This window comes from Duganella sp. BJB1802 (genome assembly GCF_013369445.1).
Taxonomy (GTDB): Bacteria; Pseudomonadota; Gammaproteobacteria; order Burkholderiales; family Burkholderiaceae_D; genus Rugamonas; species Rugamonas vulcania_A.
On record NZ_JABWEF010000009.1, the window covers coordinates 55,719 to 110,752 of the forward strand.

At 63.6% G+C, this 55,034-nt stretch carries 61 protein-coding genes (1 of these 61 only partly in view); 5 read left to right on the plus strand and 56 right to left on the minus strand.

Annotated features, from left to right (window positions below; translation table 11 throughout):
- From msrP to HUX88_RS15645, 4 genes are all read right to left on the minus strand, one after another.
- Positions 1-590, minus strand: partial view of a protein-methionine-sulfoxide reductase catalytic subunit MsrP gene (msrP, locus tag HUX88_RS15630; RefSeq protein ID WP_176362381.1) — the 5' portion only. 388 nt of this gene lie to the left of the window's left edge; 590 of the gene's 978 nt are visible here — the first part of the coding sequence; it begins with the start codon at positions 588-590; its stop codon lies off the left edge, out of view.
- A gap of 92 nt (positions 591-682) precedes the next feature.
- Entirely contained in the window at positions 683-1,837 is a 1,155-nt protein-coding gene (gene ccsB / locus HUX88_RS15635) for a c-type cytochrome biogenesis protein CcsB (protein ID WP_176362467.1), read from the minus strand.
- Between the two features lie 25 nt (positions 1,838-1,862).
- On the minus strand, positions 1,863-3,956 hold the full coding sequence (locus HUX88_RS15640; protein WP_176362382.1) for a cytochrome c biogenesis protein ResB: 2,094 nt from the start codon (positions 3,954-3,956) through the stop codon (positions 1,863-1,865).
- 123 nt (positions 3,957-4,079) lie between these two features.
- Entirely contained in the window at positions 4,080-4,760 is a 681-nt protein-coding gene (locus HUX88_RS15645) for a cytochrome c (protein WP_176362383.1), read from the minus strand.
- 136 nt (positions 4,761-4,896) lie between these two features.
- On the opposite strand from HUX88_RS15645, the gene yihA reads away from it, so the two are divergent.
- Together yihA and hemB are read left to right on the plus strand one after the other, a co-directional pair.
- On the plus strand, positions 4,897-5,625 hold the full coding sequence (gene yihA / locus HUX88_RS15650) for a ribosome biogenesis GTP-binding protein YihA/YsxC (RefSeq protein ID WP_117014443.1): 729 nt from the start codon (positions 4,897-4,899) through the stop codon (positions 5,623-5,625).
- A gap of 26 nt (positions 5,626-5,651) precedes the next feature.
- Positions 5,652-6,668 (plus strand): porphobilinogen synthase, encoded by a 1,017-nt coding sequence (gene hemB, locus HUX88_RS15655; RefSeq protein ID WP_176362384.1) that lies wholly within the window; start codon positions 5,652-5,654, stop codon positions 6,666-6,668.
- A 99-nt stretch (positions 6,669-6,767) separates the two neighbouring features.
- Here hemB and HUX88_RS15660 read toward each other — a convergent pair whose 3' ends face one another.
- From HUX88_RS15660 to HUX88_RS15705, 10 genes are all read right to left on the minus strand, one after another.
- Positions 6,768-8,000, minus strand: coding sequence for an ABC transporter permease (locus HUX88_RS15660; protein WP_176362385.1), 1,233 nt, complete (start codon positions 7,998-8,000; stop codon positions 6,768-6,770).
- Positions 7,997-9,199, minus strand: a complete 1,203-nt coding sequence (locus HUX88_RS15665; RefSeq protein WP_176362386.1) for an efflux RND transporter periplasmic adaptor subunit — start codon at positions 9,197-9,199, stop codon at positions 7,997-7,999. Before HUX88_RS15665 ends, HUX88_RS15660 begins: the two co-directional genes overlap by 4 nt.
- The gene (locus HUX88_RS15670) at positions 9,196-11,184 is read right to left on the minus strand and encodes an HlyD family secretion protein (RefSeq protein WP_176362387.1); all 1,989 of its coding nucleotides are present in this window, start codon (positions 11,182-11,184) and stop codon (positions 9,196-9,198) included. Before HUX88_RS15670 ends, HUX88_RS15665 begins: the two co-directional genes overlap by 4 nt.
- On the minus strand, positions 11,181-11,852 hold the full coding sequence (locus HUX88_RS15675) for an ABC transporter ATP-binding protein (RefSeq protein ID WP_176362388.1): 672 nt from the start codon (positions 11,850-11,852) through the stop codon (positions 11,181-11,183). Before HUX88_RS15675 ends, HUX88_RS15670 begins: the two co-directional genes overlap by 4 nt.
- A 93-nt stretch (positions 11,853-11,945) precedes the next feature.
- Positions 11,946-12,785, minus strand: coding sequence for a hypothetical protein (locus tag HUX88_RS15680; protein WP_229213345.1), 840 nt, complete (start codon positions 12,783-12,785; stop codon positions 11,946-11,948).
- A gap of 243 nt (positions 12,786-13,028) precedes the next feature.
- Positions 13,029-14,939, minus strand: a complete 1,911-nt coding sequence (locus HUX88_RS15685) for an FAD/NAD(P)-binding protein (protein WP_176362389.1) — start codon at positions 14,937-14,939, stop codon at positions 13,029-13,031.
- Positions 14,940-15,009: 70 nt separating this feature from the next.
- A complete protein-coding gene (locus HUX88_RS15690; protein WP_117014451.1) occupies positions 15,010-18,156 on the minus strand; it encodes an efflux RND transporter permease subunit in 3,147 nt (1,048 codons plus the stop codon).
- Between the two features lie 3 nt (positions 18,157-18,159).
- The gene (locus HUX88_RS15695; RefSeq protein WP_176362390.1) at positions 18,160-19,296 is read right to left on the minus strand and encodes an efflux RND transporter periplasmic adaptor subunit; all 1,137 of its coding nucleotides are present in this window, start codon (positions 19,294-19,296) and stop codon (positions 18,160-18,162) included.
- Positions 19,297-19,395: 99 nt separating this feature from the next.
- Positions 19,396-20,754, minus strand: a complete 1,359-nt coding sequence (locus HUX88_RS15700) for an ATP-binding protein (RefSeq protein ID WP_176362391.1) — start codon at positions 20,752-20,754, stop codon at positions 19,396-19,398.
- Complete coding sequence (locus HUX88_RS15705; protein ID WP_117014453.1) at positions 20,751-21,479, minus strand: response regulator; 729 nt, start codon at positions 21,477-21,479, stop codon at positions 20,751-20,753. Before HUX88_RS15705 ends, HUX88_RS15700 begins: the two co-directional genes overlap by 4 nt.
- Before the next feature lie 196 nt (positions 21,480-21,675).
- Between HUX88_RS15705 and HUX88_RS15710 the strand changes: the two genes are divergently transcribed.
- A complete protein-coding gene (locus HUX88_RS15710) occupies positions 21,676-22,173 on the plus strand; it encodes a Spy/CpxP family protein refolding chaperone (protein ID WP_117014454.1) in 498 nt (165 codons plus the stop codon).
- An 18-nt stretch (positions 22,174-22,191) separates the two neighbouring features.
- Here HUX88_RS15710 and dsbD read toward each other — a convergent pair whose 3' ends face one another.
- The 29 genes from dsbD to rplC form a co-directional block, all read right to left on the minus strand.
- A complete protein-coding gene (gene dsbD / locus HUX88_RS15715; protein WP_229219372.1) occupies positions 22,192-24,141 on the minus strand; it encodes a protein-disulfide reductase DsbD in 1,950 nt (649 codons plus the stop codon).
- A gap of 138 nt (positions 24,142-24,279) precedes the next feature.
- The gene (gene rplQ, locus HUX88_RS15720) at positions 24,280-24,678 is read right to left on the minus strand and encodes a 50S ribosomal protein L17 (RefSeq protein ID WP_008444345.1); all 399 of its coding nucleotides are present in this window, start codon (positions 24,676-24,678) and stop codon (positions 24,280-24,282) included.
- 128 nt (positions 24,679-24,806) lie between these two features.
- Positions 24,807-25,784 carry a DNA-directed RNA polymerase subunit alpha gene (locus tag HUX88_RS15725; RefSeq protein ID WP_008444343.1) on the minus strand — a complete coding sequence of 326 codons (978 nt, stop codon included), beginning with the start codon at positions 25,782-25,784 and terminating at the stop codon, positions 24,807-24,809.
- Positions 25,785-25,895: 111 nt separating this feature from the next.
- Entirely contained in the window at positions 25,896-26,519 is a 624-nt protein-coding gene (rpsD, locus tag HUX88_RS15730; protein ID WP_117014455.1) for a 30S ribosomal protein S4, read from the minus strand.
- Between the two features lie 223 nt (positions 26,520-26,742).
- Positions 26,743-27,147 (minus strand): 30S ribosomal protein S11, encoded by a 405-nt coding sequence (gene rpsK, locus HUX88_RS15735; RefSeq protein WP_008444339.1) that lies wholly within the window; start codon positions 27,145-27,147, stop codon positions 26,743-26,745.
- Positions 27,148-27,161: 14 nt separating this feature from the next.
- Positions 27,162-27,527 carry a 30S ribosomal protein S13 gene (gene rpsM, locus HUX88_RS15740; RefSeq protein WP_019923475.1) on the minus strand — a complete coding sequence of 122 codons (366 nt, stop codon included), beginning with the start codon at positions 27,525-27,527 and terminating at the stop codon, positions 27,162-27,164.
- A gap of 27 nt (positions 27,528-27,554) precedes the next feature.
- Positions 27,555-27,668 (minus strand): 50S ribosomal protein L36, encoded by a 114-nt coding sequence (gene rpmJ, locus HUX88_RS15745; protein WP_005663407.1) that lies wholly within the window; start codon positions 27,666-27,668, stop codon positions 27,555-27,557.
- Between the two features lie 32 nt (positions 27,669-27,700).
- The gene (infA, locus tag HUX88_RS15750) at positions 27,701-27,919 is read right to left on the minus strand and encodes a translation initiation factor IF-1 (protein WP_005663428.1); all 219 of its coding nucleotides are present in this window, start codon (positions 27,917-27,919) and stop codon (positions 27,701-27,703) included.
- A 21-nt stretch (positions 27,920-27,940) separates the two neighbouring features.
- Positions 27,941-29,275 carry a preprotein translocase subunit SecY gene (gene secY / locus HUX88_RS15755; RefSeq protein ID WP_176362392.1) on the minus strand — a complete coding sequence of 445 codons (1,335 nt, stop codon included), beginning with the start codon at positions 29,273-29,275 and terminating at the stop codon, positions 27,941-27,943.
- 32 nt (positions 29,276-29,307) lie between these two features.
- A complete protein-coding gene (gene rplO / locus HUX88_RS15760) occupies positions 29,308-29,739 on the minus strand; it encodes a 50S ribosomal protein L15 (RefSeq protein ID WP_008444334.1) in 432 nt (143 codons plus the stop codon).
- 27 nt (positions 29,740-29,766) lie between these two features.
- Entirely contained in the window at positions 29,767-29,949 is a 183-nt protein-coding gene (gene rpmD / locus HUX88_RS15765) for a 50S ribosomal protein L30 (RefSeq protein ID WP_090325890.1), read from the minus strand.
- Between the two features lie 10 nt (positions 29,950-29,959).
- Positions 29,960-30,478: a 30S ribosomal protein S5 gene (gene rpsE, locus HUX88_RS15770; protein WP_008444331.1), complete on the minus strand. Its 519-nt coding sequence runs from the start codon at positions 30,476-30,478 to the stop codon at positions 29,960-29,962.
- A 9-nt stretch (positions 30,479-30,487) separates the two neighbouring features.
- Positions 30,488-30,850: a 50S ribosomal protein L18 gene (gene rplR / locus HUX88_RS15775; protein ID WP_090325886.1), complete on the minus strand. Its 363-nt coding sequence runs from the start codon at positions 30,848-30,850 to the stop codon at positions 30,488-30,490.
- Positions 30,851-30,863: 13 nt separating this feature from the next.
- A complete protein-coding gene (gene rplF / locus HUX88_RS15780) occupies positions 30,864-31,397 on the minus strand; it encodes a 50S ribosomal protein L6 (protein WP_117014457.1) in 534 nt (177 codons plus the stop codon).
- A gap of 10 nt (positions 31,398-31,407) precedes the next feature.
- Positions 31,408-31,803, minus strand: a complete 396-nt coding sequence (gene rpsH / locus HUX88_RS15785; RefSeq protein WP_008444325.1) for a 30S ribosomal protein S8 — start codon at positions 31,801-31,803, stop codon at positions 31,408-31,410.
- 14 nt (positions 31,804-31,817) lie between these two features.
- Positions 31,818-32,123 carry a 30S ribosomal protein S14 gene (rpsN, locus tag HUX88_RS15790; RefSeq protein ID WP_008444324.1) on the minus strand — a complete coding sequence of 102 codons (306 nt, stop codon included), beginning with the start codon at positions 32,121-32,123 and terminating at the stop codon, positions 31,818-31,820.
- Between the two features lie 7 nt (positions 32,124-32,130).
- Positions 32,131-32,670, minus strand: a complete 540-nt coding sequence (gene rplE / locus HUX88_RS15795) for a 50S ribosomal protein L5 (RefSeq protein ID WP_008444321.1) — start codon at positions 32,668-32,670, stop codon at positions 32,131-32,133.
- A 6-nt stretch (positions 32,671-32,676) separates the two neighbouring features.
- Positions 32,677-32,991 carry a 50S ribosomal protein L24 gene (rplX, locus tag HUX88_RS15800; RefSeq protein ID WP_008444319.1) on the minus strand — a complete coding sequence of 105 codons (315 nt, stop codon included), beginning with the start codon at positions 32,989-32,991 and terminating at the stop codon, positions 32,677-32,679.
- A 9-nt stretch (positions 32,992-33,000) separates the two neighbouring features.
- Positions 33,001-33,369, minus strand: coding sequence for a 50S ribosomal protein L14 (gene rplN / locus HUX88_RS15805; RefSeq protein ID WP_008444317.1), 369 nt, complete (start codon positions 33,367-33,369; stop codon positions 33,001-33,003).
- A 264-nt stretch (positions 33,370-33,633) separates the two neighbouring features.
- On the minus strand, positions 33,634-33,903 hold the full coding sequence (gene rpsQ / locus HUX88_RS15810; protein ID WP_008444314.1) for a 30S ribosomal protein S17: 270 nt from the start codon (positions 33,901-33,903) through the stop codon (positions 33,634-33,636).
- Positions 33,900-34,091 (minus strand): 50S ribosomal protein L29, encoded by a 192-nt coding sequence (gene rpmC / locus HUX88_RS15815; RefSeq protein WP_020704377.1) that lies wholly within the window; start codon positions 34,089-34,091, stop codon positions 33,900-33,902. Before rpmC ends, rpsQ begins: the two co-directional genes overlap by 4 nt.
- A 12-nt stretch (positions 34,092-34,103) precedes the next feature.
- The gene (rplP, locus tag HUX88_RS15820; protein WP_008444302.1) at positions 34,104-34,523 is read right to left on the minus strand and encodes a 50S ribosomal protein L16; all 420 of its coding nucleotides are present in this window, start codon (positions 34,521-34,523) and stop codon (positions 34,104-34,106) included.
- 2 nt (positions 34,524-34,525) lie between these two features.
- Positions 34,526-35,329, minus strand: coding sequence for a 30S ribosomal protein S3 (gene rpsC / locus HUX88_RS15825; protein WP_008444300.1), 804 nt, complete (start codon positions 35,327-35,329; stop codon positions 34,526-34,528).
- Between the two features lie 10 nt (positions 35,330-35,339).
- Positions 35,340-35,672 (minus strand): 50S ribosomal protein L22, encoded by a 333-nt coding sequence (gene rplV / locus HUX88_RS15830; RefSeq protein WP_176362469.1) that lies wholly within the window; start codon positions 35,670-35,672, stop codon positions 35,340-35,342.
- The gene (rpsS, locus tag HUX88_RS15835; RefSeq protein WP_008444295.1) at positions 35,669-35,944 is read right to left on the minus strand and encodes a 30S ribosomal protein S19; all 276 of its coding nucleotides are present in this window, start codon (positions 35,942-35,944) and stop codon (positions 35,669-35,671) included. Before rpsS ends, rplV begins: the two co-directional genes overlap by 4 nt.
- Positions 35,945-35,954: 10 nt before the next feature.
- Complete coding sequence (gene rplB / locus HUX88_RS15840) at positions 35,955-36,782, minus strand: 50S ribosomal protein L2 (protein WP_008444293.1); 828 nt, start codon at positions 36,780-36,782, stop codon at positions 35,955-35,957.
- A complete protein-coding gene (gene rplW, locus HUX88_RS15845; RefSeq protein WP_008444291.1) occupies positions 36,782-37,096 on the minus strand; it encodes a 50S ribosomal protein L23 in 315 nt (104 codons plus the stop codon). The genes rplB and rplW overlap by 1 nt, the downstream gene beginning before the upstream one ends.
- Positions 37,093-37,713: a 50S ribosomal protein L4 gene (gene rplD / locus HUX88_RS15850; RefSeq protein WP_117014458.1), complete on the minus strand. Its 621-nt coding sequence runs from the start codon at positions 37,711-37,713 to the stop codon at positions 37,093-37,095. The genes rplW and rplD overlap by 4 nt, the downstream gene beginning before the upstream one ends.
- A 3-nt stretch (positions 37,714-37,716) precedes the next feature.
- Positions 37,717-38,373, minus strand: a complete 657-nt coding sequence (gene rplC, locus HUX88_RS15855) for a 50S ribosomal protein L3 (protein ID WP_020704370.1) — start codon at positions 38,371-38,373, stop codon at positions 37,717-37,719.
- A gap of 277 nt (positions 38,374-38,650) precedes the next feature.
- Here rplC and HUX88_RS15860 point away from each other — a divergent pair, with 277 nt between their 5' ends.
- Positions 38,651-40,468, plus strand: a complete 1,818-nt coding sequence (locus HUX88_RS15860) for a hypothetical protein (protein WP_176362393.1) — start codon at positions 38,651-38,653, stop codon at positions 40,466-40,468.
- A 13-nt stretch (positions 40,469-40,481) separates the two neighbouring features.
- Here HUX88_RS15860 and HUX88_RS15865 read toward each other — a convergent pair whose 3' ends face one another.
- Genes HUX88_RS15865 through HUX88_RS15880 form a run of 4 tightly spaced genes read right to left on the minus strand, consistent with a single transcriptional unit; the run spans position 40,482 to position 44,414 of the window.
- The gene (locus tag HUX88_RS15865) at positions 40,482-41,219 is read right to left on the minus strand and encodes an SDR family oxidoreductase (protein ID WP_176362394.1); all 738 of its coding nucleotides are present in this window, start codon (positions 41,217-41,219) and stop codon (positions 40,482-40,484) included.
- Positions 41,216-42,529: an FAD-binding protein gene (locus HUX88_RS15870; protein ID WP_373886802.1), complete on the minus strand. Its 1,314-nt coding sequence runs from the start codon at positions 42,527-42,529 to the stop codon at positions 41,216-41,218. Before HUX88_RS15870 ends, HUX88_RS15865 begins: the two co-directional genes overlap by 4 nt.
- On the minus strand, positions 42,526-42,957 hold the full coding sequence (locus HUX88_RS15875) for a GtrA family protein (RefSeq protein ID WP_176362395.1): 432 nt from the start codon (positions 42,955-42,957) through the stop codon (positions 42,526-42,528). The genes HUX88_RS15870 and HUX88_RS15875 overlap by 4 nt, the downstream gene beginning before the upstream one ends.
- Positions 42,957-44,414, minus strand: coding sequence for a UbiA family prenyltransferase (locus HUX88_RS15880; RefSeq protein WP_176362396.1), 1,458 nt, complete (start codon positions 44,412-44,414; stop codon positions 42,957-42,959). Before HUX88_RS15880 ends, HUX88_RS15875 begins: the two co-directional genes overlap by 1 nt.
- 345 nt (positions 44,415-44,759) lie before the next feature.
- Between HUX88_RS15880 and HUX88_RS15885 the strand changes: the two genes are divergently transcribed.
- On the plus strand, positions 44,760-45,593 hold the full coding sequence (locus HUX88_RS15885) for a PEP-CTERM sorting domain-containing protein (protein ID WP_117014465.1): 834 nt from the start codon (positions 44,760-44,762) through the stop codon (positions 45,591-45,593).
- A gap of 11 nt (positions 45,594-45,604) precedes the next feature.
- Here the strand turns inward: HUX88_RS15885 and creD are convergent, their stop codons facing one another.
- From creD to rpsL, 9 genes are all read right to left on the minus strand, one after another.
- On the minus strand, positions 45,605-46,954 hold the full coding sequence (gene creD / locus HUX88_RS15890; RefSeq protein ID WP_117014466.1) for a cell envelope integrity protein CreD: 1,350 nt from the start codon (positions 46,952-46,954) through the stop codon (positions 45,605-45,607).
- 73 nt (positions 46,955-47,027) lie between these two features.
- Complete coding sequence (creC, locus tag HUX88_RS15895) at positions 47,028-48,464, minus strand: two-component system sensor histidine kinase CreC (protein ID WP_176362397.1); 1,437 nt, start codon at positions 48,462-48,464, stop codon at positions 47,028-47,030.
- Entirely contained in the window at positions 48,461-49,147 is a 687-nt protein-coding gene (creB, locus tag HUX88_RS15900; RefSeq protein WP_117014468.1) for a two-component system response regulator CreB, read from the minus strand. The genes creC and creB overlap by 4 nt, the downstream gene beginning before the upstream one ends.
- Before the next feature lie 270 nt (positions 49,148-49,417).
- Entirely contained in the window at positions 49,418-49,759 is a 342-nt protein-coding gene (locus HUX88_RS15905; RefSeq protein ID WP_229219373.1) for a TonB-dependent receptor domain-containing protein, read from the minus strand.
- 150 nt (positions 49,760-49,909) lie between these two features.
- On the minus strand, positions 49,910-50,227 hold the full coding sequence (rpsJ, locus tag HUX88_RS15910; RefSeq protein ID WP_117014469.1) for a 30S ribosomal protein S10: 318 nt from the start codon (positions 50,225-50,227) through the stop codon (positions 49,910-49,912).
- Positions 50,228-50,354: 127 nt separating this feature from the next.
- Complete coding sequence (gene tuf / locus HUX88_RS15915; RefSeq protein WP_117012690.1) at positions 50,355-51,545, minus strand: elongation factor Tu; 1,191 nt, start codon at positions 51,543-51,545, stop codon at positions 50,355-50,357.
- Between the two features lie 69 nt (positions 51,546-51,614).
- Positions 51,615-53,720, minus strand: a complete 2,106-nt coding sequence (fusA, locus tag HUX88_RS15920; protein ID WP_117014470.1) for an elongation factor G — start codon at positions 53,718-53,720, stop codon at positions 51,615-51,617.
- Positions 53,721-53,834: 114 nt separating this feature from the next.
- Positions 53,835-54,305 carry a 30S ribosomal protein S7 gene (gene rpsG, locus HUX88_RS15925; protein ID WP_008444271.1) on the minus strand — a complete coding sequence of 157 codons (471 nt, stop codon included), beginning with the start codon at positions 54,303-54,305 and terminating at the stop codon, positions 53,835-53,837.
- Positions 54,306-54,453: 148 nt separating this feature from the next.
- Positions 54,454-54,837 (minus strand): 30S ribosomal protein S12, encoded by a 384-nt coding sequence (rpsL, locus tag HUX88_RS15930; protein ID WP_008444270.1) that lies wholly within the window; start codon positions 54,835-54,837, stop codon positions 54,454-54,456.
- Positions 54,838-55,034 lie beyond the last annotated feature (197 nt).

Consider the following 55,034-nt stretch of genomic DNA (forward strand, 5'->3'; position numbering starts at 1 on the left):
TACGGCCATTGCAGCACGCGGCTGCCCACGCCCGGCATCTGCTTCTTGTCGGCCAGCGAGACGAATTCCACGTACTTGGCGTTGCCGGTCGGCTCGACCTTCTTGATGATCTCGGAGAAGGAGTAGCCGATCCACGGAATGACCATCGACCAGCCCTCCACGCAGCGCAGGCGGTAGACGCGCTCCTCCAGCGGCGCCAGCTTGAGCAGCGCGTCGATGTCCAAGGTCATCGGCTTGTTGACCTCGCCTTCGATGGACACCGTCCACGGCCGCGTCTTGAGCGTGCCGGCGTACATGGCCGGTTCGCTCTTGTCGGTGCCGAATTCGTAGTAGTTGTTGTAGCTGGTGGCGTCCTTGTAAGGCGTGTGCTTGTCGAGCGCCGAATAGGAGGGATTGAGCTTGGCCGCCAGCTTGGGATTGACGCCCTGCGCGAACGCTTCGCGGTTGGCCATCTCCAGCAGCGCGGCGCCGCCGAGCGCGCCTGCGGCGACTTGCTTCATGAAGTTGCGGCGCGATTCGTACACCTCGCGCGGCGTGATTTCTGATGAAAACGGCAACTCGATGCCGTTGGGGCTACGCTTGATCAGCATGCTGACTCCAAAGATTGTGCAAGGTTGAGACTTGGTCGTACCAATAGCCTGAACCTTACACCAATCTTGGCCAGCAAAAGTTCACATCGCGTTTACAACTTGCCGTAAGAATGCAGGCCGGACAGGAACATGTTCACGCCCAGGAAGGCGAAGGTGGTCACCAGCAGGCCCACCAGCGCCCACCATGCCGCCGGACGGCCGCGCAGGCCCGTCATCAGGCGCATGTGCAGCCAGGCCGCGTAGTTGAGCCAGACGATCAGCGCCCAGGTTTCCTTCGGATCCCACGACCAGTAGCCGCCCCACGCCTCGGCCGCCCACAGCGCGCCGAGGATGGTGGCGATGGTGAAGAAGGCGAAGCCGGCCGAGATGGCCTTGTACATGACGTCGTCCAGCACCTCTTCCGACGGCAGGCGGTCCACCAGGCGGCCCGAGGTCTTCAGCAGGTAGGCCGCCGCCACCATCGCGGCCAGTGCGAAGTTGCCGTAGCCAATGAAGTTGGCCGGCACGTGGATCTTCATCCACCAGCTTTGCAGCGCCGGCAGCAGCGGCTGGATGTCGGCGGCGTCGCGCGAGGTGGTGTACCAGAACAGGAAGCCGATCGCGGCGGTGATGACCAGCGTGACGAAGGCGCCCAGCTGGCGGGTGGCGTAGCGCTGCTCGAAGTACAGGTAGAACATCGCGGTGATCAGCGAAAACAGGATAAACACTTCATACAGATTCGACACCGGAATGTGGCCGACGTCGGTGCCGATCAGGTAGGACTCGTACCAGCGCACCATCATGCCGGTCAGGCCCAGCACCACGGCGGCCCAGCACAGCTTGGAGCCGATGCTGAAGGCGGACTCGGAGCGGGCGGCCGAGCCGATCACGTAGAACAGCGTCGACAGGCAGAACATCACGCTCATCCACAGGATCGCGGACTGGCTCGACAACATCATGCGCAGCCAGAACTTCTTGGTGCCGTTGTCCAGCTCGCCGGCGTACATGGCGATCGCGCCCAGCGCCAGCAGGGCCACCAGCGGCATCAGCCAGCGCGCCGGCTTCCAGTGCCAGCCCAGCGCGGCGAACGCCGGCGCGGCGGCCAGCAGGATGCCCTTCTCGTAGATGTCCATGTAGTGGCCGTAGCGGTTCAGGCCGAACAGCGAGCCCGCCAGCAGCGCCAGCGCGAACACCCAGTCGAACGCGGTCAGGCGCTTGAAATAGCCGGGCGCCTGGGTATAGGTTTGGGTCGATTGCGTCAGTTCCATCATTTCTCTCCGTGGCCGCTACAGCTTACGCCGATTGCGGCAGCTTTTCTTTCAAAGTTTCAAACTCGCGTTCGAAGTCCAGCGTTTTGCGCTGGGTGCTCATGGCCATCAGCGCCTCGGCGCCGGCGCCGTCGTCCTTGATCCACACCCACAGGCGGCGTTCGCGGATATAAAACATCGAGAATACACCCAGCACCAGGAATACGCAGCCCAGGTAGACCACCTTCTTGCCCGGCGAACGGGTGACCTGGAACACCGAGGCCTGGACCTGGGTGAAGTCGTCCAGCTGCAGGTAGACCGGCGCGCCGTAGAAGTAGGCGTCCGACAGCGCGTTGGTGGACAGTTGCAGGAAGCGGGCGTGGGCCTCGTCGGCGCTGACCGGCTCCAGACCGTCCTTGGCGCGGGCGGCCTGCCACAGGTCCCACAGGCTGCCGTTGAGGATCTTCATGAAGACGTCGGCGGCCTTCTCCTGCTCGGCGGCCGGGATCTTCTCCAGGAAGCGCGAAATGGCCACGAAGCCGGCCGCCTTGTCGTTGCCGGCGAAGATGGTCAGGCTCTTCTCGGCCGAGGCTTGCAATTGGCCGCGCAGGACGTCGCCGTTGGGCGACTGCGGCGTGGCGCGTTCGGCGTAGCGCTTGGCGGCGGCGGCGCGCAGGGCCGGGTCGTTGAGGGCGGCGCGCAGGCGCATCCATTCGGTCACGCTGTGGGCGTCGTCGGCCGGGATGCGCAGGAAGCTGAACGGGTCGGACGGGTTGACTCGCATGCCGGCCAGGAACACCGTGGCGCCGTCCACCGTCACCGGCTGCATGTAGTTCTGGTATTCGCGCGCCTGGCCGGTCTTGTCGCGCAGCTTGTAGGTCACGCTGGGGCCGACGTTCTTCAGGTCCTTGTTGTTGGCGTTGCGGCCGGCCGAGCCGGTGTGCTTGTCGAGGCTGTTGGCGAACTGCTCTTCCAGGCTCTTGCCCTTGGTGACCGCGCGCGCGTCCTGCGTGGCGGCCAGGTTCTCGACGTTGAACGGACGGAAGCCCGACCATTCGACGGTGTAGGCGTCGCCCATGGCGGTGCTGCCGCCGACCTCGCCGGCAATGTCGAACTTGGTGGTGCCGCTGCCGACCATCGGGTAGCCGCTCAGCTTGAGCTTGCTGCCGCCGTCGTCAAAGCTGGACTGGTAGATCGCCAGGCCCTTGTACAGCAAAGGCTTGTTGACCTCGATGACGGCCTTGACCACCTCGCCGCTGGCGTGGTCGCGCACCTCGACCTCGCTGGCGAACAGCTTGGGCATGCCGGTGGTGTAAAAATCAATGTTGAATTTTTTCAGCTTGATGGTGAACGGCAGGTCCTGAATCAGGACGCCGTCGGGACGGGTGATGATGGCGCTGTCGCTGGTCGAGCCTTCCGGGATCATGGTGTTGCCGCGGAAGGTGGGATTGCCCAGGCCCAGGCGGCTCTTGGCCGGCACCGCCGAGATCAGGCCGCTGCCGTTGAACGGCACTTTGCCGAGGAACCATTCCTGCAGGCGGATCGGCACGTCCGAATCGAGCAGGCCGCCGATGCAGATGACCACGATGGCGGTGTGCGCGAAGATGTAGCCGAACTTGTTGGCCGCGCCGCGCTTGGCCGCCACCAGCGTGCCGTTGTCCTTGTCCACCAGCTTGACCTGGTAGCCGGTGTCGGCCAGGCGGGCGGCGGTCTGCTGCGCCAGCGCGGCGCGCGCCAGCGGCGAGCGCCACTGCATCTTGTGGTGGAAATTGAGCAGCGAATTCTCGCGCACGTTCTCGCGCCAGCTGCGCATGTCCTTGAGCATCTTGGGCGCGTTGCGGATGATGCACAGCGAGGTCGACGTCACCAGCGTGGCCATCAGCAGCAGGAACCACCAGGCCGAGTACACGGTGTACAAGCCCAGCTTGCCGAACACCTCGAACCAGAACGGGCCGAACTGGTTGATGTAGTTGTTGGTGGCCTCGCCCTGCTTCATGACGGTGCCGACGATGGCGGCGATGGCGATCATCGCCAACAGCGCGATGGCGAAGCGCATGGAGGAAATCAATTCGACCAGTTCGCCGACGAGGGGTCGGCGGGTCTTCAGTTCGATGCCGGTGGTGCTGGGGCTGCTGCTCATGCTGGAACGATCTCAAAAAAATATGCTGGGGGCAGCATAACAACAAAAAGGGCAGCCCGCTTACGCTGCCGCCCTCTATGCACTATCAGTTGCACCGCAACCCAAGGGCGCGGCCAGCTGTTCTTATTTCAAGCCGGCGACGTAATCGGCCACGGCTTTCATTTCTTCATCCGACATGCGCTTGGCGATGGTGGTCATCTGCGCGCTGTTCTTGCGGCCGTCGGCCTTGAACAGGCCCAGCTGGGCCACCGTGTAATCCTGGTGCTGGCCGGCGATGCGTGGATATTGCACCGGGATGCCGGCGCCGGCGGCGCCGTGGCAGCTGGCGCAGGCCGGAACGTTTTTCTCGGCGATGCCGCCGCGATAAATCTTCTTGCCCAGTTCAACCGTTTCCTTGTTCTTCGCCGCGCCAGGCTTTTGCGCCTGGGTGGCCAGCCAGGCCGAGATATTGTGCTTTTCCTCGTCGGTCAGCATCTTGGCGAAGGTGGTCATGACCGGTTGATTCCGCTCCGGGCCGGAAAAGTTCACCAGCTGCTTGTACAGGTAGCCTTCGTGCTGGCCGGCCAGTTTCGGGTTGACGGTGATGGTGGAGTTGCCGCCGTCGCCGTGGCAGGAAACGCAGGCCGGCAGGCCGCGCGCAGCGTCGCCGTTTGCAAACAGGGTGCCGCCTTTGGCCGCATCGACTTTGGGCGCTGCCGCTTCGGCGTGGGCCGGTTTTTTTTCTTCAGCGGCGGATGCGGTGCCGGCAACGGCCAGCAGGGCCACCAACAGGGATTTTACAAACGGTGAAAACGCACGATTCATTCAAGCACCCTCAAAAAAGTTTGTCGAACGTATGCCGCAGGCTAGTAGCTATCGGCTATGGCAACACTTCGTAACCACTCATTGTACAATAGCTTTCCAGCATATTTGCTCCCTTTTGTTGCATTTCCCCCATCTCATGTCCAAACTCTGGCAAGCCCGCTTCTTTACGACCGTCAACCAATTGCGCGATCTGCCCGACACCACCGTGCCGGAAATCGCCTTTGCAGGTCGCTCCAACGCCGGCAAATCGACCGCCATCAACATCCTGTGCAACCAGAAGGGCCTGGCGTTCGCGTCCAAGACGCCTGGCCGCACGCAGCACATCAACTACTTCTCCATCGGCGGCGCGCACGTGGCGCAGCACCGCAAGGATCCGACCATCGTCGACGAGATCGAATGCCTGCTGGTGGACTTGCCGGGCTACGGCTACGCCGAGGTGTCCGGCTCGGCCAAGCTGCACTGGCAGCGCCTGCTGGGCGACTACGTCCAGCGCCGCGAGCAACTGGCGGCCTTGATCTTGATCATGGATTCGCGCCGCCCGTTCACCGAACTGGACATCCAGATGCTGGAATGGTTCGCCCCGACGGGCAAGCCGATCCATTGCATTCTGACCAAGGTTGACAAACTGAACCGCAATGAATCCGTCAACGTGCTGCGCCAGGCCAAGGCCAAGCTGGACAGCTATGTCGACGAAGACGGCGAAGGTTTCCCTTTCACCGTGCAACTGTTCTCCGCGCTCAAGCGCATCGGCATCGAAGAAGCCAACGACAAGATCCTAGAACTGGCCGGCGTCACCGATGACGAAGCGGCGGCCCAGGTCGATCTGATCGAGATGGAAGACGACGTCGAGCCCGACGAGCAATAACCCCACAGCATAGGAAAGTTTTAGCGATGCACAATCCACACGTTTCCGCCCAATTCCCCGCCATCCGCATGCGCCGCATGCGCCGCGACCCGTTCTCGCGCGCCCTGATGCGCGAAAACAACGTCACCGCAGCGGACTTGATCTACCCGGTGTTTATCCTCGAAGGCACGCAGCAGCGCGAGCCGGTGTTGTCGATGCCGGGCGTGGAGCGGGTGTCGGTGGACGTGCTGCTGAAGGTGGCGCAGGAGTGCGTGGAGCTGGGCATTCCGGTGCTGGCGCTGTTCCCGGTGATCGACGCCGCCAAGAAGACGCCGGACGGCATCGAGGCGACCAACCCGGACGGCCTGGTGCCGCGCGCGGTGCGCGCCTTGAAGCAAGCCTTCCCCGAGCTGGGCATCCTGACCGACGTCGCGCTGGACCCGTACACCAGCCACGGCCAGGACGGCCTGATCGATGAAAACGGTTATGTGATCAACGACCTCACCACCGACATGCTGGTGCGCCAGGCCCTGTGCCAGGCGGACGCCGGCGTGGACGTGGTGGCGCCGTCGGACATGATGGACGGGCGCATCGGCGCGGTGCGGGCGGCGCTGGAAGCCAAGGGGCACATCCACACGCGCATCATGGCGTACTCGGCCAAGTATGCGTCGGCGTTCTACGGCCCGTTCCGCGACGCGGTCGGCTCGGCCAAGAACCTGGGCAAGAGCGACAAGAACACCTACCAGATGGACCCGGCCAACAGCGACGAAGCGTTGCGCGAAGTCGGGCTGGACCTGGCCGAAGGCGCCGACATGGTGATGGTCAAGCCTGGCATGCCCTACCTGGATATTGTGCGCAGGGTCAAGGACGAGTTCAAGGTACCGACTTTTGCGTACCAGGTCAGCGGCGAATACGCGATGATCAAGGCCGCCGCGCAAAACGGCTGGTTGGACCACGACAAAGTGATGATGGAATCGATGCTGGCCTTCAAGCGCGCCGGAGCCGACGCCGTGCTGACCTACTTCGCGCTGGACGTCGCCCGCCTGCTCAAAGCATCAAAATAACCCCTGGGGTCAAGTCTGACATTCGGACACGAGCTCTGCAGTAGGCGCGTGCCTACTGCAGAGCTCGTGTCCGAATGTCAGACTTGACCCCAATTTTATTTAGTCGCTGCGCAGGGCGGCGATAGGATCGAGGGCGGCGGCCTGGCGGGCGGGGAAGACGCCGAAGGCCAGACCCACGCCGACACACAGCAACACCGCTACGATCAAACTCAACGGCGACCAGGCGACCGACCAGCCGGCCAAGGCGGCGATGCTGTAGGCGGCGATCGCACCCAGCGCCACGCCCAGCAGGGCGCCGCTGACGGCGATCACCAGCGCCTCGGCCAGGAACTGCTCGATCACGTCCCGCCGCCGCGCGCCCAGCGCGCGCTTCAGGCCCACTTCACGCCGCCGTTCGAGCACGTTGGCCAGCATGATGTTCATGATGCCGATGCCCCCCACCAGCAACGATACCGCCGCGATCGAACTCATGACGATGGTGAAGATCCGCTGCGTCTGCTGGTTCTGGCGATACAGGCCCATCGGTACGATCAGGTTGGTGTCGTCGGCGCCGCCGTGGCGCTGCGTGATCAATGCCTGCAGCACGCGCGCCGCGCTGTCGGGCGCCACGCCGCCGCCCAGGCGCACGCTGATGCCGTCCACCTCGTCCTCGATGCGCTTGAAACTGAAGCGCGCGCGCCCCGTCTCCCACGCCACGAACAGGCGCTCGTCATCCAGTCCCAGCTTGACGCCTTCGAAGTCGGACTTGCTTTGCGCGCGGTCGGCAAGCACGCCGACCACTTCCAGCCACACGTGGTTGAGCTTGACCCGCTGGCCGATCGCCGCGCTGTCGCCGAACAGGGTGCGCGCCAGCCGCGCGCCGACCACGCACACCGGCGCCAGCGTAGCGCCGTCCTGCGCCGCCAGCCAGCGGCCGCTGGCCACCAGCAGGCCGCCGTGCGCCGCGTACGATGGCGACACCGCATAGGCCCGACCCGCCACCACCTTGTCTCCCAGCACCAGCTGGTCGACCTTGATCTCCTTCTTCAGCGCCACCGACTGCGCGCCCGGCACCACCGACAGCGCCGCGTCGGCGTCGGCGGCGGACAGGCCCAGCGAACGCGTGCGGATTTCCTTCAGCTGCTCGGGCTCGATGGCCTTGCTTTCGATGAGCACGTTGTCCAGGCCCAGCTCGGCCACCAGCCGCAGCGCCTCGCGCTTGCTGCCCTCCCCCACCGCCAGCATGGCGACGATGGCGGCCACGCCGAAGATCATGCCCAGCAGCGTAAGCCCGGTGCGCAGCTTGCGCCGCAGCAGTTCGGTCACGGCCTCCCGTATCAAGGACAGGTTCATGATTTCACCGCCGTCGACGGCGGCAGCAGCACGATGCGCGCGCCGGCCGTCAATCCGCTTTTGAGTTCGCTGCGCACCGGGCCGCGCTGGCCCAGCTCGATCTTGTGCCGCACCGGCTTGCCCTGCTCGTCCGTGTAGACGGCGTAGCCCGCGCCCTCCTGCACCAGCGCCAGGTTGGGCACGGTCAGCGCGGCCGGCCGCGTCACCAGCTGCACCGTGCCGCGCAGCGCCTGGCCGGGCTTCAGGCCCAGCTTGAGCGCGGCGTCGTTGGGGATGGCGGCGTCGAAGTCGCTGTACTTGACGGGCGAGTCGGTGGAGGTGGTGCTGGCGCTGCTGCCGACGCGGGTGATGGTCAGGGTCAGCGCTGTGCCGGTGCCGGCCAGCCGCGCCTGCACCGGCAGCCCGGCCTTCAGGCCGAAGGCCTGGCCCTCGGCCACGGTGAAGTGCGCCACCAGCTGGCGCAGGTCCGGCAGCATGCCGAACTCCTGCCCGGCCGACTGGCTGGCGCCGATCTCCGGCTTGGCGCCGTCCCAGCGCGGCACCAGCAGGAACACGCCGTCGTGCGGCGCCACCAGCTCCAACGCGTCCAGGCTGTCGCGGTTGCGCTTGGCCGTCTGCTCCACGCTGTCGCGCTGCGAGTGCAGCACCGCGTCCTGCGCGGCCGTGCGCGCCTTGGCCTGGCCGCCCTTCCAGTCCAGGTAGCCGCGCTTGGTGCTGAGGAAGCCGACGTCGGCCAGCGCGTCGAGGATGGTGTTGCGGGCGAAGATGGTCAGGTCGACCTTGGCGTAGTGCTGGCTCAGGCGCAGGTCGTCCTCGACCTTGGCGCGCTCGCCGGCCAGCGTGCTGCGCTCGACCGAGGCGTTGCCGGTGTTGCCGGCTTCGGCGATGGTCTTGCGCAGCAGTTCCAGCTCGGCCTGCGACAGCTCCATGCGCGCCTGCGGCGCGTCGAAGCGCGCCACCACGTCGCCCTTGCGCACGGCGCTGCCGTCGGCCACCATGTCCACCAGCACGCGGCTTTTCCAGCCGCTGCCGGGCACGGTCAGCGCGGTGCTGGCGGCGGCCTTGATTTCGCCGTCCACCGTCAGCGTCTCGGCCCACGGCCGCGCGGCCAGGGTTTCGACGGCGCCCGGCGCGATGACGGCGTCGCCGCCGCAGCCGGCCAGCGCCAGCAGTATCAATGCCACACTGGTTTTGTTCATTGCTTGTGTTCCTTGGCGCGCGCGTCGGCCACCAGCACCGCTTGCACGGCGGCGCCCGGTTTGAGGCCGGCCGGCGCGCCGTCAAACTGCAGTTCGAGATCGCGCACGATGGTCGATTGCGCGGTGGATTTGCCGTGGAAGGCGCGGCCCAGCGCCACCACGTGCGCGCTCAGCGCCTGGTTGGCGCCCGGCACGGTCACGCGGGCCTGCTGGCCGATGCGCACGTGCGACGCCTGCGCCTCGGGAATGGTGGCGTTGACGTACAGCTGGTCCGGATCGGCCAGCGTGGCGACCGACAGCCCCATCCACACCTGGCTGCCGACGGCGAACTTCTCGCCCGAGAAGGTGGTGCGGTACATCACCAGTCCCTTGCGCGGCGCCAGCACGGTCAGCGCCGCCTGGCCCCTGGTCAGCGCGTCCAGTTGCTGCTGCAGGTCCGCCACCTCCGCCTGCAGGCCGGTGAGCTCGGCGCGGCGCGCGCGGATCTGCACGGCGCGCTGCTCGACCGTCAGCTTGGCCAGCGCGGTCTTTTCCGTGCGTTCGATGACCAGCTTGTCGTAGTCGACGCGGCGTATCAGTTCCTTCGGCTGGCTGGCTTTGCGCTCGGCCTTTTCGGCGTTGCTTTGCGCCTCGGCCACGGCCAGCTCGCCGGCGCGGTCGGCCTCGGCCTGGTCGAGCTGCAGCTTTTCCAGCGCGCGCTGCTTTTCCCGCAGCTGGCCTTGGTACTGCATCAGCTGGGTGGTCACCTCGCCCGATTCGAATTGCGCGATCGGCTGGCCGGCATTGACCAGCGCGCCCTCGGGGGCGATGCTGGCCAGCTTGTATTGCCACACGTAGGGGATGGTGGGCGGCGATACCGGCAGCGCCTGGCGCGAGGCGATCTCGCCTTCGATGGCGGGCGGCTCGGCGGCGCCGGCCGGCTTGGGCGCGGCGTTCGCAGCGGACGCGGCGGCGTGCGGTTCGGCGAACACGCTCATGCCCGCCACCAGCGGCAGGCCGTGCCCTTCCGGCAAGGCGATCCTGACGCGGAAGTAGCGTCCGTTGCCCCAACTGGCGCGCGCTTCCGGCGCGCTGGTGATGGACTGGATCTTGCCGGTCAGCGCGGCGCCGGGCAGCGCGTCGAAGCGCAGGCCGAGCTCCTGGCCTTCCGTCAGGTAGGGACGGTCGGCCTCCAGCACCCAGGCGGTGACCGCCATCCGGCCGTTGCCCTGCACCACGCCGGCGGCGTTGCCGGGCCAGGCCGACGAGCCTTCCTCGAAGCGTTCGCCCTTCCACGGGCTGTAGCCGTGCACCACCACGCCGTCGCGCGCGGCGCGCACTTCGGACTGCTTGAGCTGGACAGTCTGGAAGGCCAGGTTGATCTGCATTTTCTTCACTTCCAGCTCGCCGTCCTCGCGCCGGCGCACCACCGATTGCCGGTAGTTGTCGCGCGCTTCGAGCTTGACCGCCAGGTCGCGGGTGGCGCGGTCGAGCTCGGCCTGGTTGCGGTCGTAGTTCAGCGCGGCGATCTGCTGCTTGGGCAGGGCCGCGTCCACCTTGGCCTTGGCCAGCGCGGCCTCGGCGCTGATCAGCGCTTTCTCGGTGTCGATGGCGCCCGCTTCGAGGGTGGCGGTCTCGCGTTCGACGCGCGCGATGGCGCGATCCAGTTCGGTCTTCAGGCGGTCGATGTTGGCTGCGCCGCCGGTTTCGATGCGCAGCACCAGGTCGCCGGCCTTGACCGGCGTGCCCTCGGCCACGAAGTTGCGCAGCACCAGCGGCGATGAATTCGACGGCGGCACGACGATGGTTTGCGTGTCCAGTGCTTCGACTTCGCCGGTCAGCAGCACCGGGCGCGCGGCGGGCGCCGGGGCCGGCACGACGCCGGCGTTGCCCGGCGTGGCGCCGGTGGACGAGGCCGAGGTGCCGCCGGACGACACGGCGGCGGCGATGCCGGCGGCCAGCAACGGCACGGCGCACAGCACGGCGATGGTGGAACCCGGCTTCATGCGGCCACCTCGTCGATGCGGCCGTCGCGCAGATGGATGGTGCGCTGGGCGCCGGCGGCGATGGCCGGATCGTGCGTGACCAGCACCAGCGTCTGCCCGCCCGCGTGCAGTTCCTTCAGCAGCGCCAGCACGTCGGCGGCGCTTTTGGAATCGAGGTTGCCGGTGGGTTCGTCGGCCAGCAGCAGCGCCGGGCGGTTGAGCAGCGCGCGGGCGATCGCGGCCCGTTGCAGCTGGCCGCCGGACAGCTGGCCCGGCAGGTGGCCGGTGCGCTCGCCCAGGCCGATGCGCTCCAGCAGCGCGACCGCGCGGCCGGCCGCTTCGGGATCAACGGCGCGGGCGTAGCGTTGCGGCAGCAGTACGTTTTCCAGCACGGTCAGGCGCGGCAGCAAATGGAAGGACTGGAACACGAAGCCGATGCGGCGGTTGCGCACCTCGGAGGCGGCGTCGTCGTCGAGGGCGCTGATCTCGTCGTCGGCCAGGCGGTAGCGGCCGCTGTCGGGACGGTCCAGCGCGCCGAGCACGTTGAGCAAGGTGGATTTGCCGGAGCCGGACGGCCCCATGATGGCGACGAACTCGCCGGGGGCGATGTGCAGGTCGATGCCGTCAAGGGCACGGATGTCGTTGCCGCCCTGGCGGTAGGTCTTGCGGATCTCGCAGAGTTCTATCATCGGGAAAGTATCTCCGTCGATGATAGATTTGTCAATTAACCAATTTGTCTTTTGGTGTAACTATTTTCACCACGCTTAGCCGATTTTGGCAAATCAGCGGCCGGCGCCGCGCGTGTATTCGGGGAACATTTCCTTGAGCAGGAAGGCGATCAACTCCTTCTCGTCCTCCTTGCGCGCGCTCAGCGTGACCACCTTGCCCAGGCGGCGCGAATCCCATTCGAAGTCGCCCGGCTTTTCCTTGCGGATGATCTTGACCATTTCCTTGGCCACGGCGGTTTCGATATCCTGCTCGGCGCCCTGCTCGACGTGGATCTGCTGCAGCCAGCGGCGCTTGAAGTTGGTGTTCCAGCCGCGGAACTTCACGTCCGCGCTGTGATAGCTCTTGTCGACCGAGAAGATGCCGCCGGTGTCGTCCTTGTCGGCGCCGCTGGTGCGGCCCTGCGCGCCGGCGATGTTGGCCTTGGCGATGCGCAGCGAACGTTCGCTGTCGCTCTCGGTCGGAGCCGCCGGCGCCGGTTGCGGGTTGTTGGCCTCGCGCGCGGCGCGGCGCTTGGCGATCATCTCGGACATGTCCTGCTCGGGCGGCGGCGTCATGGTCGCCTGCACCGGCGGCACATAGGTTTCCAGCTTGGGCCGGATGGCGGCCGGCGCGTCCTTGGAGGCGACCTGCTTGCGCGGCGGTGGCGGCTTGGCCTTGGCCACCTCGGTCTTCTTGGGCTCCGGCGTGGGCTTCTTGGTCGCCTTCTCCGGCAGCGGCGCGATGTAGACCATCACCCCGCCCTTGGGCGGCGCGGCGTGGGTGGGCTTGGGCGTGGGCGACAGGAAGTAGTACAGCACGCCCAGCAGGTGCAGCGCGATCGAGATGCCGACGCCGATGCGGTTGGACTGCGATTTGCGATCCCATGCGGCGTACCGCTCCCCGGCCTCAGGCAAACGCTGGCCGCACGTTTCGCAATATTCGGAATTTGCAGAAAGTATATGGGAATCGTGATGCAAAATAGCAAACCTTGAACGGAACGACGTCGAGAAAATGCGGCCATAGTGCCAGAGTCCCGCATTTTTGGGAACCGCTGTGCAAGGCCATGATAACGCGCCGGACTCCGGCGCGTACGCTCCAGGAAGGGTAGCTTACAAGTTCCACGTCTTGACGGGTGTTACCGTATGTATCAACCGGCTTTACAAAGTGACGTGTGGCAACGCCGCCGGGGACGCCGGGGCGGTGGCGTGGCGGGTCTCCGGCAGGGGGACGGCGTCCATGCGGGCCAGCATGGCGTGCACGCAGCGGTCGGCGTCCAGCACCTGGCGCGAGCGCATTCCGGGCCGTGGCAGGGCGTGCGTGTAGTAGTGCGCGCCCTCGACCAGATAGCCCAGCGCCCACAGGTTGCGCGACGGCTGGCCGAAGTCGTCGCGCGGCTGGCCGGCGGCGTCGATGTCCAGTCCACCGGGGTGGTAGGCGCCGTTGTAGTACGGCCGCGCCAGCCCCCGTTTCAGCACATTACGGATGAGTAAGGAATCGTCCAGCTCGGGCAAAAAGGCGTCCAGGCGGGCCACCACCAGCACATCGGCCTGGTGCCGGGCCTCGCTGTCGCCAAAACCCGTGCTCAGCACGTAGCGCGCGTTCTGCTCGTCGAGCTCGATCGTGCAGCCGGGGCCGGAAGCGATCTCGATCACGCCCGCGTCCAGCAGCGCCAGCAGTTCCTGGTTGCGGCGCAGCGGCGGCCCGAAGGCCACCCGGTTGATGGCCGGGTGGTAGACCTCGAGGAAGCGGCGGTGCGAGGCCGGCGTCAGGCCGCCGTGCTCGACCGCCGCCTGCAGCGTGGCGCGCACGTCGCGCAGCACGTCGGTGGCGGCCTTGACCGCGCTGCCGACGTTGCCCAGCCGGGCCTCGGCCAGGTCGTCGCGCAGCCAGCCGGTGAAGAACTGGCGGAACTCGTCGAGCGAGCCGAACTCGCGCCCCCGCAGCGGAAACAGCAGCTGGTCGATCAGCGCGCTGTCGCCGGCGGTCAGCGTGTAGCGGGCGGGATCGATGGCGGCGCCGTCGGGCCGGGCCATGGCCAGCGTGTTGCGGTAGACCCAGCCCATCTCGCGCTTGAGCAGCGGCAGCAGCTCGCGCTCGAAGTCCAGCTGGCGGCTGCCGCGCGAGGCCAGCGCCAGGCGGCGCAGCGCGTCCACCGCGTCCGGCGTGAAGTAGCGCGGCTGGTGGCGGCCGTCCAGTCCCTTCTGGTTGACGCCGCGCGCGGCGGCCGGCAGGCAGTTGCGCGAGCACAGCGTCAGCTGCGGCTCGGCGCCCGAGCGTTCGTAGCGCAGGCCATCCTCGCCCTGCACGAAGGCGCCGCCCCGCCCCACCGTCAGCTCGGCGATGATGTCGTGCGCGCTCAGGCCCAGGCCCTGGATGGCGACGCGGGTGCCGGCGCCGATGCCGTCGAGCCGGGTCAGCGGATAGGCGTGGCGCACGAAGGCCAGCCGGCTGTTGTGGCGCGCGTGCTCCCGCGCGAAGGCGGCCAGCATGTCGTCCATCGCGCTGGGCTGGTTGCGGCCGTGGCCGGTGGTCAGCACGACGAAGTCGCTGTGCACCAGGTAGCCGGTTTCCAGCTCGACGGTGTGGCGGCCGTCGGCCTGGCGCCACAGGTCGGTGGCGCGCAGGCGGTGGTGGGTCAGGCGCACGCCGGACGGCAGCGCGGCGGCGATCTGGCGGTAGCCCCAGGCCAGGTATTCGCCCAGCAGGCTGCGCGGCAGGTAGTCGGCTTCGGTGATCTCGTCGCCGCCCTGCCCGCCGAGGCGGTAGTAGCGCTCGCCGACGCGGCGGTAGCCCTGCTGGCGCGCCCACGCGGTCAGCGAGGGCGTGGCGCACACCGGCGCGTGCTGCACCGCGCCGGGCGCGGGAAACAGCGTCACCTGGCTGGCGATGGTGTTGATCAGCAGATGCTGCGGCTGGCGCGTGCCGTGCACGCCGGGACCGCAGTCGCCCGGTTCGATCAGGTTGATGTCGAGCGGCAGCTGCAGGCTGGCGGCGGCCGCCGCCAGGCGTTCAAAAGCGCTGAGCCCGCGAGGGCCCATGCCGACGATGGTGACACTGTAGCGTTTCATCTTTCCGTCCTTTTATTATGGTCAACTTGCCCATAATAAATAGACGATCTTCAGAGCAACTTGTGACCGCTCAATGCTTGACGGTGTTCACCGCTTTCAGTGGTACGGCGTGCACACCCGGGGCGGGCGGCACGTCGCCGGCGGCCAGTTCGTCGTCGCTCATCGGGCCGGTGCCGCTGTACTTGTCGAGGAACAGGTAGATGACCGGCGTGATGTACAGCGTGATCACCTGCGAGAAGATCAGGCCGCCGACCACGGCCAGGCCCAGCGGCTGGCGCAGCTCGGCGCCGGCGCCCAGGCCCAGCGCGATCGGCAAGGCGCCCATCAGCGCGGCCATGGTGGTCATCATGATCGGGCGGAAGCGCAGCACGCAGGCTTCGCGGATCGCCTCGGCCGGCGTGCGGCCCTCGTTGCGCTGCACGTGCAGCGCGAAGTCGATCATCATGATGGCGTTCTTCTTGACGATACCGATCAGCATCAGGATGCCGATGATGGCGATCATCGTCAGGTCCAGGTTGAACAGCCGCAAGGTCAGCAAGGCGCCCACGGCGGCCGACGGCAGGCCGGCCAAGATGGTCAGCGGGTGGATGTAGCTCTCGTACAGCACGCCCAGCAGCACGTAGATCACGCCCAGCGCGGCGATGATCAGGATCAGCTGGCTGCCCTGCGAGCTCTGGAACACGGCCGCGTCGCCGCCGTAGTTGGTGATGATGGACGGCGGCAGGTGCATGTCGGCCCCCATCTGGTCGATCTTGGCGGTGGCCTTGCCCAGCGGGACGTCCGGCGCCAGGTTGAACGACAGCGTGATCGCCTGCAGCTGGCCCTGGTGGTTGACGGCGGTCGGGCCGATGGTGCGCTCGACCGTGGCAAAGCTCGACAGCTGCACCAGGTTGCCGCTCTTGTTGCGCACCGAGATGCGGGTCAGCGCGTCGTCGAACTGGCGGTCGGCGGTGGCCGCCTCCAGGATCACGTAGTAGCTGGCGGCTGGCGAGTAGATGGTCGACACCTGCCGTTCGCCGAAGGCCAGGTAGAGCGCGGTGCGGATGTCGCCGATGGCCACGCCGAGGTTGTTGGCCTTGTCGCGGTCGATCTTCAGCGAGGCTTGCAGGCCCTTGTTCTGCGAATCGCTGGTGACGTCGCGGAAGTCGGGATCGGCGCGCAGCTGGTCCAGATACTTTTGCGCCCAGTCGTTGAGCGCGCCGGGGCTGACCGATTGCAGCGTGTACTGGTAGCGGCTCTTGGACTGGCGGCCGCCCAGCTGCAGGTTCTGCACCGGGCTCAGGTAGACGGAGATGCCGGCCACCGACTTGGTGGCCTTGCGCAGGCTGTCGAGCACCTGCGGCATTTTCTGGCGCTGGTCGCGCGGCTTGAGCACCAGGAACATGCGGCCGCTGTTGCCGCCGCCAACAAACGAGGTCACGTCCTGCACGTTGGGGTCGGCCTTGATGACGGCCGCCACGCGCTCCTGCAAGTCCATCAGCGAGGACGAGGAGATGTCCTCCGAGGCCTCGGTGTTGACGCGGATCTGGCCCAGGTCCTCCTCGGGGAAGAAGCCTTTCGGGATGGTCACGTACAGCACCGCCGTCAGCGCGAAGGTGCCGATCGCGGCCAGCAGCACGATGTAGCGGTGGTGCAGCGCGATGTCGAGCGTGCGGACGTAGCCGTTGCGCAGCGCGGTGAAGCCGGTCTCGAACCAGCGGCCGATGAAGCCGCCCTTGTCGTGCTCGGGATCGATGGCGTCGGCCGGCAGCAGGCGGCTGGCCAGCATCGGCACCAGCATCAGCGACACCGCCGCCGACACCAGCACCGACAGCGCCACCACCACGGCGAATTCATGGAACATCAAGCCGATCACGCCGGGCATGAAGAAGATCGGGATGAACACGGCCACCAGCGAGACCGAGATCGAGATGATGGTGAAGCCCATCTCCTTGGCGCCCACCAGCGAGGCCTGCAACGGCTTCTTGCCGAGCTCGATATGGCGCACGATGTTCTCCAGCACCACGATGGCGTCGTCCACCACCAGGCCGACCGCCAGCGTGATGCCGAGCAGGGAGACGTTGTCGAGGCTGTAGCCGAAGGCGTACAGCAAGGCCAGCGCGCCCAGCAGCGAGATCGGCATCGTGATGGCCGGGATGAAGGTGGCGGCCGCGCGGCGCAGGAACAGGAAGATCACCAGCACCACCAGGAAGATGGTCAGCAGCAGGGTCAGGTTGACGTCGTGGATGGCTTCGCGGATCGACACCGAGCGGTCGTTGACCAGGTTGATGTTGATCGACGCCGGCAACTGGTTCTTGAAGCGCGGCAGCAGGCGGCGCACGCCGTCGACCACCTGCACGGTGTTGGCGTCCGGCTGGCGCTGCACCAGCAGCACGATGGAGCGCTCGCCGTTGTAGCTGCCGGCGGTCTTGACCGACTGGAAGCTGTCCTCCACCGTCGCCACATCCTTCAGGCGCACCGGCTGGCCGTTGCGCTGGGCGACGATCAGCTCGGCGAACTCGGACGCCTTCATCAGCTGGGCGTTGCCCTGGATGGTCAAGGTCTGGCTCGGGCCGTCGAGGATGCCCAGCGGGGTGTTGGCGTTGGCCGACTTGATCGCCTGCTGCAATTCGTCCAGCGTCAGGTTGCGGGCGTTCATCAGCTCGGACTTGGCGCGCACGCGCACGGCGAAACGCTTCTGGCCGTTGACGCTGACCTGGGCCACGCCAGGCAGCGTCGACAGGCTGGGGGCGATCAGGTTCTCGGCGTAGTCGTTCAGTTCGGCCAGCGTCAGCGATGGCGAATTCATCGTCATGAACAGCACCGGCGCGTCGGCCGGGTTGACCTTGCGGTAGGACGGCAGGTCGGTCATCTCGATCGGCAACTGGCGCTGGGCGCGCAGCAGCGCCGCCTGCACGTCCACCGCCGCCTCGTTGACGTTGACGCTGGGGTCGAACTCCAGGGTCAGCGAGGAATTGCCCAGCGTGTTGGTGGAGGTGATCAGCGACAGGCCGGCGATGGTGGAGAACTGCTTCTCCAGCGGCAGCGCGACGGACGAGGCCATCGTGTCCGGCGCGGCGCCCGGCAGGTCGGCCGAGACGTTGATCACCGGCGTGTTGTAGCTCGGCAGCGCGGCGACCGGGATGTAGAAGTACGACAGCACGCCGGCCAGGATCAGGGTCAGCGACAGCAGCACCACCATCACCGGCCGGCGGATGCACAACTCGGAGAGGTTCATCGCTTAGCCTTTCTGCTTGGTCGCGTCGGCGGGCTTGTCGGCGCCGGCGATACGCACCTTGCCGCCCGGCCGCAGGTTCTGCTTGCCGTCGACGATGACTTGTTCGCTGCCGCTCAGGCCGGTCACGGCGGCGTTGTCGCCGAACGAATACAGGCGCTTGATGTTGACCACCTTGGCGGCGTGGTCGGCGTCGACCGCGTAGATGAAGGTGCCGCGCGTGTTGCTGATGATGGCGTTCTGCGGGATCACCATGGCGTCCTTCAACACCTGCGAGACCAGCTTGGTGTTGACGTACTGGCCCGGCCACAGTTTGGTGTCCTTGTTGTCGAACTGGGCCTTCACGCGGATCACGCCGGCGACCGGGTCGACCGTGTTGTCGATGAAGCTGAGCGCGCCGCTGATCTCCTGGCCGCCGCCCTGCACCACCTTGACCGGCACCGCGCCCTCATGCTGCGCCTGCAGCAGGCCGGCCAGCGCCGACTCCGGCAGCGTGAAGGAGACGTTGATCGGATCGAGCTGGGTGACGGTGGTGAGCGACGTGGCCAGCTGCACCAGGCTGCCCGGATAAACGTTGATGGCGCCGACGCGGCCGTTCATCGGCGAGCGGATCGCGGTGTAGCTGGCGTCCACGCCCACCGAGCGGGCGGCGGCGATGTCGGCCTGCAGCAGCGCGCGCGCCGAGTCGACCTGGCTCTTCAGCGTATCGACCGCGCCCTGGGCGATGAAGCTCTTGGCCAGCAGTTCCTGCGCGCGCTTGTACTGGCGCTCGTAGTCGGCCAGCGCGGCCTGGTCGCGTGCGACCTGGGCCTGAGCCTTGTCGAGGTTGGCGCGCTCGCTGCGGTCGTCCAGCGTGAACATCAGCTCGCCCGATTTGACGAACTGCCCTTCCTTGATGTGCACCTTGGCGATGGTGCTGGTGGTTTGCGGATGCAGGTCCACCGTGCTGATCGGCGTGACGGTGCCGTTGGCCTGCAGCACCACGGGCACATCCTGGCGCACCGGCGCGATCACGCTGACGGTGGTCGGGCCCTGCTGGCCCTGGCCCTTCGGCTGCTCGGCCGTTTGATGCGTCGCGTACCAGACGCCGCCACCGACCACGGCGATGGCGCCGACCAGAACTGCTAAGGAAGATTTTTTCATTATTTATTAAACTAGGTTTACTGTCGAAAAACATTACCACCCCGGACAAGGCGGAATATTGTCGCACAGTATTTACTGGAAAAACCGCGCCCTGCGGATTCAGGCGCCGGCGTAGTATTCCGGCACGATCAGCGTCACCTCCAGGCCGCCGTCGGCGTGGTTGGCCAGCATGACATTGGCGCCGTGCTGCTCGGCGATGTTGCGGGCGATGGTCAGGCCCAGGCCGGTGCCGCCGGACTCGCGCGAGCGCGAGGTTTCGATGCGGTAGAACGGTTCGAACACGCGCGCCATCTGGTCCGGGTCGATGCCGGGGCCGCCGTCGCGGATGCGGATGCGCGCCGCGCCCACCATGCGCTCGACCGTGACGTTGGCGTAGTGGCCGTACTTGACGGCGTTGTCGATCAGGTTGACCAGGCAGCGGCGGATCGCCATCGGCCGGCCCATCAGCGCCATCGCCGCGCGCCCGCGCAGTTCGACCGACTGGCCGCCGTCGGTGGCGTCGCTGCAGACGCTGTCGAGCAGCGCGTCGAGGTCCAGCGCCTGCATGGTTTCGGTGGTGTCCATGCTGCGCGCCAGGTCCAGGCCTTCCTTGACCATTTGCTGCATCGCCGACAGGTCCTCGATCAGGCGCTGCTGCAGTTCCTGGTCGCCGACCTTTTCCAGCCGCAGGCGCAGGCGGGTGAGCGGCGTCTGCAGGTCGTGGGTGATGGCGGCCAGCATCTGCGTGCGCTGCATGATGTGCTGGCGGATGCGCGCCTGCATGGCGTTGAAGGCTGCGCTGGCCTGGCGGATCTCCACCGCGCCGCTCAACACCACCGGTGCATGATTGATGTCGTTGCCCAGGTCCTTGGCGGCCTGCGCCAGCCGCTTGAGCGGACGCACCGTCATGCGCGTGACCAGGTAGGCCAGCGCGGCGATGCAGACCAGGAAAGGCAAAATGGCCAGCAGCTCGCTATGGCCGGACGGCGGCGGCGCGCGCGGCGGCAGCACCGACAGCTTGAGCACCTGGCCGTCGTGCAGGCGCACGTTCATGGTCTCGCAGGTGCCGCGCCATTGGCTGGGCGCGAAGATGTTGCTGCTCTTGCGTGGCAGGTCGCATACGGCCGGGTGCTCGGCCAGCGGCGCCAGCCGGTAGCCGTCGCCGAGGCGCTGCTGCAAGGTGGCCGAGAACTCGGTCGGCGGCAAGGTGGCTGCAGCCCACGGCATATCGGTAGCCTGCAGCTTGACGGTGCCGCGCGTGGCCATCCGCAGGTAGGTCGGGCGCGAGGCCTCGGGCAGCACGTCGGCGGTGGTGATCAATTGTTCGGCGCGCTCGAGCGCGTGGAAGTCGCGGTAGCGCTCCAGCGCGCGCACGCGCTCGCCCACGGCCAACCACTGGGTCAGCGCCGCCGACGCGACGATACCGAGCAGCAGGATCAGGAACACCCGCCCGGTCATCGAGCCGAAGAAAGCTTTCACGCCTGCGACTCCACGGTGACGGTGCCGGCCAGCACGTAGCCGCCGTTGCGCACGGTCTTGATGATTTGCGGCAGGCGCGCGTCCTCGCCCAGCTTCTGGCGCAGGCGGCTGATCTGGATGTCGATCGAGCGGTCGAACGGGTCGGCGTCACGGCCCTGGGTGAGGTTGAGCAGCTGGTCGCGGTTGAGCACGCGGTTCGGGTGCTCGAGGAAGACTTTGAGCAGGCGGAACTCGGCGCCCGACAACATGATGACGATGCCGTCCGGATTGAGCAGGTGGCGCGCGGTCAGGTCCAGCGTCCAGCCGGAGAAGCGCATCAGCTGCGCCTTCTCGGCGCCGCTGCCGACCGGCATGGCGTTGCTGCGACGTAGGACGCTGCGGATGCGCGCCAGCAGCTCGCGCGGCTCGAACGGCTTGGGCAGGTAATCGTCGGCGCCCATTTCCAGGCCGAGGATGCGGTCGAGCGGCTCGTTGCGGGCGGTCAGCATGATGACCGGCAGCGTGGAGTGGGCGCGCAGCTTGCGGCACAGGGTCAGGCCGTCGTCGCCGGGCAGGTTGAGGTCGAGCACGACCAGTTCGGGCCGGGCTTCGTCGAGCAGCTTCCACATGGCGGCGCCGTCGGCGGCGCACAGGGCGCGGTAGCCGTTCGATTCGAGGTAGTCGGCCAGCAGGGTGCGGATGTCGCGATCGTCGTCGACGATCAAGATAGTTGATGTGGGTTCCATACGCTAATTATCCCCAGTTAGCCGGTGCGTGACCAATCACCAATTGTATCGTCTTGTATATCTCTCCAGTGACGAAACATCTGGATACAAAAACCGCCAACTGCGACACTTGGTGGCAACCTTGCGCTGCCACTATGGGTTCAAGCGCGCTGCCCATGCATCGCGATACTCAACTTTCAACGATAGAGGAACGACCATGAACGTCTTACGCAAAAGCATATTGATCGGTTTTACCGTGGTGGGCATGGCGGCGTCGCAGGCGCAAGCGCAAACAGAAAACTCGGCGCCTCCGGCCGGCCGCCACGGCGCCGCCGTCAACCGCGAGCAGATGCAGGCCAAGATGGCGGAGATGTTCGCCAAGCGCCAGGCCAAGCTGCATGACCTGTTGAAGCTGACCGCGCAGCAGGAGTCGGCGTGGGCCAGCTACCAGGCCGCGATCGCGCCGGCCGCGACCGGCGGCATGATGCCGGACCGCGCGGCCATCGCCAAGATGTCGGCGCCGGACCGGCTGGCCAAGATGCTGGACCTGAGCAAGCAGCACCAGGCCAAGATGGAAGCCCACCTGACCGCGCTGACGGCCTTCTACAGCCAGCTGACGGCCGAACAGAAAGCCATCTTCGACGACCATACGCGCGGCGGCGCCCATGGCGGCCACGCGGGTCCGCGCGGCGGCTGGCACAGCCACCAGGGCTGAGCCCTTAGAGTTGAGCTTTTAATTCAGGCGTGACAGCGATGCGGTGAATTTCGCCGCATCCTGGAAGCCGATGACGCGGGCGCCGTCGATTTCCCTGCCCTGCTTGTCGAACAGGATGATGCCCGGCGGGCCGAACAGGCCGAAGCGTTTCAGCATGGCCTTGTCGTCGGCGTCGTTGGCGGTCACGTCCACTTGCAGCAGCAGGCTGTTGGCCAGCTTGGCGCGCACCTGCGGATCGACGAAGGTCAGCTTTTCCATTTCCTTGCAGGACACGCACCAGTCGGCATAGAAGTCCAGCATGACGGTGCGGCCGCCGGTCTGCGCCAGCAGCGCGTCGAGCTGCTGCACGGTCTTGATGCGCTGGAACGCCAGCGTTTCATGCTTGGCGCCGAAGTGGGCCAGCGGCGCCAGCGGATCGCGTCCGCCGCTGGCCACGCCCACCAGTTGCATCAGGCCCAGCACGGCGGCGACGACGCCGACCGACTTGGCCAGCCATTTGCCGCGATGCGTCAACAGGTAGACACCATAGGCGCCCAGCAGCACAACCCAGCCCAGCATCTGCACAACCGGCGGCAGCACCGGCGACACCAGCCACCAGCCCATCGCCAGCATCAGCACGCCGAAGAAGCGCTTGACGGCATCCATCCACATGCCGGCGCGCGGCAGCAAGGCGCCGGCCGACACCCCCACCAGTATCAGCGGCACGCTCATGCCGACCGCCAGCGCGAACAGCGCGCTGCCGCCCATGACGACGTCGCGGCTCTGGCTGATGTACAGCAGCGCGGCGGCCAGCGGCGCGGCCACGCACGGGCCGACGATCAGCGCGGAGATCGCGCCCATCACGAACACGCCGGCCAGCTTGCCGGAAGATTGACGGTTCGACACCGTGCTCAGTTTCGATTGCAGCGCGGCCGGCACTTGCAACTCGTAGTAGCCGAACATCGACAGCGACAACGCGGCCATCAGCAGGGCGAAGGAGCCCAGCACCCAGGCGTTCTGCAGCGCGGCGTTCAGGCCCGCGCCCGCGAGGCCGGCGGCCACGCCCAGCGCGGTGTAGACGATGGCCATGCCGAGCGAGTACGCGACCGACAACAGCAGGCCGCGCGCGCGGCTGGTGTTGGCGCCTTCGCCGACGATGATGGAGGACAGGATGGGCACCATCGGCAGCACGCACGGCGTGAACGACAGGCCCAGGCCCAGCAGGGCGAACAGCGGCAAGATCAGCAGCAGCTTGCCGGACTTGAGGGCGGCTTCAAGACGGCCGGCGTCGTCGGCCGGCGCGGTGGCCGCGGCTGGCGGCGCCAGCGGCGGCAGCATGGTGGTGACCGGCTCGGGGATGGCGCGGATGGTGACGCCTGGGGTGACTGCGGCGGGTTTGCCTTCGCCGGCGGCTGCGCTCGACGCTGCGGTCGCGCCGGCGGCTGGAGTGGTGCCGGCGGCTGTGGCCGCAGCGGCGGGCGTTGCGGCCTGTACCGGGGAGGCTGCGCGCGCCGCCTGGTTGCCGCCGGCGGCATTCGCGGGAGCACCAGGCAGCGGCACCGAACCGCTGCCGACCAGCGAGGCCTTGTATTCCTGCGGCGCGTAGCACAAGCCCTTGTCCGAGCAGCCCTGCCCCACCGCCACCAGCGTGAACGGGCCGTCGGCCTCGACCGGCATGGTCATGGTGACGCTCTTGCGGTAGGTCTCCACGTTCTTCTGGAAGGTCTCATCGAAGTGCACGGTGCCGGCCGGGATGGACAGCGCGCCCAGCTTGGCGCCGGTGGCGCTGAACTTGAAGCGCTCGCGGTACATGTAGTAGCCGTCGGCGATCTGGAAGCTGACCGACAACGTATGGCCGTCGACCATGCGGGCCGAGAACTTGAAGGCCGCATCGGGCTCCAGGAAGCCGTCGTCGGCCAGCGCGGGGCGCGCCATCAACAGGGCGATCAGCGACAGCAAGGGCATGAAAAGGCGGGCAATACGCAGCATGGGTTTTCTTTCGACGAAACGAGCACCAGCATAGTACACCTGGCTTAGTTTTTGCGCCTGAGAGCGGCCTTAAGCCCGGCCATAAAAAAAGCCAGGCGGTAAGCCTGGCTTTTTCGTAACGCGGTACAACTGCGAAGATTACTCTTCTGCGGTTGGCGCTGCGTCGATGTCGGTGACTTCTGGACGGTCCATCAGCTCAACGTAAGCCATTGGAGCGTTGTCGCCAACACGGAAACCCATTTTCAGGATGCGCAGGTAGCCGCCGTTGCGGTTTGCGTAGCGTGGGCCCAGTTCTGCGAACAGCTTCAGAACCATTTCACGATCGCGCAGACGGGAGAATGCCAGACGCTTGTTAGCCAGGGTGTCGGTCTTGCCCAGGGTCAGGATCGGCTCAACTACGCGGCGCAGTTCTTTAGCTTTTGGCAGCGTGGTCTTGATGGCTTCATGACGCAGCAAGGAAACGGTCATGTTGCGCAGCATTGCCAGACGGTGGGACGAGGTACGATTCAGTTTACGGAGGCCGTGACGGTGACGCATGGTACTTCCTTTCAGGTGTTTAAATCCGAGTTCTTCGATCGCTCACGTTTGACGGGGAGCGCGGACCGGTTCTAGGGATAACGCCCGCTACGACATGTAGCGGGCGGGTACGACAAAATGCAAATCTGTTATTTTTCCAGACCAGCAGGCGGCCAGTTTTCCAGCTTCATGCCCAGGGTCAAGCCGCGGGAAGCCAGCACTTCCTTGATTTCGTTCAGGGACTTGCGGCCCAGGTTCGGCGTCTTCAACAGTTCGTTTTCCGAACGCTGGATCAGGTCGCCGATGTAGTAGATGTTTTCCGCTTTCAGGCAGTTGGCCGAACGCACGGTCAGTTCCAGGTCGTCCACTGGACGCAGCAGGATAGGATCGACCAGCGGTGCGCGCGAAGGAGCTTCAGCAGCGGCTTCGGTGCCTTCCAGGGCGGCGAACACGTTCAGTTGATCGACCAGCACGCGGGCCGATTGACGGATCGCTTCTTCCGGCGAGATCACGCCGTTGGTTTCGATGTTGATGATCAGCTTGTCCAGGTCGGTACGCTGTTCCACGCGAGCGGACTCGACGAAGTAGGAAACGCGGCGCACCGGCGAGAACGATGCATCCAGAATGATGCGGCCGATGGTCTTGTTGGTGTCTTCGGACAGGCGGCGGACGTTGCCCGGCACATAGCCACGGCCTTTTTCCACTTTGATCTGCATGTCCAGCTTGCCGCCGGCGGTCAGGTGGGCGATCACGTGGTCCGGATTGATCAGTTCCACGTCGTGTGGCAGATCGATGTCCGAAGCCAGGATGGCGCCTTCGCCTTCCTTTTTCAGGGTCAGGGTGACGGAGTCACGGTTGTGGACTTTGAAGACCACGCCCTTCAGGTTCAGCAGCAGGTCGACGACGTCTTCCTGCACGCCGTCGAGCGACGAGTATTCGTGTACAACGCCCGCGATCGTCACTTCGGTCGGCGCGTAGCCCACCATCGACGACAGCAGTACGCGGCGCAGCGCATTACCCAATGTATGGCCATAGCCGCGTTCGAACGGCTCCATCACTACTTTAGCGTGGCCGGCGCCCAGCGCCTCTACATCGATAATACGTGGCTTCAACAGACTGTTTTGCATGTAAATGTCCTTTTCAATACCCTCGGCGCGTTAGGCCGATAAGGCTGATGGCATTAGTGAAAACGCCCGCTGGTCACAGCGGGCGGGTTTTGGTGCTACTTAGACTACAGATTAACGCGAGTACAGTTCGACGATCAGCGATTCGTTGACGTCGTTGGCGATCTCGTTGCGCTCTGGCAGGGACTTGAAGGTGCCTTCCATTTTCTTGGCATCGACCGACACCCAAGCTGGCATGCCAACTTGTTCAGCCAGCGACAGCGCTTCCAGGATACGCACTTGCTTCTTCGACTTTTCGCGCACGGCGATGACGTCGCCGACTTTGACGGCGTACGAAGCGATGTTCACGACCTGGCCGTTCACGGTGAAGGCTTTGTGCGATACCAGCTGACGCGCTTCAGCGCGGGTCGAGCCGAAGCCCATGCGGTATGCAACGTTGTCCAGGCGGGTTTCCAGCAGCTTCAGCAGGGTTTCGCCGGTGTTGCCCTTGCGGCGGTCGGCTTCTGCGAAGTAGCGACGGAACTGACGTTCCAGAACGCCGTACATACGCTTGACTTTTTGCTTTTCGCGCAGCTGGTTGCCGTAGTCCGAGGTGCGGGCACCCGACTTGACGCCGTGCTGGCCTGGTTTGACGTCCAGTTTGCACTTGCTGTCCAGCGAGCGGCGTGCGCTCTTCAGGAACAGGTCAGTACCTTCACGGCGGGAGAGTTTTGCTTTAGGTCCGATATAACGTGCCACGATGCTTCCTTTTTTTAAATAATAACGCCCCAGCCATCGTGAAATGGTTAGGCGCTAGTCTGATCCTCAGGGTGGGCCAGACGGTGGCTAAAATGCGAATAACCCGCCGAACTGCGTTCGACAGGCGACAACAGCCGGGCAGTATAACCGTTTCCGGTCTCCTGCTCCAGCGATTTCTGCAAGTCGGAAGGAGGCGAAGCGAACTTCGCCGCCGACCGGACTCTTAGATACGACGACGTTTTGGAGGACGGCAGCCGTTGTGCGGAACTGGGGTAACGTCCTGGATCTCGGTGATCTTGATGCCCAGGTTGTTCAGTGCGCGCACTGCGGATTCACGACCAGGACCAGGGCCCTTGATACGCACTTCCAGGTTCTTCACGCCGCATTCCACTGCGACTTTACCAGCTGCTTCGGCCGCAACCTGCGCTGCGAACGGGGTCGATTTACGCGAACCCTTGAAGCCAGCACCACCGGAGGTCGCCCACGACAGAGCGTTGCCCTGACGGTCGGTGATGGTAATGATGGTGTTGTTGAAGGAAGCGTGAACGTGTGCGATACCTTCTGCAACGTTCTTCTTGACCTTCTTGCGGACGCGCGCTGCTGCTGCGCTGCTTTGTTGCTTAGCCATGTGATTTCCCTAGATTATTTCTTGAGCGATTGAGCGGCTTTGCGCGGGCCCTTGCGGGTACGTGCATTGGTGCGGGTGCGTTGGCCGCGGACCGGCAGGCCCTTACGGTGACGCATACCGCGGTAGCAACCCAGATCCATCAAACGCTTGATGTTCATGGACAGCTCACGACGCAGGTCGCCTTCGACGATGAATTTAGCTACTTCATCGCGCAGTTTTTCCAGTTCGCTGTCGTCCAGATCTTTGACCTTTTTATCGGTCGCAATACCCGTCGCGGCGCAGATGAACTTTGCGCGTGGACGGCCTACACCGTAGATGGCCGTCAGGCCGATAACGGTGTGCTGATGATTTGGGATATTAACCCCTGCAATACGTGCCATTCGTTATTCCTCGATAAATAACGGTTATTAACCTTGACGCTGCTTGTGACGTGGTTCGACGCAGATTACGCGAACAACGCCCTTGCGCTTGATGATCTTGCAGTTGCGGCAGATCCGCTTGACTGAGGCGTTAACTTTCATTTTGCACTCTCTTCTTGGTTCGATTATTTAAGTTACTTGGTCCGGAACACGATACGTGCGCGGCTCAGGTCGTAAGGTGTCAGCTCTACCGTCACCTTGTCGCCAGGAAGAATGCGGATATAGTTCATCCGCATTTTACCCGAAATATGCCCGAGCACCACGTGTCCGTTTTCCAGCTTTACTCGAAATGTTGCATTCGGGAGATTCTCAAGAATCTCGCCCTGCATCTGTATGACGTCGTCTTTTGCCATTCGGTATGTTTGAAACCGCGCTTATCGCGTCGGAATTCCGCCCTTGAAGTTTGCTTTGCGCAGCAGCGATTCATATTGCTGCGACATCACGTAGTTTTGCACTTGCGCCATGAAATCCATGGTAACAACCACAATAATCAACAGAGAAGTGCCGCCGAAATAGAACGGTACTTTCCACTCGGCTTGCATGAATTCCGGCAACAAACACACCAAAGTGATGTAGATGGCGCCAGCCAGTGTCAAACGTGTCAGGATCTTGTCGATGTAACGGGCAGTCTGCTCACCGGGACGGATCCCTGGCACAAAGGCCCCGCTCTTCTTCAAGTTGTCCGCTGTTTCCTTGCTGTTGAAGACCAGCGCTGTATAGAAGAAACAGAAAAACACGATCGCAATGGCGTACAACAGTGCGTGGATGGGCTCGCCTGGCCCCATCGATGCTGCCAAATCTTTCAGGAACCGGACCGCCGGGTTGGCCGTGTCGGCGCCCGTCGTGAACCAGCCCACGATCGTTGCCGGGAACAAGATAATCGACGAAGCGAAGATCGGTGGGATCACGCCGGCCATGTTCAACTTCAATGGCAGGTGCGACGTTTGTCCACCGTAAATCTTGTTACCCACCTGGCGTTTCGCGTAGTTCACCAGAATCTTGCGTTGGCCACGTTCCACAAAGACCACGAAGAACGTCACCGCCACAACCAGGATCATGATGATGATCGCGGACAGGGCGCCGATCGAACCGTTGCTCACCGACGAGGCCAGGCCTCCCAGCGCGCCCGGCAGGCCGGCGGCGATACCCGCGAAGATGATGATCGAGATGCCGTTACCGAGACCGCGCTCGGTAATCTGCTCGCCCAACCACATCACGAACATGGTTCCGGTCAACAGCGTAACGACCGTCACGAAACGGAATGCAAAGCCTGGATCCAGCACCAGACCTGCTTGCGACTCCAGTGCGACTGCGATGCCGAACGCCTGGAACGACGCCAGCACCACCGTGAAATACCGGGTGTACTGGGTGATCTTGCGACGGCCTGCTTCGCCTTCTTTTTTGAGCGCTTCCATCTGCGGCGAGACGATCGACACCAGCTGCATGATGATCGAGGCCGAGATGTAAGGCGTGATACCCAGCGCAAAGACTGTGAAGCGCGCGAGAGCGCCACCACTGAACATGTTCAACATGCCCAGGATGCCACCCTCTTGCGACTTGAACAGCACGGCCAATTGTACCGGATCGATCCCGGGGACCGGGATGTGAGCGCCGATACGATAAACCACCAATGCGCCAAGCAAGAACCAGAGCCGGCCCCAGGGGAAACCAGCTGCTGCACTTTTAGCCAATTGTGGATTAGTCGCCAATTTTCGCTCCGATCAAGCTGTTAGCGGTCAACTCAGGCTACCGAGCCGCCGGCTGCTTCGATGGCGGCTTTCGCGCCAGCGGTCACTTTCAGGCCTTTGAGGTTCACCGCTTTGGTGATCTCGCCGGACAGAATGACGCGCACGTCGCGTGCCAGCACGCTCAGTACGCCAGCTTGCTTCAGCACCAGGATGTCGACGTCGCCAACGGCCAGGTTGTTCAGGTCGGACAGGCGCACTTCAGCTTTGAAGGTGGCGTTGAGCGACTTGAAACCGCGCTTAGGCAGACGGCGTTGCAGAGGCATCTGACCGCCTTCGAAACCGACTTTGTGGAAGCCGCCCGAACGCGATTTTTGACCCTTGTGACCACGGCCCGAGGTTTTACCCAGACCGGAGCCGATACCGCGGCCGACGCGACGCTTGTAGTGCTTGGCGCCATCGGCTGGTTGTATGGTATTCAGTTCCATGATTTCTCCGTGTGTAAGCCCGAGGGCTTACGCAACTACTTTAACGAGGTACGAGACTTTGTTGATCATGCCGCGCACGGATGGGGTGTCTTGCAGCTCGGAGACCGAGTTGACGCGACGCAGGCCCAGACCGCGGACGGTGGCACGGTGATCTTCGCGCGTGCCGATCAAGCCCTTGACCAATTGTACTTTGACGGTTTTAGTTGTCATGTCGTTCACCTTAGCCCAGGATCTCTTCTACCGACTTGCCGCGTTTCGCAGCAATTTCAGCAGGAGTACTCATTTTTGCCAGACCATCCAGCGTGGCGCGCACCAGGTTGTAAGGGTTGCTCGAGCCGGTGGATTTCGCCACGACGTCGGTCACGCCCATTACTTCGAAGATTGCGCGCATTGCGCCGCCAGCGATGACGCCGGTACCTGGTTTCGCAGGCGACATCATCACTTTCGATGCGCCGTGACGGCCGGTAACGGTGTGCTGCAGGGTGCCGTTCTTCAGGGAGACCTTGATCAGGTTGCGACGGGCTTCTTCCATTGCCTTCTGCACACCCACTGGGACTTCCTTCGACTTGCCCTTGCCCATGCCGATGCGGCCATCGCCGTCACCAACCACGGTCAGCGCGGCGAAACCCATGATACGACCACCCTTGACCACTTTGGTCACGCGGTTGATCGCGATCATTTTTTCGCGCATGCCGTCATCCGGCTTGTCGCTTGCCATTTTTGCTTGCATTTTTGCCATGATCGTTCCTTAGAACTTCAGACCGGCTTCGCGCGCGGCTTCTGCCAGCGCCTTCACACGGCCGTGGTAACGGAAACCGGAGCGGTCGAACGCGACTTCGGTAATCCCTGCTTTCAGTGCTTTCTCTGCGACGCGCTTGCCGACGATCGCGGCAGCAGCGGCGTTGCCGCCCTTGCCCGATTTGCCAGCCAGTTCGTTGCGCACTTCGACTTCTGCCGTGGAGGCCGATACCAGTACTTTGGCATCCGGCGAGATCAGGTTCGCGTAGATATGCAGATTGGTGCGGTGTACCGACAGGCGGTTCACCTTCTGTTGCGCGATCTTGATCCGGGTTTGGCGTCCGCGGCGCAGACGTGATTCTTTCTTGTCCATCGTCAGCCCCTAGTTACTTCTTCTTGGTTTCTTTAATCTTAACCACTTCGTCCGAATAACGGACGCCCTTGCCCTTGTAAGGCTCAGGGGAGCGGTAAGCGCGAACTTCAGCAGCCACTTGGCCCACTTGCTGACGGTCGATCCCTTTGATGATGATCTCCGTCGGCGTTGCGGTGGCGCAGGTGACGCCGGCTGGCATGGCGTGCACGACAGGGTGCGAGAAGCCCAGCGACAGATTCAGCTTGTCGCCTTGCGCTTGCGCCTTGTAACCCACACCGACCAGGTTCAGCTTTTTCTCGAAACCCTTGGTCACGCCAACGACCATGTTGTTGACCAGTGCGCGCAGCGTACCGGACATGGCATTGGCTTCGCGGCTGTCATTAGCGGCGACGAAGCTCAGGGTTCCTGCATTGTTTTCCACCGTGACCTGGCCGTTCAGGGCCTGGGTCAGGACGCCCAGAGGGCCCTTGACGGTGATCGCTGCCGCGGAGATGGCGACTTCGGCGCCAGCTGGCACAGCGATTGGCATTTTAGCTACACGAGACATGTCTAACTCCTTATGCGACGTAGCAAATAACTTCGCCGCCGACACCGGTAGCGCGTGCTTTGCGGTCAGTCATGACGCCTTGCGGAGTCGACACGATCGCCACACCCAAGCCATTCATCACAGTAGGGATCTCGTCTTTGCCCTTGTAGACGCGCAGGCCCGGACGGGACACGCGCTCAAGGCGCTCAATGACGGGACGGCCAACATAATACTTCAAACCGATTTTCAGTTCCGCTTTGCCACCAGCTTCGGCTACGGCGAAATCTTCAATGTAACCCTCGTCCTTGAGGACGTTGGCAATCGCAATTTTAACTTTCGACGATGGCATGGCCACGGTCGTCTTTTGCACGCCCTGGGCGTTACGAATGCGGGTCAGCATATCGGCGATAGGATCGCTCATACTCATTGCATATTCTCCTATTACCAGCTTGCTTTAGTCATACCCGGGATCTCACCACGCATGGCGAATTCACGGAGCTTGATACGGCCCAGACCGAATTTACGGAAGGTGCCGCGTGGACGACCGGTGACGGCGCAGCGGTTACGCTGGCGGGTCGGTGCCGAGTTACGTGGCAGCGCTTGCAGCTTCAGGCGCGCTTCGTAACGTTCTTCTTCCGACTTCGACTGGTCGTCGATGATGGCCTTCAGCGAAGCGCGCTTGGCGGCAAATTTGTTTGCCAGGTCGACGCGTTTCTGCTCACGGTTAATCAGTGCGAGTTTTGCCATGATCTTCTTAGTTCCTGAACGGGAATTTAAAGGCGGCGAGCAGAGCTTTCGCTTCGTCGTCGGTCTTGGCGGTGGTGGTGATCGAAATGTTCATACCACGCAGCGCATCGATCTTGTCGTACTCGATTTCCGGGAAGATGATCTGCTCTTTCACGCCGATGTTGTAGTTACCACGGCCATCGAACGAGCGGCCATTGACGCCACGGAAATCGCGCACGCGCGGCAGGGCCACGGTGATGAAGCGATCCAGGAACTCGTACATGCGAGCGCCGCGCAGGGTCACCATGGTACCGATCGGGTAGCCTTCACGGATTTTGAAACCCGCGATTGCTTTGCGCGACTTGGTGGTCACTGGCTTCTGGCCAGCGATCTTGGTCAGGTCGCCCACAGCGTGTTCGAGGACTTTCTTGTCCGCGATAGCCTCACCAACACCCATGTTCAGGGTGATCTTGGTCAGACGTGGAACTTCCATCACCGACTTGTAACCGAATTTCGCGGTCAGGTCGGCGACGACTTTTTCTTTATAGAATTCTTGGAGACGTGCCATGATTTCTTAAGCCTTCACTACTTCGCCGGACGATTTGAAGACGCGGACTTTTTTGCCATCCACTTCTTTGAAACCGACACGGTCTGCCTTGCCAGTCGCCGCATTGAACAATGCAACGTTGGACACGTGAATCGGCATAGTCTTATCGACGATACCACCTTGTACGCCAGTCATTGGGTTAGGCTTGGTCGCTTTTTTAGCGACGTTGACGCCTTCAACCACGACATGCTCAGCATCGATACGCTGCTGAACGACGCCACGCTTGCCCTTGTCTTTCCCGGTCAGAACGATGACTTCGTCGTTTTTACGAATCTTATCCATTACGACTCCTTACAGGACTTCCGGTGCCAGGGACACGATCTTCATGAACTTTTCAGTGCGCAGCTCGCGCGTCACTGGTCCAAAAATACGGGTACCGATCGGTTCCAGCTTGGCGTTCAACAGAACGGCGGCATTGCCGTCGAACTTCACCAGGGAACCGTCTTGGCGGCGAACACCTTTAGCGGTGCGCACTACCACGGCGTTATAAATTTCACCTTTTTTGACACGACCACGTGGCGCGGCAACCTTAACGGTTACCTTGATCACGTCGCCGATGCCAGCATAACGGCGCTTGGAGCCGCCCAATACCTTGATGCACATGACTTCTTTGGCACCGGTATTGTCAGCCACTTCGAGCCGGCTTTCAGTTTGAATCATAGTATTCTCTTTCCCAACTTAAGCCGAAGAATCCACACAATGCGGACCCGCGGTCAGTCTTGGTCCCGCCAGAACGCTCAAGCAGAGCGCACTGTTTGGGTGCTTGACCTTCGTACTGCTACTGACCGCACGGTTCTGCGTCTGTGGCCAGACACTTTGCGGCGTTACATGAACGAAGCCCGCAAGTATTACATACAACTCGCGGGCTTGCAAGAACTAATTGAAAATCGCCCCCGGCCCGAAGACCGGAGGCGACGACTTCAATTAAACGATTTGCGCGGCTTGCACCACGCGCGTCACGGTCCATGCCTTCGTTTTGGAGATCGGACGACCTTCCACGATTTCCACCGTGTCACCGGCTTTCACCTGGTTGGTCTCGTCGTGCGCGTGATACTTGTTCGAGCGGACGATGATCTTGCCGTACAAAGGATGCTTGACGTGACGTTCGATCAGAACGGTAACGGTCTTGTCCATCTTGTCGGACACCACTTTACCGATCAGGGTGCGCTTGAGCGACTTTACTGGTTCGGTCATTTGGCTTCCTTCGTGTTCATTACCGTTTTTACACGTGCGATATCGCGACGTACCTTCTTGAGCTGCGAAGTGTTGCTCAGCTGCTGCGTAGCGGTTTGCATACGCAGGCCGAACTGCGCCTTCAACAGGTCATTCAGCTCTTTTTGCAGAGCTGCCTGGTCTTTGCCGCGGAGTTCAGATGCTTTCATATTTCACTCCTGTTATTGACCAACTTGACGGACCACGAAGGTGGTCGCCAGTGGCAGTTTGGCAGCGGCCAGGCGGAATGCTTCGCGCGCCAGTTCTTCTGCGACGCCATCCATTTCGTACAGGACTTTGCCTGGACGGATTTCAGCGACGTAGTACTCCGGATTACCTTTACCGTTACCCATACGGACTTCGGCAGGCTTGTTCGAGATCGGTTTGTCCGGGAACACGCGGATCCAGATACGGCCGCCACGTTTGATGTGACGGGTCATGGCGCGACGTGCTGCCTCGATCTGGCGTGCCGTGATACGACCACGGGCAACGGCCTTCAGACCGAACTCGCCGAACGACACCGAAGTGCCGGCGGTGTGCGAAATGCCGGTGTTACGGCCTTTCTGCTCTTTACGATACTTTCTGCGTGCTGGTTGCAGCATGATTATTCTCCTGCTTTCTCGGCCGGCTTGGCGGCAGTGCGTACACGAGCGCCTGGAGCGGCTGGCTTGGCGCCGGCGCCGGCTGGGCGCGGACGGCCAGCTGGTTTGCCGTCGTCACGACGTGGGCCACGTGGCTTCTTCTCGTCCGGTGGGGTATCGATGACTGGTGCGTCGCCGTTCGGCGCGCGGTCACCCTTGTAGACCCACACCTTGACACCGATGATGCCGTAGGTGGTCGAAGCTTCGCTGGTGCCGTAGTCGATATCGGCGCGCAGGGTGTGCAGTGGCACACGGCCTTCGCGATACCACTCTTTACGAGCGATTTCGATACCGTTCAGACGACCCGACGACATGATCTTGATGCCCAGGGCACCCAGACGCATGGCGTTTTGCATCGCACGCTTCATCGCGCGGCGGAACATGATGCGCTTTTCCAGCTGCTGGGCGATCGAATCGGCGATCAGCTGCGAGTCGATTTCCGGCTTGCGGATTTCTTCGATGTTCACGTGGACAGGTACGCCCATGATCTTGGTCAGCGCCGACTTCAGTACTTCGATGTCTTCGCCTTTTTTACCAATGACCACGCCCGGACGCGAGCTGTAGATCGTGAAGCGCGCGTTCTTGGCAGGACGCTCGATGACGATGCGGCCGACCGAAGCGTTCTTCAGCTTGGTCTTCAGGTAGGCGCGCGCCTTCAGATCTTCGTTCAGCATCGAAGCGAAGTTGCTGTTGCCAGCGTACCAACGCGATGCCCAGTTACGGGTAACCGACAGGCGGAAGCCGGTTGGGTGAATTTTTTGACCCATTTTTAGCTCCTTAGTTGCCGACGGTCACGTAGATGTGACACGATTGTTTCGAGATACGATCGCCCCGGCCCTTAGCGCGTGCGGTGAAGCGCTTGAGGATCGGGCCCTTTTCGACGTAGATCGTTTTCACGAACAATTCGTCGATGTCGGCGCCATCATTGTGCTCGGCGTTGGCGATAGCCGACTCCAGCACTTTCTTGATGATGGTCGCGCCCTTTTTAGGGCTGAATTGCAGAATGTTGAGTGCAGCGTCAACTTTCTTGCCGCGGATCTGGTCGGCCACGAGGCGACCTTTTTGATCCGACAAGCGCACACCCTTGAGGATAGCTTTGGTTTCCATTATTTCTTCGCCTTCTTGTCAGCGGCATGGCCCTTGAACGTGCGGGTCAGCGCGAATTCACCGAGCTTGTGACCAACCATGTTCTCGGAAACGTACACTGGCACGTGCAGCTTGCCATTGTGGACGGCGATCGTCAGGCCGATGAAGTCAGGCATGATGGTCGAACGACGGGACCAGGTTTTGATTGGCTTCTTGTCTTTGGCAGCTTGCGCGGCTTCGACTTTTTTCACCAGGTGGGCGTCACAGAACGGCCCTTTTTTCAATGAACGAGTCATGTGCTACCCCTTATTTCTTGCCGCGGCGCGAGACGATCATGGAAGAAGTACGCTTGTTGCTGCGGGTCTTCTTACCCTTAGTCTGTTGGCCCCAAGGCGACACTGGATGACGACCAGCTGCAGTTTTACCTTCACCACCACCGTGCGGGTGATCGACCGGGTTCATGACCACACCGCGAACGGTAGGACGAACACCGCGCCAGCGCATCGCACCGGCCTTACCGATTTTACGCAGGCTGTGTTCGGCATTGCCGACTTCACCCACGGTTGCACGGCACTCGATGTGCACGCGACGCACTTCGCCCGAGCGCAGACGCACTTGAGCGTAGGTGCCTTCGCGGGCCATCAGGACCACGCCGGCGCCGGCGGTACGGGCCATCTGGGCACCCTTACCTGGCAGCATTTCGACGCAGTGCATGACGGTACCGACCGGAATGTTGCGGATCGGCAGGCAGTTGCCCGACTTGATCGGCGCTTCCGAACCGTTCATCACGGTGTCGCCAACGCTCATGCCTTTGGTGGCGATGATGTACTGGCGTTCGCCGTCGGCGTAGCACAGCAGGGCGATATTCGCGGTGCGGTTTGGATCGTATTCGATACGTTCCACTTTCGCTGGAATGCCATCCTTCTGACGCTTGAAGTCGATCAGGCGATAGTGCTGCTTGTGACCACCGCCGATGTGGCGGGTGGTGATGTGGCCGTTGTTGTTACGGCCAGCAGTTTTCGATTTTTTCTCAACCAGGGCTGCGAACGGACGACCTTTGTACAGGTCCGGGTTCACAACTTTCACCATGCCGCGACGGCCTGGGGAGGTTGGCTTCATCTTAACGAGTGCCATTATTTAGCCTCCTCGGAGAAATTGATTTCCTGGCCAGGTTTCAGGCACACGAAAGCACGCTTGGTATGGTTGCGGCGGCCGGTGTGGGCACCGGAACGCTTCTGCTTACCTTCGCGGTTAACGGTCTGCACCGATTCCACTTCCACTTTGAACAGCAGTTCAACAGCGGCTTTGATTTCTGGCTTGGTCGCGTCGGTGGTTACACGGAACACGATCTGTTCGTTCTTTTCCGCGACCATGGTGGCCTTCTCGGAAATGACCGGAGCCAGCAGCACCTTCATCAGGCGCTCTTCGCTAAATTTCAATGCGCTCATGCCAGCATCTCCTCAATCTTGGCCAGTGCAGCTTTCGTGACCAGGATCTTCTTGTAGAACACCAGGGACATTGGATCTGCGTGACGCGGTTCAACAACCAGTACGTTAGGCAGGTTACGCGATGCCAGTTCCAGGTTTTCGTTGGCGACGTCGGTGATGATCAGAACCGAGTCAAAGCCCATGCCGGTCAGCTTTTGCGACAGCAGCTTGGTCTTTGGCGCTTCGATCGTCAGGTCTTCGATAACCGTCAGACGGTCTTCGCGGGCCAGCTGGGACAGGATCGAGCAGATACCTGCGCGATACATCTTCTTGTTCACTTTGTGGGTGAAGTTCTCGTCAGGCGAGTTCGGGAAGATGCGACCACCGCCGCGCCACAGTGGCGACGACGACATACCAGCACGAGCGCGGCCGGTGCCTTTTTGGCGCCATGGCTTCTTGGTCGTGTGGTGGACTTCTTCACGGTCTTTTTGTTTACGGTTGCCGCTGCGAGCATTGGCTTGGTAAGCAACGACGACTTGGTGGATCAGGGCTTCGTTGTAGTCACGGCCGAAAATGGTATCGGCGGCGGCGACGTTAGAGGCGGCTTGACCTTGAGCGTTCAAGAGCTTGAGTTCCATCGTTTAAGCTCCCTTCTTTGCTTTAACTTTGACAGCAGGCGACACCACAACCTGGCCGTTTTTCGCGCCTGGGATCGCGCCTTTGACCAGCAGCAGCTGACGGTCGGCATCGATACGGGCGATTTCGAGGTTCTGCACAGTGCGGGTGACGTCACCGAGGTGACCGGTCATGCGCTTACCTGGGAACACGCGGCCTGGATCTTGCGCCATACCGATGGAACCTGGAACATTGTGCGAACGGGAGTTACCGTGGGTGGCACGGCCCGAAGCAAAGTGGTGACGCTTGATGGTACCGGCGTAGCCTTTACCGATCGTGACGCCTTGAACGTCGATCTTCTGACCGACTTCGAACAGGGAAGCGGCAACAACGTCGCCAGCTTTCAGTTCAGCAGCTTTGGCTGCGTCAACGCGGAACTCTTTCAGCAGAGTACCAGCTTCGACACCGGCTTTAGCGTGGTGACCAGCAACAGCCTTCGTTACGCGGGAAGCGCGACGTTGACCGAATGCGACCTGAACCGCGGTGTAACCATCGGTTTCAGGAGTTTTGATTTGCGCAACACGGTTGTTCGATACGTCCAACACGGTGACTGGGATCGAATCCCCGTCATCGGTGAAGATGCGCATCATACCAACCTTGCGACCGAGAAGGCCAAGGCTCATTTTTTCTCCAATTCCCACCTACGATTGGGCGGGGATATGTTGAACTACTAAAATTAGTACGGACCAATAAAAAGGCGAATCCATACCGAAGCCGGCTAGTGTAGCGCGAAAAGACCCTTGACGCAACAACTTAATACGAGGTATGTCGCCTGGCGCGCGGCGGGTTGGCGCGGCGGCGAGCGGGCGATCTGGAGAAATACCGCCTATTGCTGTATCATCAATTACTTTTAGTGCATCAGTGTCGTTTTTGCATGCGCGCCCCCACCTCTATCCGACAATGCAGAAACACTCCTCCCCCTGGCCCGTCCTGTTGATCTACCTGGTGTGCGCGCTGGCGACCCTGACCCTGTGGCGCCAGGCGCAGGTCAACATTCCCACCGGCGACGAACCCCACTACATGGTCATGGCCAACGGCCTGGCCCGGCATGGCGCGCTGGAGCAGACCATTCCGTACCAGGACGCCAAACAGCCCGGCCAGCCCGAGCGCTTCGGCCTGCCGCCCACCGACGACCACTCCATCGCCGGCCCGCACGGACGCTTCAACCTCCACAACCTCGGCCTGCCCCTGCTGCTGGCGTTGCCGTTCACGCTGGGCGGCATCCTCGGCGCCAAGCTGTTCATGATCCTCTGCGGCGCCGGCGTGGTGCTGTGCGCCTGGAAGATCTCAGGGCTGTTTTCCGGCGAGGCCGGGGCGCGCCGCCTGGCCGTGCTGGCCAGCTGCGTCGCCGCCCCGCTGGTGCCCGCCGCCAGCCAGGTCTACCCCGACATCCTGGGCGGGCTGCTCGCCCTGACCGGCCTGTACTGGTTCCTCACCACGCAACAGCGGCGCAGCGCCGCCGCCGAACTGGCGCTGGCCGTGGCGGTGGTCTACCTGCCCTGGCTGCAGATCAAGTTCGGCCCGGCCTGCGCCCTGCTGGTGCTGGGCGTGGCCGCCAAGATCCACCGCGAATCGGGCGACCGGCGCCGCGTGGCCCGGCTGCTGGCGGTGGCCGCCGCCTCCTGCGTGGCCCTGGCCGCCTACAACCTGTACGCCTTCGGCAAGATGTCCGGACCGTACCAGGACAACGCGGTGGAAGTGAGCAGGACCAGCCTGATGGTCTTGATGGGCCTGCACTTCGACCAGAACCAAGGTTTCCTGTTGCAAAACCCGATCAATCTGCTGGGCTTGCTGGGCGTGGGCTGGCTGTACCGCGCCAACCGCCCGTTCCTGCTGCTGTGGGCGGCCGTCTTCGCGACGCTGATCGGGCCCAATTCGCTGCATCCCGCCTGGTACGGCGGCTGGAGTTTCACCGGGCGCTTCGGCTGGCCCGCAGCCGTGGTGTTCACGGTGCCCACGCTGTACGCGTTGCTGGAGCTGTCCCGCCGCCGCCACGCGCTGTTCCTGGCGCTGGCCTGGCTGTCGGTGGCGCTGCAGGCGTATTTCTTCTTCTGCTACGCGGTCGACAAGGTGGACATGTTCAACCACGCGTGGGAGACGCCCCTGGCCAGCTACTCGATGTACTACGGCCGCCTCCACGCCTGGCTGCCGGCGCTGTACAACGGCGACTGGGCCTTCGGTTACCGGCCCAACTACGCGTGGCTGGCGATGGTGCTGCTGCTGCTGGCCGCGGGCTTTGCGCGCGGCGCGCGCTGGCGTTGGATCGGCGCGGCCGCGCTGGGCGCCGGCGTCATCGTGGCGGCCGGCATGGCGCCGGGTCAGCGGGCCAGCGCGATTGTGCTGACGGCGGCCAGCCTGCCGGGACAGACCGGGCACGTGGACGGCGCCGCGCGCACGGCGCAGCCCGGCGCGGAATTGCCGGGCATGCTTAATTTCGGCCCCTACCTGCCGCTGCCCAGCGGCACCTACCGCGTCACGCTGCGCTACCGCAGCGCCGCGCCCGCGAACGAACTGGTCTCCCTGTTCGATGTCTACGACACGGCGGCGGGCCGGTCGCTGCTGGTGCGCGGCCTGAACGGAACCGAAGACGCGGTGCAGGAGGTGACGCTGCCGTTCGCGCTGGCTCCATGGCAGGGCGGCGAGCGGCTGGAATTCCGCAACAACTGGGCCGGCAAGCGGCCATTCACCCTGTACGAAATCCGCATCACGCCGGGCTGAGCCCGGGGGGACGCTACAGCTTGAGCTTCTTGAACACGCGCTCCGGCACCAGCTTAATCAGCGTCATGATGCCCCACCAGAACCACGGGGTGTAGATCACGTCCCGCCCGCGCTCGACCGCGGCCACGATGGCCGCGGCCACCGCGTCCGGCGTCGCCCACAGCGGCCCCTTCTTGAACGAGGCCGTCATCGGCGTGTCGACAAAGCCCGGCTTGACGGTCAGCACCCGCACGCCGGCCGGATGCAGGCGGTTGCGCAAGCCCTGCAGGAAGATCGCCAGCGCGCCCTTGGCGGTGCCGTACACATAGTTGGACTGGCGGCCGCGGTCGCCGGCCACCGAGCCGATCACGGCCAGGGTGCCGTGGCGCTGGGCCTCGAAGCGGTTGGCCAGCAAGGTCAGCAGCGACATCACGCTGATCGCGTTGGTGTTCAGCTCGCGCAACGCGGCGGCGAAATCCTGTTCGCACAGCTTCTGGTCGCCCAGCGTGCCGTGCGCGATCAGCACCGTGTCCAGGCCGTCGAGCGCGGCGGCGGCGGCGTCGATGGCGGCCGCGTGCAGCGCGAACTCATTCACATCAAGCAGGCCATGGCGTGCCACGGGGGCGCCGCGCACCGCCAGGTCGGCGGCCAGCGCGGACAGGCGTTCCTCGTCGCGGCCCAGCAGATACAGCGCGTGACCCTGGGCGGCCCACTGACGGGCGGCGGCCTGGGCGATCGCCGAGCTGGCGCCGATAATCAAGATTTTTTTCATAAGAGTCCTAGACGGCGGGATTGGGTGGAGGCGAAATGCCCGTGCGCGTGCCATTGCGCGCGCACCTGCTCGAACTCCTGCCAGCGCGGATAGCCGCGGCGGAAGGTCTCGGCGCTCATGCGGGCATCCTTGGCCAGGTACAGGCGGCCGCCGTGCTCGAGCACGATGCGGTCGAGGTGGTCGAGCAGCGCGAACACGGCCGGCTCGACCTTGAAATCCAGCGCCAGCGTATAACCTTCGATGGGGAACGACAAATGGTGGGCGTTGGCCGGCCCGAAGGCCTTGAGCACGGCCAGGAAGGAGCCTCGGCCGGAGTCGGCGATGGCGGCCAGCACGGCGCGCATGCCGGCGGCGCCGGCCTGGCGCGGCAGGGCGAACTGGTATTGCAGGAAGCCGGCCTTGCCGTACAGGCGGTTCCAGCCGGACAGCGCGTCCAGCGGATAAAAGAACGGCGTGTACGGAATGCGGCGCGTGCTGCGCCGGCGCAGCACGCGGTGGTAGTACAGCGTGTTGAAGGCCTGCACGCTGGCGCGGTTCAGCAGGCCGGCCGGCAGGTCGAACGGCACCGGCAGCGCGCCCTTCTCCGGCGCCACCAGCTCGCCGGCGGGCGCGTGCTCGCCGAGCATCAGCAGCGAGCGCCCCAGGCTGGCGCCGCGCGCCAGGCAATCGATCCACGCCACCGAGTAGGTGCTGGCGCCGTGCTGCTCGAAGGCGGCCAGCGCGCTGTCCAGGTTGGGCGCCTTGATGGTGGTTTCGATCACGTCGCTGGACGGCACGCGCTTGAGCTGCACGGTGGCCGCCAGGATCACGCCGGTCAGGCCCATGCCGCCGCAGGTGGCGTGGAACAGCCCGGGATGCGCGGCGGGCGAGATGGTCACCCGCTCGCCATTGCCCAGCAACAGATCGAGCTCACGCACATGAGTGCCAAAGGTGCCGTCCACGTGGTGGTTCTTGCCGTGCACGTCGCTGGCGATGGCGCCGCCGACCGTGACGTAGCGCGTGCCCGGCGTGACCGGCAGGAACCAGCCGCGCGGCACGAAGGTGCGCAGCATGGTGTCCAGCGTGACGCCGGCGGCGCAGCGCACCAGCCCGGTCTCGGGGTCGAAGGAGATGAACTGGTCGAGCTGCCCCATCGCCATCACCTGCGGCGCCAGCGCGCTGTCGCCGTAGGCCCGGCCCAGGCCGCGCGCGATCAGCGTTCCGTCCTCCCCCGCTTCGCGCAGGCGCTGTGCACACTGGCCGGCCGACAACGGCAGCAGCAGGCGGGCCTCCTGCCTCGGGTAGCGGCCCCAGCCCTCCAGCGTGGTCACGCCGCCTCCGCCAGCGGCGCGGCCGGCGCGACAAACACATAGCGCTTGTCCAGCTGGTATTTGATCAGGTTGCCGATGGTCAGGCCCAGCGCGCCGCCGACGTAGCGCATGGCGTCGGTGCCGTACAGATGGGAAAAGGCGAACTCGACGCCCCAGAACACCGCCGTGGTGAACACGCCCATCACGCTGTAGAGCACGAACAGCTTGCCGTCGTGCGCCAGGCCGTCCGACTCGAAGCCGAAGATGTGGCGCTTCTCCAGCAGGTATTTGACCGGCAGGCCGGCGCCGGTGCCGACCAGGATGGACAGCGGCACGGCGTACGGGCCGTGCCAGGCCCAGATCACCACCGCCTGGCAGCCGATGTTGACCGCCGTGGCGATCAGGGCGAACACCGCGTACAGCGCGGCAAGGCGGGCGCCGCCGCGCATCACAGCGCCCTCGCCAGCACGAACACGCCGGCCAGCAGCGCGCCGACCAGCCAGCTGACGCGGTCCTTGAGCGCGAACACGATGGGGTCGTCGTGCATCTGGCCGCGGTGGGCGATCAGCCAGGCGCGCGAGATCCAGTACAGCATCAGCGGGCAGGCCAGCCAGATCAGCGTCGGGTGCGCGTACAGCCGCGCCGTGCGCGCGTCCTGGATGTAGAACGCCAGCACCAGCACGGCGATGTAGCCGGCGTTGCTGCCCAGGCTGGAGACCAGCTCCAGGTCTTGCTGCACATAGCCGCGTCCGCGCAGCGGCTTGCTCTGGCCGGCCTGGCGGGCCGCGTGCAGCTCGCTGTAGCGCTTGATGAAGGCCAGGCTGAGGAAGACGAACATCGAGAACGACAGCAGCCAGAACGACAGCTCCACCGAGACCGCGAAGGCGCCGGCGACGATGCGCAGCGTGTATAGCGCGGCGAGCGAGAGCACGTCCACCACCGGGACCTGCTTGAGCCGGAACGAGTAGCCCAGCGTCAGCGCAAAATACACGGCCAGCGCGCCGATGAAGCGCGGCGGCAGCGCCAACGCGGCCAGCCCGGCCCCGGCCGCCAGCAGCAGCGGCCAGGCCAGCCAGCCCGCCGCCAGGCTCAGCTGGCCGGACGCGAACGGACGGCGGCGCTTGCGCGCGTGGTGGCGGTCGTCGCCGACGTCGACCAGGTCGTTGAGCAGGTAGACGCTGGACGCGGTCAGGCTGAACACCACCAGCCCCAGCAGCGCGTGCATGACGCTCAGCGCGTCGCCGTACTGGTGGGCCGCCAGCAGCGGCATCAGCACCAGCAGGTTCTTCAGCCACTGGTGGGGCCGCATGGCGCGCAGCAGGCCGGCCAGCGGCGACAGCCGGCCGTCGCCCATCACGCGGCCGAGGTTGCCATGCTGGCGGGCCGCCTCGATCAGCCGCGGCGAGCGGCTGACCACGTGGGCCCTGGCGGCGCCGCGCCAGATGGCCACGTCCGGCCAGTCGTTGCCGACGTATTCATAGCCGCGCTCGCCATAGCGGGCGACCAGCGCGTCGCGCTTGGCGTGCGACTTCAGGTTGGTGGCCGCGTCCGAGCCCAGCACCTCGTCGAACAGCCCCAGGTGGCCGGCCACGCCGTCGGCCAGCGTCTGGTGGCTGGCGGTGGCCAGCACCAGGCGGCGTCCGCGCTGCTTTTCCGCGCGCAGCCAGACCAGCAGTTCCTCGTTATACGGCAGCGACGCCACCTCCACCCGGGTGTCCTGCGCCAGGCGGGCCTTGAGCGTGGAGCGTCCGGCGGCCAGCCAGCCGAGCAGGCTGCCGGCACGCCACGGCTGTTCGATCAGAAAGCTGCTGGCGGTCTCGACCAGCAAGTCGGTCTTGATCAGTGTGCCGTCGAGGTCGACGACCAGGGGCAGGTCGTCGGCGCCGGACACATCGGGCGGGGGCATGGGGCGGCTCAGGGACATAAAGGGAGGGGGCGAAGCTTTAAAAATCCGGCAACCATAGCATTTTTGCAGCTAAATAACAACCAGCACTCCACTCCCCATGGAAACCGGGCGGAGCGTCAATGTTCCGGCACGTGGATGCTGGCCTTGATGTGCTTGAGGTGGCCGACGATGGTGAAGATCATCACCACCGGTCGGCCGGGACCGCGTCCAGGTTGCCGCCGGATACTGTTGCATTTTGTTGCATTTTGTTTAATTGAATCCTACAATGCCCTGCACTTATTCAAACAGCAACACTTTCTTTCGATGTGAAGGTCGGAGCCCATCAATGAATCCCAGGAGATATCCATGAAACAAACACCGCAATTTTGGCCCGCCGCGTGCAGCATGGCGTTGGCACTACTCTGCGCGGACGCCTCGGCCGGTGTCGATGTCACCGCATCGCTCGCCAATTTTCAGATTGGTGTGCTGGATCTGACCCCCGACGACGGACAGGCCGCAGGCTACAGAGAATGGAGCGGCGGCGCGGGCGTCTCCGCCACCATTTTCCGGGAGGCCGTCGTCTGGCATGGCAACGGGTCGAACTACACCGAACAATATCCGGCGGCGGGCGCCACCAGCAGTCTTGATGGCGGCATGTCGTCGGCGTATTTCAACGGCGGGCAGATGGGCGGATTTAAGATGGAGGCCCATATGAGCAACCAGTTCATCAGTCCGGTCGTGCACGCCTCGAACATCGATGGCCAAGGCACGGGCTCGGTGTCGCTGGAGGTTCAGCCTCACACGGCGATTACCGTCACCGGCCTGCTGTCCATGCGGGGAAGGCTGACCGACGTCGGGCCACTTGGGCCGGATGACACCCTGACCCCCTACGCCTCGTTCCAGTTCAGGGGTGACTATGTCTCCGCCCCCTGGTCCGCAATTGATGATCGGCTAGAGCTGAGCTTCGCGTCGGACCCGACATCGGCCGACCTGTCCAAGCAACTCAACTACAGTTTCGCGAACAATTCTGACAAGCGCACGACGCTGTTTCTGAGCTATTCGCTCCGTACCGGCATTTCTGCCGACACGCCTGCCGTCACGCCTCCGGTTCCCGAGCCCAGCAGCTACCTGATGCTGGGAGCGGGCATGCTGATGCTGGGCGCCGTCGCCCGGCGCCGCCGCCAGATCCGGGGTCGCTGACGCGTTGGCGGTCACGCTTGCGTGGCCGCCGACTTTTGGCCGGTGTCGATCGCATACCAGTCGACCTTGCGGGTGGCCACCATCAGCGCGGCCAGCACGGCGAACAGCAGCAGGCTGCCCAGCACCAGCGCGTTGTTCTCCGAGATCAGCAGGCCGTACAGCGCCGCGTACAGCAGCGCCAGGCCGGCGCCGAAGCCCATGCCGCGCCAGCGGCTGTGCAGCGCGTGGACCAGGTAGTAGGCGATCAGCACGATACAGGCGGCCCCGGCGATCACATACGCCACCACGAAGGGCAGGTGTTCGGACAGGCCCACCAGCAGCAGAAAGAACAGCGCCAGCGCCAGCCCCACCAGCAGATACTGGATCGGGTGGATCGCCAGCCGCTTGACCACCTCGAACACGAAGAAGGCGGCGAAGGTCAGCGTCACGAACAGCAGGCCGTACTTGGTGGCGCGGCTGGCCTGCGAGTAAATATTGACCGGCTCGATGAAGCCGATGTCGAACACGTCCAGCGCCTTGGTGCTCTCGCCGTCGGCCAGCGCGCTCAGTTGCTGCTGCGCGCGGCTGGCCATGGACGAGATGCGCCACACCGCATTGAAGCCGCCGGCGCCCACCGCGCGCGTCTCCGGCAGGAAGTCGCCGCCGAACTGCGGGTGCGGCCAGTTGGACTTGATGGCGTAGCGGTTGTTCTTCCCGACCGGCACGAAATACTGGTGCTCGATGCCGGCCAGGCCCAGCGTGAAGCTGAACGCCACCCGGGCGCCCTCCTTCAGGTCGGCCGCGGCCAGCTGCGCGTGCATGCCGGCCGGATAGCCCGGCAGGGCCGCGCCCTGCTCGAACTCCAGCTCGCGTCCGCCCCAGTTCAGGCGCGGGATATCGCGGATGCCGCGCACGTCCGACACGCCCAGCGCCACGTAAGGACGGCCGACGCTCAGGCGCGAGGCCGCGCTGTCGCGGCGCAGCTCGCTCAACGGCGGCAGCGTGAAGTCGCCGGCGAAGCGGTGCAGCCCGCTGTACACCAGCACCTGGTGGATGCCCCGGTAGCGGCGCTCGGTGTTGATGGCGCCGTCGAGCTGCAGATCGTTCGGATACACCAGCTTGCGGTGGCTGACGGTGCGCGTCGTGCGGCGGGCCTTGGGATCGGCGTCGTCGCCGGTCTCGATCTCCTCGCTGTAGGGGATCACCAGCACCGGCCCGACCACCACCTGCTCGCGCACCGAATCGTTGGCCACGCTCTGCACCGCCTGGTCGTGGAAGCGCAGGCGCTCGTCGATGGTGGACTGGATCAGCAGCAGCGCGATGCCGAGCACGATGGTCAGCCCGCCGATCGCCAGGAGTTTAAATAGGAGTTTCTTTTGCATGGCACTTCCCGTGGTTGAAATGCCACCAGTGTAGAAAGGCCTTGTGCGCTGACGATGCGTTCCGTGTGAAGTGCTAGAGCGTCAGTGGCAACGGCAGGCGCAGCTCGGCGCGGCAGCCGCCCTGCCCGCCGTTGGCGACGCTGACCGTGCCGCCGTGCAGCGCCGCCACCTCGCGCACGAAAGGCAGGCCCAGCCCGGTGCTCTTGGCGCCGTCCGGACGCGGCAGCGAGTAGAAGCGTTCGAACAGGCGCGCCGCCGCATAGTGCGGGATGCCCGGCCCGGCGTCGCTGACGGCGATGCACAGCGCGCCCGCGTCCACCGCCAGCGACAGGCCGACCGCGCTGCCGGGCGGCGCGAAATCGATCGCGTTGTCGAGCAGGTTGCCGATCGCCTGGCGCAGCAGCAGCGCGTCGGCGCGCAGGGTCGGCGCCGGCTCGGGCAGCGTCAGGCGCAGCGCCAGCCCGCGCTGGCGCAGGCGGCCGGCGGCGTCCGCCGCCCCCCGCCGCAACAGCGCCGCCGCGTCGACCGCCTCGGCCGCCTCCAGCCCCTGCTGCTGCTCGACCCGCACCAGCGCCAGCAGCTTGTCGATCAGCTGCTTCTGGCGCGCGTTCTGGCCCAGGATATTGTCGAGGAAGCGGCGGAAGTCCTGCGGCGGCATGTCCTCCGACAGCAGCTCGGCCGAGCCCTGGATGGCCGCGATCGGGCTCTTCAATTCGTGCGCCAGCGTGTGCATCAGCTGCTCGGCGTATTCCTTGCCCTCGAGCCGCGTGCGCATCGCGTGCAGCGCCCGGCCCAGCGTGCCGATCTCGTTGTCGCCCATCGGCGGCAGCACCGCCTTGCGGCCGGCCTCGACCTCGGAGACATAGTGCATCAGCTGGCGCAGCGCGCGCGCCAGCCACCACGCGAACGCCAGGCCGATCAGCAACGACACCGCCAGCAGGACGGCGCCGCGCTGCATGATCTTGCGCTGGCTGCGGTCGACAAAGGCCTGCACGCTCGACAGCGGCTTGGCCACCGTCAGCACGCCGGCGATGCGCTCGCCGTCGCGGATCGCGGCTGCCACGTACAGCACGGTGCTGCGGTCGTCGCCCGCCTCCGTGCGGGTACTGCGGGCGCCGTAGCGGCCGCGCAGCGTCAGGTAGACGTCGTTCCAGCGCGAGTAATCCTTGCCGGTGTCGCGGCCCTCGGAATCGTAGACCACCACGCCGCGCGCGTCGGTGATGTAGATCCGGTAATCGAGGCGGCGCTTGTGCACGCCGTTGATGATGACGTCGATATGGCGGCGCGCGTAGTCCTGCATCGCCTCCAGCCGCGCCGACGGCTGCGGCACGCCGGCGCGCATGCCGTCGGCCACCACCCCGGCCAGCAGCTCGGCGGTGTCGACCAGCGTGTCCTCCAGCGTCGAGCGCACGCCCGGCTTGACCTCGGCGACGAATACGTTCAGCAGGAACCACGCGGCCAGTCCGACGATCAGAAAATAGCCGAGCAGGATGCGCAGGCCGATCTTCATGCGGCCAGACTGTAGCCCATGCCGCGGTGGGTCAGGATGGGATCGGCGCCGGCGTCGATCAGGCGCAGCTTGGCGCGCAGCGACTTGACATGGGCGTCGACGGTGCGCTCCAGCGTGTCGGGGGCGTCGGTCCAGACGCGGTCCATCAGCTGCGCGCGCGACAGCACATGGGCGGGATGGTCCAGCAGCGCCTTGAGCAGCAGGTATTCGTAGCGGGTCAGCTCCAGCGGCCGGCCGTGGAACAGGATGCGCGCCTCGGCCGCGCGCAGCTCGAAGCGGCGCGGCATGGCGGCCGGCGCCGGCGGTGCTCCGCGCGGCTCCAGGCGGCGCAGGATGACGCGGATGCGCGCCACCAGCTCGCGCGGCGAGAACGGCTTGGTCACATAGTCGTCGGCGCCGATCTCCAGCCCGACCACGCGGTCGATCTCGTCGCTGCGGGCGGTGAGGAACAGGATGGGCACGTCGCTGAACTGGCGCAGCAGGCGGCACACCTCCAGCCCGCTGATGTCCGGCAAGCCGACGTCCAGCACCACCAGCGACGGCGCCGGCGCGACGCGCATCGCGGCCAGCGCCTGCTCGCCCAGCGTCACGTGCAGCGGGGCGAAGCCGTCGGTGCGCAGGGCGTAGCCGATGCTGTCGGCGATCGCCGGCTCATCCTCGACGATGAGGATGGTCCTAGTCATAAGGTTTCAGGAAGGTCATACGGCAGACTGTAACGCCGCCGCCGAGGGAAGTCCAGCGGGCGCCGGACGAAAAAAATCCAGGCACAGGGTGCCTGGATTTTCACACTACGGGTTCTAAGCGATCAGAACGAGTAGGAAGCGCTCGCGCCGAAGGTGTGGAACTGAACCGCCGGTGTGGTTGAGGGTGGCGCCGTGGTCGAAGCCCGACGCCTTGGTCTTGCCGCTGTTGACGGTTGTAGATCATGCCCAGCTTGCCGATGTTCTGGAAGTTCACGGTGTTGCCTGGTGCATATTTGTTGACCAGGGCCAGGTACTCGTTGTCAGCAGCGGAGCTCTGTCCACACGCAACAGTTGGCCGGCTGGCAGCGACGCCTCGCTCTTCAGAACGTCACCGATCGTACGAGTGCCGATTTCGTCCTTGCGCTCGATGTTGTAGTAGTCGAGTGCCAGGGTCCAGTTCTTGACCGGCTCGAACACCAGGCCCAGCGTGTACGAACGCGAGGTTTCCGGCTTCAGGTCGGGATTCGACTTGATGAAGCTCGGCACCGAGCCCTTGCACTCATTGCCCAGGAAGGTGTTGGACTGCGCCTTGGTCCGAGCTCGCCATTTCATACGATTCGCGACGCAGATCAGGGGTAAAGATGAATTATGAATATTCATACAAAAAACAATGAGGCCGGGCGTGCTCGCGGTTGCGAACAGGCCCGGCCCCATCATCGGCTGGCGGCGGAAGAACTGCTCCGCCGGCCGGCTTGAAAGCGATTATTGCAGCTTGATTTCGACGTCGACGCCAGCTGGCAGGTCCAGCTTCATCAGTGCGTCAACGGTCTTGTCGGTTGGGTCGACGATGTCCATCAGGCGCTGGTGGGTGCGGATCTCGAACTGGTCGCGCGAGGTCTTGTTGACGTGTGGCGAACGCAGAACGTCGAAACGCTGGATGCGGGTTGGCAGTGGGACTGGGCCCTTGACCACGGCGCCGGTGCGCTTGGCGGTGTCAACGATTTCCAGTGCGGACTGGTCGATCAGCTTGTAGTCGAAAGCCTTCAGGCGGATACGGATTTTTTGATTGGTAACGGACATGATATTTCCTCAAAAGAGCGAACTGACAACTATGTAGCGTCAGCAATATTTAAAAGAACGGTTTTCGTACAACAGGGCCGACATGGTATCACACCATATCGGCCCTGTTTCAATCACGCAAAATTAATTAAGCGATGATCTTGGCTACAACGCCTGCACCAACGGTACGGCCGCCTTCGCGGATTGCGAAGCGCAGACCTTCTTCCATCGCGATCGGGTTGATCAGCTTGACGGTGATCGACACGTTATCGCCTGGCATAACCATTTCTTTGTCCGCTGGCAGTTCGATCGAACCGGTCACGTCAGTCGTACGGAAGTAGAACTGTGGACGATAGTTGTTGAAGAACGGGGTGTGACGGCCGCCTTCGTCTTTCGACAGAACATAGATCTCGCCGGTGAAGTGGTTGTGTGGCTTGATCGAGCCTGGCTTGGCCAGAACTTGACCACGTTCCACGTCTTCACGCTTGGTGCCGCGCAGCAGCAGACCAACGTTGTCGCCAGCTTGACCCTGGTCCAGCAGCTTGCGGAACATTTCCACGCCGGTGCAGGTGGTCTTGACGGTGTCTTTGATGCCGACGATTTCGATCTCTTCGCCGACCTTGATGATGCCGCGCTCGATACGACCGGTCACAACGGTGCCGCGACCCGAGATCGAGAACACGTCTTCCACTGGCATCAGGAAGGCGCCGTCCACTGCGCGCTCTGGCGTAGGGATGTAGCTGTCCAGTGCTTCGGCCAGGGCCATGATGGCCTGCTCGCCCATTGGGCCGGTGTCGCCGTCCAGCGCCATACGGGCCGAACCTTTAACGATCGGCAGGTCGTCGCCTGGGAAGTCGTACTTCGACAGCAACTCGCGCACTTCCATTTCAACCAGTTCCAGCAGTTCTGCGTCGTCGACCAGGTCGCACTTGTTCAGGAACACGATGATGTATGGAACGCCAACTTGACGGGCCAGCAGGATGTGCTCGCGGGTCTGTGGCATTGGGCCGTCGGCTGCGGAGCAAACCAGGATCGCGCCGTCCATCTGTGCCGCGCCGGTGATCATGTTTTTGATGTAGTCGGCGTGGCCTGGGCAGTCAACGTGAGCGTAGTGACGGCCAGCGGTTTCGTATTCAACGTGTGCGGTGTTGATGGTGATGCCGCGTGCTTTTTCTTCTGGAGCAGCGTCGATCTGGTCGTAGGCTTTAGCTTCGCCGCCGAATTTCTTCGACAGAACGGTTGCGATCGCAGCGGTCAGGGTGGTCTTGCCGTGGTCGACGTGGCCGATGGTGCCGACGTTGACGTGCGGCTTGGTCCGTTCGAATTTCTCTTTTGCCATTTTATTCTTCCTTAGAACAATGTTTTAAATTTGCCGCCGGAGGATCTCCCCGGCGGCAATAGATACCAATTACTTAGCTTTAGCGGTAACGATCGCGTCGATAACGTGCTTAGGCGCTTCCGAGTAGTGCTTGAATTCCATCGTGTAGGTCGCACGGCCTTGCGTTGCGGAACGCAGGGTGGTCGAGTAACCGAACATTTCCGACAGAGGCACTTCAGCTTTGATGATCTTGCCACCGCCGCCTGGGATTTCGTCCATGCCCTGCACCATACCGCGGCGGGACGACAGGTCGCCCATCACGGTACCGGCGTAGTCTTCCGGCGTTTCCACTTCCACAGCCATCATCGGCTCCAGGATGACTGGCGACGCTTTGCGGCAGCCTTCCTTGAATGCCATCGAAGCGGCCATCTGGAACGCGTTTTCGTTCGAGTCCACGTCGTGGTACGAACCGAAGAACAGCGTGACCTTGACGTCGACCACTGGGTAGCCAGCCAGAACGCCGGTGTTCAGGGTGCCGCGCACGCCTTTTTCCACCGCAGGGATGTATTCGCGAGGAACGGTACCGCCCTTGATCGCGTCAACGAATTCGAAGCCCTTGCCTGGTTCTTGCGGTTCGATCTTCAGAACCACGTGACCGTATTGACCACGACCACCCGACTGCTTGACGAACTTGCCTTCGGATTCTTCGCAGGTCTTGCGGATCGTTTCGCGGTAGGCAACCTGTGGCTTGCCGACGGTCGCTTCCACGCCGAATTCGCGCTTCATACGGTCGACGATAATTTCCAGGTGCAGCTCGCCCATACCACCGATGATGGTCTGGCCCGACTCTTCGTCGGTCTTGACGCGGAACGAAGGATCTTCCTGAGCCAGACGGTTCAGTGCCAGACCCATTTTTTCCTGGTCGGCCTTGGTCTTTGGTTCCACAGCCTGTTGAATCACCGGCTCAGGGAAGACCATGCGCTCCAGCACGATGATCGAGGTCGGATCGCACAGGGTTTCGCCGGTGGTCACGTCTTTCAGACCAACCGCTGCGGCGATGTCGCCGGCGCGCACTTCTTTGATCTCTTCGCGCTGGTTGGCGTGCATCTGCAGAATACGACCCAGGCGCTCTTTACGGCCTTTGACCGAGTTGTACACGGTGTCGCCCGAATTGATGGCGCCCGAGTACACGCGGAAGAAGGCCAGCTGGCCGACGAACGGGTCGGTCATGATCTTGAATGCCAGCGCCGAGAATTTCTCCTCGTCCGATGCTTTACGGGTGGTTGGCTGTTCGTCCTCGTCGGTACCGCCGACGTCGTCGATGTCCAGTGGCGACGGCAGGTATTCGATGACCGCGTCCAGCATGGCCTGTACGCCCTTGTTCTTGAAGGCGGTACCGCACATCATTGGAACGATTTCCGAAGCGATGGTGCGTTCGCGCAGCGCTTTCTTGATCTCGGCTTCCGACAGGTCGCCTTCTTCCAGGTACTTGTTCATCAGGTCTTCCGACGCTTCAGCAGCGACTTCAACCATCTTCTCGCGCCACTCGGCGGCCGACTCTGCCAGCTCGGCAGGGATGTCGACGTAGTCGAACTTCATGCCCTGGGACGCTTCGTCCCAGATGATGGCTTTCATCTTGACCAGATCGATCACGCCCTTGAAGTTTTCTTCAGCGCCGATCGGGATCTGGATCAGGACCGGGTTCGCCTTCAGGCGAGCGCGCATCTGATCGTAGACCTTGAAGAAGTTGGCGCCGGTACGGTCCATCTTGTTGACGAAGGCCAGACGTGGCACTTTGTACTTGTTGGCCTGACGCCATACGGTTTCCGACTGAGGCTGTACACCGCCCACTGCGCAGTAAACCATGCAAGCGCCATCCAGCACGCGCATCGAGCGTTCAACTTCAATGGTGAAGTCAACGTGGCCCGGCGTGTCGATGATGTTGATGTGGTGCTCAGGGAAGTTGTTAGCCATACCCTTCCAGAAGCAGGTGGTCGCTGCCGAGGTAATGGTAATGCCGCGCTCTTGTTCCTGCTCCATCCAGTCCATGGTGGCGGCGCCATCGTGAACTTCACCGATCTTGTGGTTCACGCCCGTGTAGAACAGAACGCGCTCGGTGGTGGTGGTCTTACCTGCATCGATGTGAGCGGAGATACCGATATTGCGGTAGCGCTCGATGGGGGTCTTGCGGGCCATAATTAATCCTAAATCGTTTAATGGACAAAACCGAGCGCCATTTTTGCTGACAAAAATGAGCCCGGCCTCGAACAACGGATAACAGCCAGGCCACGACGGGCCTGGCCGATTTTATTAGAAGCGGAAGTGCGAGAACGCCTTGTTCGCTTCAGCCATGCGGTGAACTTCGTCACGCTTCTTCATTGCACCGCCACGGCCTTCAGCCGCTTCCATCAGCTCACCGCCGAGGCGTTGTGGCATGGATTTTTCGCTGCGCTTGTTGGCAGCTTCACGCAGCCAACGCATGGACAGAGCCATACGACGCACTGGGCGCACTTCGACCGGCACCTGGTAGTTTGCACCACCGACGCGACGGGATTTGACTTCAACCAGTGGCTTGGCGTTGTTGATCGCGGTAGCGAACACTTCCAGCGGGTCTTTGCCCGACTTGGCGGCGATGTGCTCGAAGGCACCGTAGATGATGTTTTCTGCGACCGATTTTTTACCGGACAGCATCAGAACGTTCACGAACTTGGCGACATCCGTGTTGCCGAATTTTGGATCCGGCAGAATCTCGCGCTTGGGTACTTCACGACGACGTGGCATATCAATTCCTTTCAATCTTCAGTTGAGGTGCGCAGATATGGGATTCGCACTCTCGCGGAGGGCCATCATAGCCATCCACTTACTCGACCACTGCGGTCGATTACATTCACTTAGTTAGCTGCCACTGAGCGAAAACTTTTAATGCAGATTACTTCTTGGCTTGCTTGGCACGCTTGGTACCGTATTTCGAGCGAGCTTGCTTACGGTCTTTAACGCCCTGGGTATCCAGTGCACCGCGAACCATGTGGTAACGCACACCTGGCAAGTCTTTTACACGACCGCCGCGCAGCAGAACAACGCTGTGCTCTTGCAGGTTGTGGCCTTCACCGCCGATGTACGAAATGACTTCGAAACCGTTGGTCAGACGCACTTTGGCCACTTTACGCAGAGCCGAGTTAGGCTTCTTAGGAGTGGTGGTGTACACACGGGTGCAAACACCGCGCTTTTGCGGGCTGTTTTCCAGCGCCGGCGATTTGCTTTTCACGGTCAGGGCGACGCGTGGATTGCGAATCAGTTGATTGATGGTTGGCATCGTTATAAACCCAACAAAATTACAACATTAATAACCCGGACAGCTGTCCGGCGACTAAAACCTCGTCCCTATCTACGGACACAACGGAGGCGCGAATAGCCACTCGCATGGAGCGGCCTGAAACAGCGTATACGATGTGCAGAATAAATTGAGAACTCGCGAGTATAGACGTGGTTGGGACACCAGTCAATCTATTT

Excerpts from the sequence above, each read along its gene's own strand:
- ccsB (WP_176362467.1), bottom strand. The coding sequence starts at position 1,837 with ATGGAACTGACGCAATCGACCCAAACCTATACCCAGGCGCCCGGCTAT.
- HUX88_RS15640 (WP_176362382.1), bottom strand. The coding sequence starts at position 3,956 with ATGAGCAGCAGCCCCAGCACCACCGGCATCGAACTGAAGACCCGCCGA.
- HUX88_RS15645 (WP_176362383.1), bottom strand. The coding sequence starts at position 4,760 with ATGAATCGTGCGTTTTCACCGTTTGTAAAATCCCTGTTGGTGGCCCTG.
- yihA (WP_117014443.1), top strand. The coding sequence starts at position 4,897 with ATGTCCAAACTCTGGCAAGCCCGCTTCTTTACGACCGTCAACCAATTG.
- hemB (WP_176362384.1), top strand. The coding sequence starts at position 5,652 with ATGCACAATCCACACGTTTCCGCCCAATTCCCCGCCATCCGCATGCGC.
- HUX88_RS15660 (WP_176362385.1), bottom strand. The coding sequence starts at position 8,000 with ATGAACCTGTCCTTGATACGGGAGGCCGTGACCGAACTGCTGCGGCGC.
- HUX88_RS15665 (WP_176362386.1), bottom strand. The coding sequence starts at position 9,199 with ATGAACAAAACCAGTGTGGCATTGATACTGCTGGCGCTGGCCGGCTGC.
- HUX88_RS15670 (WP_176362387.1), bottom strand. The coding sequence starts at position 11,184 with ATGAAGCCGGGTTCCACCATCGCCGTGCTGTGCGCCGTGCCGTTGCTG.
- HUX88_RS15675 (WP_176362388.1), bottom strand. The coding sequence starts at position 11,852 with ATGATAGAACTCTGCGAGATCCGCAAGACCTACCGCCAGGGCGGCAAC.
- HUX88_RS15685 (WP_176362389.1), bottom strand. The coding sequence starts at position 14,939 with ATGAAACGCTACAGTGTCACCATCGTCGGCATGGGCCCTCGCGGGCTC.
- HUX88_RS15690 (WP_117014451.1), bottom strand. The coding sequence starts at position 18,156 with ATGAACCTCTCCGAGTTGTGCATCCGCCGGCCGGTGATGGTGGTGCTG.
- HUX88_RS15695 (WP_176362390.1), bottom strand. The coding sequence starts at position 19,296 with ATGAAAAAATCTTCCTTAGCAGTTCTGGTCGGCGCCATCGCCGTGGTC.
- HUX88_RS15705 (WP_117014453.1), bottom strand. The coding sequence starts at position 21,479 with ATGGAACCCACATCAACTATCTTGATCGTCGACGACGATCGCGACATC.
- HUX88_RS15710 (WP_117014454.1), top strand. The coding sequence starts at position 21,676 with ATGAACGTCTTACGCAAAAGCATATTGATCGGTTTTACCGTGGTGGGC.
- dsbD (WP_229219372.1), bottom strand. The coding sequence starts at position 24,141 with ATGCTGCGTATTGCCCGCCTTTTCATGCCCTTGCTGTCGCTGATCGCC.
- rplQ (WP_008444345.1), bottom strand. The coding sequence starts at position 24,678 with ATGCGTCACCGTCACGGCCTCCGTAAACTGAATCGTACCTCGTCCCAC.
- HUX88_RS15725 (WP_008444343.1), bottom strand. The coding sequence starts at position 25,784 with ATGCAAAACAGTCTGTTGAAGCCACGTATTATCGATGTAGAGGCGCTG.
- rpsK (WP_008444339.1), bottom strand. The coding sequence starts at position 27,147 with ATGGCTAAGCAACAAAGCAGCGCAGCAGCAGCGCGCGTCCGCAAGAAG.
- rpsM (WP_019923475.1), bottom strand. The coding sequence starts at position 27,527 with ATGGCACGTATTGCAGGGGTTAATATCCCAAATCATCAGCACACCGTT.
- rpmJ (WP_005663407.1), bottom strand. The coding sequence starts at position 27,668 with ATGAAAGTTAACGCCTCAGTCAAGCGGATCTGCCGCAACTGCAAGATC.
- infA (WP_005663428.1), bottom strand. The coding sequence starts at position 27,919 with ATGGCAAAAGACGACGTCATACAGATGCAGGGCGAGATTCTTGAGAAT.
- rplO (WP_008444334.1), bottom strand. The coding sequence starts at position 29,739 with ATGGAACTGAATACCATACAACCAGCCGATGGCGCCAAGCACTACAAG.
- rpmD (WP_090325890.1), bottom strand. The coding sequence starts at position 29,949 with ATGACAACTAAAACCGTCAAAGTACAATTGGTCAAGGGCTTGATCGGC.
- rpsE (WP_008444331.1), bottom strand. The coding sequence starts at position 30,478 with ATGGCAAAAATGCAAGCAAAAATGGCAAGCGACAAGCCGGATGACGGC.
- rplR (WP_090325886.1), bottom strand. The coding sequence starts at position 30,850 with ATGGACAAGAAAGAATCACGTCTGCGCCGCGGACGCCAAACCCGGATC.
- rplF (WP_117014457.1), bottom strand. The coding sequence starts at position 31,397 with ATGTCTCGTGTAGCTAAAATGCCAATCGCTGTGCCAGCTGGCGCCGAA.
- rpsH (WP_008444325.1), bottom strand. The coding sequence starts at position 31,803 with ATGAGTATGAGCGATCCTATCGCCGATATGCTGACCCGCATTCGTAAC.
- rpsN (WP_008444324.1), bottom strand. The coding sequence starts at position 32,123 with ATGGCAAAACTCGCACTGATTAACCGTGAGCAGAAACGCGTCGACCTG.
- rplE (WP_008444321.1), bottom strand. The coding sequence starts at position 32,670 with ATGGCACGTCTCCAAGAATTCTATAAAGAAAAAGTCGTCGCCGACCTG.
- rplX (WP_008444319.1), bottom strand. The coding sequence starts at position 32,991 with ATGGATAAGATTCGTAAAAACGACGAAGTCATCGTTCTGACCGGGAAA.
- rplN (WP_008444317.1), bottom strand. The coding sequence starts at position 33,369 with ATGATTCAAACTGAAAGCCGGCTCGAAGTGGCTGACAATACCGGTGCC.
- rpsQ (WP_008444314.1), bottom strand. The coding sequence starts at position 33,903 with ATGACCGAACCAGTAAAGTCGCTCAAGCGCACCCTGATCGGTAAAGTG.
- rpmC (WP_020704377.1), bottom strand. The coding sequence starts at position 34,091 with ATGAAAGCATCTGAACTCCGCGGCAAAGACCAGGCAGCTCTGCAAAAA.
- rplP (WP_008444302.1), bottom strand. The coding sequence starts at position 34,523 with ATGCTGCAACCAGCACGCAGAAAGTATCGTAAAGAGCAGAAAGGCCGT.
- rpsC (WP_008444300.1), bottom strand. The coding sequence starts at position 35,329 with ATGGGTCAAAAAATTCACCCAACCGGCTTCCGCCTGTCGGTTACCCGT.
- rpsS (WP_008444295.1), bottom strand. The coding sequence starts at position 35,944 with ATGACTCGTTCATTGAAAAAAGGGCCGTTCTGTGACGCCCACCTGGTG.
- rplB (WP_008444293.1), bottom strand. The coding sequence starts at position 36,782 with ATGGCACTCGTTAAGATGAAGCCAACCTCCCCAGGCCGTCGCGGCATG.
- rplW (WP_008444291.1), bottom strand. The coding sequence starts at position 37,096 with ATGAGCGCATTGAAATTTAGCGAAGAGCGCCTGATGAAGGTGCTGCTG.
- rplD (WP_117014458.1), bottom strand. The coding sequence starts at position 37,713 with ATGGAACTCAAGCTCTTGAACGCTCAAGGTCAAGCCGCCTCTAACGTC.
- rplC (WP_020704370.1), bottom strand. The coding sequence starts at position 38,373 with ATGAGCCTTGGCCTTCTCGGTCGCAAGGTTGGTATGATGCGCATCTTC.
- HUX88_RS15860 (WP_176362393.1), top strand. The coding sequence starts at position 38,651 with ATGCAGAAACACTCCTCCCCCTGGCCCGTCCTGTTGATCTACCTGGTG.
- HUX88_RS15865 (WP_176362394.1), bottom strand. The coding sequence starts at position 41,219 with ATGAAAAAAATCTTGATTATCGGCGCCAGCTCGGCGATCGCCCAGGCC.
- HUX88_RS15875 (WP_176362395.1), bottom strand. The coding sequence starts at position 42,957 with ATGCGCGGCGGCGCCCGCCTTGCCGCGCTGTACGCGGTGTTCGCCCTG.
- HUX88_RS15880 (WP_176362396.1), bottom strand. The coding sequence starts at position 44,414 with ATGCCCCCGCCCGATGTGTCCGGCGCCGACGACCTGCCCCTGGTCGTC.
- HUX88_RS15885 (WP_117014465.1), top strand. The coding sequence starts at position 44,760 with ATGAAACAAACACCGCAATTTTGGCCCGCCGCGTGCAGCATGGCGTTG.
- creD (WP_117014466.1), bottom strand. The coding sequence starts at position 46,954 with ATGCAAAAGAAACTCCTATTTAAACTCCTGGCGATCGGCGGGCTGACC.
- creC (WP_176362397.1), bottom strand. The coding sequence starts at position 48,464 with ATGAAGATCGGCCTGCGCATCCTGCTCGGCTATTTTCTGATCGTCGGA.
- creB (WP_117014468.1), bottom strand. The coding sequence starts at position 49,147 with ATGACTAGGACCATCCTCATCGTCGAGGATGAGCCGGCGATCGCCGAC.
- HUX88_RS15905 (WP_229219373.1), bottom strand. The coding sequence starts at position 49,759 with ATGAAATGGCGAGCTCGGACCAAGGCGCAGTCCAACACCTTCCTGGGC.
- rpsJ (WP_117014469.1), bottom strand. The coding sequence starts at position 50,227 with ATGTCCGTTACCAATCAAAAAATCCGTATCCGCCTGAAGGCTTTCGAC.
- tuf (WP_117012690.1), bottom strand. The coding sequence starts at position 51,545 with ATGGCAAAAGAGAAATTCGAACGGACCAAGCCGCACGTCAACGTCGGC.
- fusA (WP_117014470.1), bottom strand. The coding sequence starts at position 53,720 with ATGGCCCGCAAGACCCCCATCGAGCGCTACCGCAATATCGGTATCTCC.
- rpsG (WP_008444271.1), bottom strand. The coding sequence starts at position 54,305 with ATGCCACGTCGTCGTGAAGTACCCAAGCGCGAGATTCTGCCGGATCCA.
- rpsL (WP_008444270.1), bottom strand. The coding sequence starts at position 54,837 with ATGCCAACCATCAATCAACTGATTCGCAATCCACGCGTCGCCCTGACC.